At 71.9% G+C, this 57,671-nt stretch carries 44 protein-coding genes and 1 pseudogene (1 of these 45 running past the window's edge); 38 read left to right on the top strand and 7 right to left on the bottom strand.

Annotated features, from left to right (window positions below; all coding sequences use genetic code 11):
- The 3 genes from ABZ721_RS32705 to ABZ721_RS32695 form a co-directional block, all read left to right on the top strand.
- Positions 1–317: the end of an AAA family ATPase gene (locus tag ABZ721_RS32705; RefSeq protein ID WP_358792396.1), read on the top strand. The gene continues 379 nt to the left of window position 1, outside the view; only the last 317 of its 696 coding nucleotides appear in the window; the start codon falls outside the window, past its left edge; the stop codon is at positions 315–317.
- A 175-nt stretch (positions 318–492) separates the two neighbouring features.
- Positions 493–1,182 (top strand): enhanced serine sensitivity protein SseB C-terminal domain-containing protein, encoded by a 690-nt coding sequence (locus ABZ721_RS32700; RefSeq protein ID WP_358792405.1) that lies wholly within the window; start codon positions 493–495, stop codon positions 1,180–1,182.
- A gap of 158 nt (positions 1,183–1,340) precedes the next feature.
- Complete coding sequence (locus ABZ721_RS32695) at positions 1,341–2,102, top strand: enhanced serine sensitivity protein SseB C-terminal domain-containing protein (RefSeq protein WP_358792404.1); 762 nt, start codon at positions 1,341–1,343, stop codon at positions 2,100–2,102.
- A 42-nt stretch (positions 2,103–2,144) separates the two neighbouring features.
- Here ABZ721_RS32695 and ABZ721_RS32690 read toward each other — a convergent pair whose 3' ends face one another.
- Positions 2,145–3,674 (bottom strand): DUF885 family protein, encoded by a 1,530-nt coding sequence (locus tag ABZ721_RS32690; protein ID WP_358792395.1) that lies wholly within the window; start codon positions 3,672–3,674, stop codon positions 2,145–2,147.
- A gap of 302 nt (positions 3,675–3,976) precedes the next feature.
- On the opposite strand from ABZ721_RS32690, the gene ABZ721_RS32685 reads away from it, so the two are divergent.
- The 7 genes from ABZ721_RS32685 (at position 3,977) to ABZ721_RS32655 (ending at position 12,405) form a co-directional block, all read left to right on the top strand.
- Positions 3,977–4,969, top strand: coding sequence for an ABC transporter permease (locus ABZ721_RS32685; protein WP_358792394.1), 993 nt, complete (start codon positions 3,977–3,979; stop codon positions 4,967–4,969).
- Positions 4,970–5,038: 69 nt separating this feature from the next.
- Complete coding sequence (locus ABZ721_RS32680) at positions 5,039–6,859, top strand: ABC transporter substrate-binding protein (protein ID WP_358792393.1); 1,821 nt, start codon at positions 5,039–5,041, stop codon at positions 6,857–6,859.
- A gap of 106 nt (positions 6,860–6,965) precedes the next feature.
- Positions 6,966–7,964, top strand: a complete 999-nt coding sequence (locus ABZ721_RS32675; protein ID WP_358792392.1) for an ABC transporter permease — start codon at positions 6,966–6,968, stop codon at positions 7,962–7,964.
- Positions 7,961–9,070 (top strand): ABC transporter ATP-binding protein, encoded by a 1,110-nt coding sequence (locus ABZ721_RS32670; protein ID WP_358792391.1) that lies wholly within the window; start codon positions 7,961–7,963, stop codon positions 9,068–9,070. Before ABZ721_RS32675 ends, ABZ721_RS32670 begins: the two co-directional genes overlap by 4 nt.
- A gap of 11 nt (positions 9,071–9,081) precedes the next feature.
- Positions 9,082–10,206 carry a dipeptide ABC transporter ATP-binding protein gene (locus ABZ721_RS32665; RefSeq protein WP_358792403.1) on the top strand — a complete coding sequence of 375 codons (1,125 nt, stop codon included), beginning with the start codon at positions 9,082–9,084 and terminating at the stop codon, positions 10,204–10,206.
- A 92-nt stretch (positions 10,207–10,298) separates the two neighbouring features.
- Complete coding sequence (locus ABZ721_RS32660; protein ID WP_358792390.1) at positions 10,299–11,717, top strand: M1 family metallopeptidase; 1,419 nt, start codon at positions 10,299–10,301, stop codon at positions 11,715–11,717.
- Between the two features lie 13 nt (positions 11,718–11,730).
- A complete protein-coding gene (locus ABZ721_RS32655; RefSeq protein ID WP_358792389.1) occupies positions 11,731–12,405 on the top strand; it encodes a trimeric intracellular cation channel family protein in 675 nt (224 codons plus the stop codon).
- A gap of 31 nt (positions 12,406–12,436) precedes the next feature.
- On the opposite strand, the gene ABZ721_RS32650 is transcribed toward ABZ721_RS32655, so the two are convergent.
- On the bottom strand, positions 12,437–13,180 hold the full coding sequence (locus ABZ721_RS32650; protein WP_358792388.1) for an SDR family oxidoreductase: 744 nt from the start codon (positions 13,178–13,180) through the stop codon (positions 12,437–12,439).
- Between the two features lie 137 nt (positions 13,181–13,317).
- Here ABZ721_RS32650 and ABZ721_RS32645 point away from each other — a divergent pair, with 137 nt between their 5' ends.
- The 13 genes from ABZ721_RS32645 to ABZ721_RS32585 all read left to right on the top strand — a co-directional run bounded on the left by ABZ721_RS32645 (position 13,318) and on the right by ABZ721_RS32585 (position 29,616).
- A complete protein-coding gene (locus ABZ721_RS32645; protein ID WP_358792387.1) occupies positions 13,318–14,181 on the top strand; it encodes a thioesterase family protein in 864 nt (287 codons plus the stop codon).
- Positions 14,182–14,214: 33 nt separating this feature from the next.
- Positions 14,215–15,381, top strand: a complete 1,167-nt coding sequence (locus ABZ721_RS32640; protein ID WP_358792386.1) for a cysteine desulfurase family protein — start codon at positions 14,215–14,217, stop codon at positions 15,379–15,381.
- 92 nt (positions 15,382–15,473) lie between these two features.
- A complete protein-coding gene (mnmA, locus tag ABZ721_RS32635) occupies positions 15,474–16,610 on the top strand; it encodes a tRNA 2-thiouridine(34) synthase MnmA (protein ID WP_358792385.1) in 1,137 nt (378 codons plus the stop codon).
- Between the two features lie 10 nt (positions 16,611–16,620).
- On the top strand, positions 16,621–17,151 hold the full coding sequence (locus tag ABZ721_RS32630) for a TIGR00730 family Rossman fold protein (protein ID WP_358792384.1): 531 nt from the start codon (positions 16,621–16,623) through the stop codon (positions 17,149–17,151).
- Positions 17,148–17,837, top strand: a complete 690-nt coding sequence (locus ABZ721_RS32625) for an SDR family oxidoreductase (protein WP_358792383.1) — start codon at positions 17,148–17,150, stop codon at positions 17,835–17,837. Before ABZ721_RS32630 ends, ABZ721_RS32625 begins: the two co-directional genes overlap by 4 nt.
- A 57-nt stretch (positions 17,838–17,894) precedes the next feature.
- Entirely contained in the window at positions 17,895–18,905 is a 1,011-nt protein-coding gene (locus tag ABZ721_RS32620; RefSeq protein WP_358792382.1) for a methionine synthase, read from the top strand.
- A 17-nt stretch (positions 18,906–18,922) separates the two neighbouring features.
- Entirely contained in the window at positions 18,923–21,085 is a 2,163-nt protein-coding gene (gene ligA / locus ABZ721_RS32615; RefSeq protein ID WP_358792381.1) for an NAD-dependent DNA ligase LigA, read from the top strand.
- A 219-nt stretch (positions 21,086–21,304) separates the two neighbouring features.
- A complete protein-coding gene (locus ABZ721_RS32610; protein ID WP_358792380.1) occupies positions 21,305–23,440 on the top strand; it encodes a bifunctional diguanylate cyclase/phosphodiesterase in 2,136 nt (711 codons plus the stop codon).
- Positions 23,441–23,630: 190 nt separating this feature from the next.
- Complete coding sequence (gatC, locus tag ABZ721_RS32605; RefSeq protein WP_138354932.1) at positions 23,631–23,927, top strand: Asp-tRNA(Asn)/Glu-tRNA(Gln) amidotransferase subunit GatC; 297 nt, start codon at positions 23,631–23,633, stop codon at positions 23,925–23,927.
- Between the two features lie 5 nt (positions 23,928–23,932).
- Positions 23,933–25,426 (top strand): Asp-tRNA(Asn)/Glu-tRNA(Gln) amidotransferase subunit GatA, encoded by a 1,494-nt coding sequence (gene gatA / locus ABZ721_RS32600; protein ID WP_358792379.1) that lies wholly within the window; start codon positions 23,933–23,935, stop codon positions 25,424–25,426.
- Between the two features lie 44 nt (positions 25,427–25,470).
- The gene (locus ABZ721_RS32595) at positions 25,471–25,662 is read left to right on the top strand and encodes a hypothetical protein (protein ID WP_358792402.1); all 192 of its coding nucleotides are present in this window, start codon (positions 25,471–25,473) and stop codon (positions 25,660–25,662) included.
- An 11-nt stretch (positions 25,663–25,673) separates the two neighbouring features.
- A complete protein-coding gene (gatB, locus tag ABZ721_RS32590) occupies positions 25,674–27,182 on the top strand; it encodes an Asp-tRNA(Asn)/Glu-tRNA(Gln) amidotransferase subunit GatB (RefSeq protein WP_358792378.1) in 1,509 nt (502 codons plus the stop codon).
- 223 nt (positions 27,183–27,405) lie between these two features.
- Positions 27,406–29,616 carry an MMPL family transporter gene (locus tag ABZ721_RS32585; RefSeq protein ID WP_358792377.1) on the top strand — a complete coding sequence of 737 codons (2,211 nt, stop codon included), beginning with the start codon at positions 27,406–27,408 and terminating at the stop codon, positions 29,614–29,616.
- On the opposite strand, the gene ABZ721_RS32580 is transcribed toward ABZ721_RS32585, so the two are convergent.
- On the bottom strand, positions 29,606–31,591 hold the full coding sequence (locus tag ABZ721_RS32580; RefSeq protein WP_358792376.1) for a protein kinase: 1,986 nt from the start codon (positions 31,589–31,591) through the stop codon (positions 29,606–29,608). The two genes, ABZ721_RS32585 and ABZ721_RS32580, sit on opposite strands and share 11 nt — an antisense overlap.
- A 180-nt stretch (positions 31,592–31,771) precedes the next feature.
- On the opposite strand from ABZ721_RS32580, the gene ABZ721_RS32575 reads away from it, so the two are divergent.
- From ABZ721_RS32575 to ABZ721_RS32565, 3 genes are all read left to right on the top strand, one after another.
- On the top strand, positions 31,772–32,347 hold the full coding sequence (locus ABZ721_RS32575) for a hypothetical protein (RefSeq protein WP_358792375.1): 576 nt from the start codon (positions 31,772–31,774) through the stop codon (positions 32,345–32,347).
- Positions 32,348–32,543: 196 nt separating this feature from the next.
- Entirely contained in the window at positions 32,544–32,768 is a 225-nt protein-coding gene (locus ABZ721_RS32570) for a hypothetical protein (protein WP_358792374.1), read from the top strand.
- Positions 32,769–32,804: 36 nt separating this feature from the next.
- A complete protein-coding gene (locus ABZ721_RS32565; RefSeq protein ID WP_358792373.1) occupies positions 32,805–35,891 on the top strand; it encodes an AAA family ATPase in 3,087 nt (1,028 codons plus the stop codon).
- Positions 35,892–35,927: 36 nt separating this feature from the next.
- Here ABZ721_RS32565 and ABZ721_RS32560 read toward each other — a convergent pair whose 3' ends face one another.
- Both ABZ721_RS32560 and ABZ721_RS32555 read right to left on the bottom strand, forming a co-directional pair.
- On the bottom strand, positions 35,928–37,091 hold the full coding sequence (locus ABZ721_RS32560; protein WP_358792401.1) for a PQQ-dependent sugar dehydrogenase: 1,164 nt from the start codon (positions 37,089–37,091) through the stop codon (positions 35,928–35,930).
- A 361-nt stretch (positions 37,092–37,452) separates the two neighbouring features.
- A complete protein-coding gene (locus ABZ721_RS32555) occupies positions 37,453–38,496 on the bottom strand; it encodes an aldo/keto reductase (protein WP_358792372.1) in 1,044 nt (347 codons plus the stop codon).
- 87 nt (positions 38,497–38,583) lie between these two features.
- On the opposite strand from ABZ721_RS32555, the gene ABZ721_RS32550 reads away from it, so the two are divergent.
- The 7 genes from ABZ721_RS32550 to ABZ721_RS32520 all read left to right on the top strand — a co-directional run bounded on the left by ABZ721_RS32550 (position 38,584) and on the right by ABZ721_RS32520 (position 48,950).
- The gene (locus tag ABZ721_RS32550; protein WP_358792371.1) at positions 38,584–39,537 is read left to right on the top strand and encodes a 2-hydroxyacid dehydrogenase; all 954 of its coding nucleotides are present in this window, start codon (positions 38,584–38,586) and stop codon (positions 39,535–39,537) included.
- A 279-nt stretch (positions 39,538–39,816) separates the two neighbouring features.
- Complete coding sequence (locus ABZ721_RS32545) at positions 39,817–42,654, top strand: EAL domain-containing protein (RefSeq protein ID WP_358792370.1); 2,838 nt, start codon at positions 39,817–39,819, stop codon at positions 42,652–42,654.
- 197 nt (positions 42,655–42,851) lie between these two features.
- Entirely contained in the window at positions 42,852–44,729 is a 1,878-nt protein-coding gene (locus ABZ721_RS32540) for an acetolactate synthase large subunit (RefSeq protein WP_358792369.1), read from the top strand.
- Between the two features lie 31 nt (positions 44,730–44,760).
- Positions 44,761–45,288 (top strand): acetolactate synthase small subunit, encoded by a 528-nt coding sequence (ilvN, locus tag ABZ721_RS32535; protein WP_358792368.1) that lies wholly within the window; start codon positions 44,761–44,763, stop codon positions 45,286–45,288.
- A gap of 116 nt (positions 45,289–45,404) precedes the next feature.
- Positions 45,405–46,406, top strand: a complete 1,002-nt coding sequence (ilvC, locus tag ABZ721_RS32530) for a ketol-acid reductoisomerase (protein ID WP_358792367.1) — start codon at positions 45,405–45,407, stop codon at positions 46,404–46,406.
- Positions 46,407–46,642: 236 nt separating this feature from the next.
- Complete coding sequence (serA, locus tag ABZ721_RS32525; protein WP_358792366.1) at positions 46,643–48,235, top strand: phosphoglycerate dehydrogenase; 1,593 nt, start codon at positions 46,643–46,645, stop codon at positions 48,233–48,235.
- Between the two features lie 130 nt (positions 48,236–48,365).
- Positions 48,366–48,950 carry a Uma2 family endonuclease gene (locus ABZ721_RS32520; protein ID WP_358792365.1) on the top strand — a complete coding sequence of 195 codons (585 nt, stop codon included), beginning with the start codon at positions 48,366–48,368 and terminating at the stop codon, positions 48,948–48,950.
- Positions 48,951–48,968: 18 nt separating this feature from the next.
- On the opposite strand, the gene ABZ721_RS32515 is transcribed toward ABZ721_RS32520, so the two are convergent.
- Positions 48,969–50,183: a helix-turn-helix domain-containing protein gene (locus ABZ721_RS32515; protein ID WP_358792364.1), complete on the bottom strand. Its 1,215-nt coding sequence runs from the start codon at positions 50,181–50,183 to the stop codon at positions 48,969–48,971.
- A gap of 135 nt (positions 50,184–50,318) precedes the next feature.
- Here ABZ721_RS32515 and ABZ721_RS32510 point away from each other — a divergent pair, with 135 nt between their 5' ends.
- Together ABZ721_RS32510 and pruA are read left to right on the top strand one after the other, a co-directional pair.
- Positions 50,319–51,248, top strand: a complete 930-nt coding sequence (locus tag ABZ721_RS32510; RefSeq protein WP_358792363.1) for a proline dehydrogenase family protein — start codon at positions 50,319–50,321, stop codon at positions 51,246–51,248.
- Positions 51,249–51,277: 29 nt separating this feature from the next.
- Positions 51,278–52,906: an L-glutamate gamma-semialdehyde dehydrogenase gene (gene pruA / locus ABZ721_RS32505; RefSeq protein ID WP_358792362.1), complete on the top strand. Its 1,629-nt coding sequence runs from the start codon at positions 51,278–51,280 to the stop codon at positions 52,904–52,906.
- Between the two features lie 579 nt (positions 52,907–53,485).
- Here pruA and ABZ721_RS32500 read toward each other — a convergent pair.
- Positions 53,486–55,084 (bottom strand): metallophosphoesterase family protein, encoded by a 1,599-nt coding sequence (locus tag ABZ721_RS32500; protein ID WP_358792361.1) that lies wholly within the window; start codon positions 55,082–55,084, stop codon positions 53,486–53,488.
- 129 nt (positions 55,085–55,213) lie between these two features.
- Here ABZ721_RS32500 and ABZ721_RS32495 point away from each other — a divergent pair, with 129 nt between their 5' ends.
- The 3 genes and pseudogenes from ABZ721_RS32495 to ABZ721_RS32485 all read left to right on the top strand — a co-directional run.
- Positions 55,214–56,251 (top strand): 3-isopropylmalate dehydrogenase, encoded by a 1,038-nt coding sequence (locus ABZ721_RS32495; protein WP_358792360.1) that lies wholly within the window; start codon positions 55,214–55,216, stop codon positions 56,249–56,251.
- A 186-nt stretch (positions 56,252–56,437) separates the two neighbouring features.
- Positions 56,438–57,523 carry a branched-chain amino acid aminotransferase gene (locus tag ABZ721_RS32490; protein ID WP_358792359.1) on the top strand — a complete coding sequence of 362 codons (1,086 nt, stop codon included), beginning with the start codon at positions 56,438–56,440 and terminating at the stop codon, positions 57,521–57,523.
- 46 nt (positions 57,524–57,569) lie between these two features.
- Positions 57,570–57,671, top strand: a pseudogene (locus tag ABZ721_RS32485) (prolyl aminopeptidase); the annotation flags it as partial.

Here is a 57,671-nt window from a genome sequence, read left to right as displayed (position 1 = left end):
TGCTCGTGCTGGACGTCCCCGAGGACGCGGCCCGCGCCGGGCAGCTCGCGCGCGGCCGGACGGTGTCCGGGTACGCGATGGCCCGGCACCGCAGGGCCGCCCGCCGGCTGGTGGCGCTGGCCGGGCCCGGCGGCCGGCCCGACGGTTGCGTCTCGGCGCTGCTGCTGGACCGGTCCGCGGCCGGCGCGGTGCGGCGGATCGTCTTCGGCGGCGCCCTGCCGGCCCCCCGGGCACCGGCGGAGCCCGTGACCGCGCAGTCCGCTGCCGCGGAGCCCGTTGCCGCGGATCGTGGCAGTCCGCGACCCGGCAGCCGCTAGGGTTTCGGCAGGGCGGAAGGCGTCGCAGGTGCCGCCCCCGGCCGCACCCGGCAGACCCTCCAGGCTCTACCCCGCGAGGCACAGCGCAGTGAACACGCAGCTACCCCCACCCCCGGCCGGCGCCTGGGGCGCCCCCGAACCGGCCGACCCCTGGCCCGCCAACGAGCTCGAGGCCGTGCTGGACGCGAGCGCCGGCGCCCCCGGGGCGAACGCCCGGTTCCTCGAGGTGCTCGGCCGCTCCCAGCTGTGGGTGCCGCTGCCCAACGGCGGCGGTCCCGACAGCCGGGACCTGGACCTGCCGTCCTTCGAGATCGACGGCACCCTGTACATACCGGTGTTCACCTCCGAGCAGCAGTTCCTGCGGGCCGCCCAGGGGATGGCCTGCACCGTCGCACCGGCCCGGGAGTTCGCCCGGGGACTGCCCCCGGAGGTCGGCATCGCCCTCAATCCCGGCGGCACGGCCGGCGTCCCGCTGCCGCCCCCCGTCGTCCAGGACCTCTGCCGGTCCGACCGCGACCCGCGCACGCCGACCGGCGGCCGGGTCCGGCTGTGGGAGCCGGAGCCGGACGACGAGCCGGTGGACTTCCTCGCCGCCGCCGCGGGCGAGTTCGCCGTCACCCCGGTCGTGCTCTCCGCCCGGCGCGCGGTGGCCAGCGTCGAGGGCGCGGCGCCGCAGCTGTTCGTCGGCGTCGAGCTCGACCGCTGGCAGGAGGAGGACCGGGCCGCCGCGATGGCCGCGCTCGGCCGCGCGCTGGGCGCCGTACCGCTGCCGCTGCCGGTGCAGCTGGTCCTGCTGGACATCGCGCAGGACCCCGTCGGCGACTGGATGCTGGAGCGGGTGCGGCCCTTCTTCGGACGGGACTGAGGCCGTGCGCTGTCTGCGGGGGCGTACAACCTGGTTTGATGGCGGGCGGTGCACAGGTGTGCGCCGCACCCGGTGACACCGGTGGCGGAGAGAAGGGGCGGACCCACGTGATCGCGGGCGCGCAAGGCGGTGCGGCGGCAGCCGGCCACGTCGAGCAGATGCTTCGGCAGGTGGCGCCCGGACGATTCGACGCCTACGAGGACCTGCTGGCGTCGCTGGCCGGCGGCCAGGTCTGGATGCTGCTGTGGCACGGCTCACCCGGCTCGCCCGACGCCCAGTACGGGAACATGGAGATCGACGGCTACGGCTACGCGCCGGCCGTCACCTCCGCCCAGGAGCTCGCCGCCAGTGGCTGGAACCGGGCCCACGAGGTCGTGCAGGGCCGCGACATCGCCACCGCGCTCTTCCCCGAGCGCTGGGGGCTGTGGCTGAATCCGCACGCCCCCGGGGGCGGCGTCGGCATCCCCTGGCTCGACCTGCGCCGCATCGCCACCGGCCTCGACCGGCTGCCCGCCGGGCCGCTGCAGATCGGTGAGCCGGCCCTGCAGATCCCGCAGTTCTACGCCCTGCTCTCGCAGCACGCCCACCGGACGCCGGCCGTACGGTCGCTGCGCCGCGCCTGGGTGCAGCCGGCCCTGGGCGAGCCGTATCTCGCGATCGGCCTGGACATGTACGACTCCTCGCCGCAGGCGGTGGAATCGGTACGCCTGATGATGCAGCAGTCGATCAGCGGAGTGCCGGAGGGACTGGCCGTCTCCACGGTCGCCATGGCGGACGAGTACGACCCCGTCGCCATGTGGATGCGGGTCAACGGCCAGCCCTTCTTCGACCGGGAGGCGCACGCCGCCTCGGGCCCGGCCCCCGCGGCCGGCTGGGGCTGGCCCCAGCAGGGCTGGCCGCAGGGCCAGGCGCCGCGGTAGCCGCCTCCCCGGGCCGGTCCCTTTGAAGGTTCCCGGGCCGGTCTAGGCGCCGGTCAGGGCCGCGCCGAGCAGGCCCAGCGGCGGGCTGCCGAGGTCCAGCAGCGCGCCGTGGAAGCGCTCCAGCGAGAAGCCGGAGCCCCAGTCGCGGCGGGCCTTCTCGCGCAGCCGCATGATCTCCAGCTTGCCCCAGGTGTACCGCCCGTAGGCGGCGTCGAAGGTGCCCCGGCGGGCCTCGGCCGCCGCGCCCGCGCGCGCCAGGTGGGCGTCACGCATGAACAGCCCGGTGGCCTCGTCGACCGTCAGGGCGCCGGTGTGCAGCCCGATGGCGCAGGAGAGCCGGGTGACGCGCACCAGCGCCTCCAGGGCCACTCCGATGGCGAACCGCGGGTCGCGGGCCCGGAAGCCCTCCTCGAGGCAGACCTCCTCGACGTAGTGCGCCCATCCCTCGCAGAACGACAGCGAGTGCAGCACCCGCCGGACGGGCGTGGGCGCGCGGCGCAGCGAGCGCCCGTGCGCGAAGTGGCCGGGGGCGACCTCGTGCACGGTGATCGAGGGGAGGCTGGTGCGGCTGAAAACCGTCAGCCACTCCTCGCGCTCGGCTTCCGGCCAGTCGGGCTCCGGCGGGGTCACGTGGTACCAGGAGGCGGCGTCGGGTTCCGCGGGCGCCGCCCAGGACATCATGGCCATCGCCCAGCGGCGGGAGGCCGGCGCCGGGCCGACCAGGCAGTCGCCGTCCAGGTGCGGCACCAGCCGCTTGGCCCGGGTGAACTCGATGACCTCCTCGGTCAGCCGGGCGGCCTCCGGGATGACGCCCTCGGCCGGGGGGTGGTCGGCGAGCAGCTCCGGGATCAGTTCGTCGACGCCGCGGGCCGGGTCGAGGGCGCGGCAGGACTCCACCAGCAGCTCCGTCAGCCGGTCCCGCTCGCGGGCCGCCTCGTCCGCCAGCGCCATCAGGTCGACCGGCAGGCCCTCCTGGCTGCCCATCAGGGCGGCCAGTGCCGCGCCGCCGAGCCGCGGGTCCGGGTCGCCGGTCCTGGCGGCGCGCACCACGTGCGCCACCAGCCGCTCGTGCGCGGGCAGCGCGGCGGCGGCCTCGGGGCTCTGGTCCGGGTGGAGTCCCTCCGCCAGGCCGCGTACGGCGCCCAGGAGCGCGGTGGCGACCGGCGCGCTGACCCGGTCGAGCGAGGTGATGGCGGCGTCCACCGCCTCCGGCCACTGCGCCAGGTGCTTGAGCCGGGCGGCGGCCCGTTCCTGCGGGGGCGCGTACTCCCGGTCGTAGGAGGCCAGTTCGAGGTTGGACAGGTGGGGATACGGGTCGCGGCGGTGCAGTTCCAGCTCGCCGTACTGGATGCGCAGCGACTCCTCGAAGACGGACAGGTGCGCGTCGTCGTGGCGTTCGCGCGCGCCGTCCGGCTCCGGGCGCCCGCGCCGCGCGTGCGCGAGGGCGGCCAGTCCGCGCCGGACGCCGGAGGGCGACAGGTCCTGCACCCGCCCGTCGTACTCGTGCAAACCAGCCATTTCCCGGACCGTGGGGATCATCAGGTCGCAGACCGCGTGCAGCCGATCATTCATGAGCCGACGTTACATCCGACCCCAGCCCATAACGGACGGTGATTCACCAGATCACAGTTGCGCATCCATTCGTTGTGAAGTCTGGCGGGTGATCGCGGACTGGATGAAGACTCTCGCCGCAAGGGGCTCGCGGCCCCGGCGAACACCTGCTCCGCCTGCACCAACAGAACCGCCTGCACCGCCTGGTTTCCCTGCAATTGAGCAAGGCACAGCACAGCAGCACGACTGATGAGTGAAGAGCAAAGCCGCTACAGCGGCGGGCGCGCGCCGGTTATCCGCCGGCGAGAGGGGTCAGTTTCACCATGACCGCACCGATTCACGACACGGCCGAGGCGTCCATCGCCGACGTCACCGCCGACGTCCCTGTGGCGGCCATCGAAGGCAGATCCCCCGGTCGCATCGCCTGGATTCGTTTCAAGCGCGACAAGATCGCGCTGGCCGGCGGATTGATCGTCGTATTCCTGGTCCTGGTCGCGGTTTTCGCCCCGCTGATCGTCAGTGCGCTGGGCCACCCCCCGAACGACTTCCACGAGGACAAGATCGACCCGCTCTTCGGCACGCCGACGGGTAAATGGGGCGGTATCAGCTCCGACTTCCTGCTCGGGGTCGAGCCGGTCAACGGCCGGGACGTCTTCAGCCGGATCGTCTACGGCGCCCGGGTCTCGCTGCTCGTCGCCTTCCTGGCCGCCATGGTCGCCGTGCTGCTCGGCTCGGTCTTCGGCGTCATCGCCGGGTACTTCGGCGGCTGGATCGACGCCTGCATCAGCCGGGTGATGGACCTGCTGCTCGCCTTCCCGCAGCTGCTCTTCATCATCGCGCTGACCCAGGTGGTGCCCAACGAGCTGTGGGGGTTCACCGGTTCCGGGGTGCGGATGGCCGTGCTGGTGGTGGTGATCGGGTTCTTCGGCTGGCCCTACATCGGACGCATCGTCAGGGGCCAGACACTGTCGCTGCGCGAGCGCGAGTACATCGAGGCGGCGCGCAGTCTGGGCGCGGGCCGGACCTACATCCTGTTCAAGGAACTGCTGCCCAACCTGGTGGCCCCGATCACCGTCTACACGACGCTGATGATCCCCACCAACATCCTGACCGAGGCCGCCCTGAGCTATCTGGGCGCGGGTGTGAAGCCTCCCACGCCGTCCTGGGGAGCCATGCTCTCGAAGGCCGTGACCACCTACCAGGACGACCCGGTGTTCATGCTCGCCCCCGGCCTGGCGATCTTCATCACCGTGCTGGCCTTCAACCTCTTCGGGGACGGCGTGCGCGACGCGCTGGACCCCAAGGGGAACCGCTAGCGCCACCAGTCCCGAACCCCGCCCCCGCCGCACGGGCGGAGCCACCTTTCCCCTGGCCCGTCGGCCGCCATGGCACGGACCGCGATTCACGGAGGTTGCAGAACAGTGACATCCCTACGTTCATCGAGACGCAGGCTGGCCGCAGGCACGGCCCTCGTGGTCGCGACCCTGCTGGCCTCCGCGGCGTGCAGCAGCAGTGACAAGAAGACCGACGACAACGGCGGCGGGCCCGCCAAGGCCGCCGGCTTCAACGCCGCGACCACGGGGGTCGCGCAGGCGTCGGACAAGACCGGCGGCACGCTGAAGTTCATCGGAACGCAGGATGCCGACTCCTGGGACCCCCAGCGCGGTTACTACGGGTTCATGTGGGACTTCGCCCGCTACTACACCCGCACGCTCATCACGGCCGCGCCCAAGCAGGGCAGCGCCAGCACCGAGCTGGTCCCGGACCTGGCCACCGCCAAGGGCGAGGTCTCCGACGGCGGCAAGCAGTACAAGTACACGCTGAAGGACGGGATCACCTGGGAGGACGGCACTCCCATCACGTCCAAGGACATCAAGTACGGCATCGAGCGGATCTGGGCCCAGGACGTCATCTCCGGCGGCCCGATCTACATCCAGCAGGTGCTCGACCCGAACAAGGAGTACAAGGGTCCGTACAAGGACACCGACCCGGCGAAGCTGGGCCTGAAGGCCATCGAGACGCCGGACGACAAGACCATCATCTTCAAGCTGCCCAAGCCGAACGGCGACTTCGAGCAGATGCTCGCGATCCCGTCCGGTGCGCCGGTGAAGGCGGCCCAGGACACCAAGGCGAAGTATGGCCTGAAACCGTTCTCCTCGGGCCCGTACAAGTTCCAGTCGTACACCCCGAACAAATCCCTGATCCTGATCCGCAACGACAAGTGGAAGAAGGAGTCGGACACGGTCCGCAAGGCGCTGCCGGACCGTATCGAGGTCACCCTGACCACCAATTCGGACGATATGGACAAGCGTCTGATCAAGGGCGACTACGACCTCGACATCAATGCGACCGGTATCGGCCAGGCCTCGCTGAGCGACGCGCTGCGGAACCACAAGAACAATCTCGACAACGCGCAGACCGGCTTCATCCGGTATGCCGTGTTCCCGGAGAAGGTCGCCCCGGTGGACAACATCCACTGCCGTAAGGCGATCATCTACGCGGCGGACAAGAAGTCGCTGCAGACCGCACGCGGCGGCCCGCAGGCCGGCGGCGATATCGCCCCGAACATGCTGCCGCTGGGGATCAAGGGATCGGACGCGAAGTACGACCCGTACGGCGCGCTCCAGAACAACGGGGCGCCCGATCTGGCGAAGGCCAGAGAAGAACTGAAGCTTTGCGGAAAGCCTGACGGATTCTCGACCACGATCGCGGTCCGCAACAACAAGCCCAAGGAGGTCGCCACCGCGGAGGCGCTCCAGGAGGCGCTGTCCAAGGTGGGGATCAAGACCCAGCTGGACCAGTTCGACGGAGCGCAGACCTCCGGCATCATCGGCGCACCGAAGATCGTCAAGGCCAAGAACTACGGCATCATCATCATGGGCTGGGGCGCGGACTTCCCCACCGGCCAGGGCTTCTCGCAGCCGCTGGTCGACGGCCGCTTCATCCTGCAGAGCGGTAACAACAACTTCTCCGAGATCAACGACCCGGCGATCAACGGGCTGTTCGACCAGGCCATCGCCGAGACGGATCCCGCCAAGGCCGGCGACATCTACAAGCAGATCAACCAGAAGGTCTCCGAGGCCGCCATCTACCTGCCCTTCGTGTACGACAAGACCGTCACGTGGCGCAGCACCCGGCTGACCAACGTCTACACGGCCGACGCGTACAACGGCCGCTACGACTACGCCTCGCTGGGCGTCCAGTAAATCCCGTCACGTACCGGTGCCACACCCGCTAGGCACGAAGGGCAGGTGATGGTCGCGTGTGGCGGCCCGGGGACAATCTCCCCGGGCCGCCGCCGGGCCGAGCGCAGTGCTTGCATACCTCATTCGGCGGCTGTTCGCCGTCATCCTCATGTTGCTGGTCATCGCCCTGGTGACCTTCGGGATCTTCTTCCTGATCCCCAAGCTGACCGGCAGCGACCCTGCCCTCTACTTCGTCGGCAAGCAGACGGACCCGGCCTCCATCGAGGGCATCCGCAAGAAGATGGGTCTGGACGATCCGGTCCTCATCCAGTACGTCAAGTTCGTGTGGGGCCTGGTGGCGGGGCGTGACTACTCCAACGGCACCGACATCACGCACTGCGCGGCGCCGTGCTTCGGCTACTCGTTCAAGACCGAGCAGGAGGTCTGGCCGCTGCTGATGGACTGGCTGCCGGTCACCCTCTCGCTGGCGGCCGGCGCGGTGGTCCTCTGGGTCATCGGCGGCGTCGCCACCGGCGTGCTCTCCGCCCTCAAGCGCGGTTCCGTCTGGGACCGTTCGGCGATGAGCGTCGCGCTGGCCGGCGTCTCGCTGCCGGTCTACTTCACCGGTCTGCTGTCGCTCGCGATCTTCGTCTACGGGCTGGACTGGCTCAACGGCGAGTACGTCGACTTCGGCACGGATCCCAGCGCGTGGTTCGGCGGCATGATCCTGCCGTGGATCACCCTCGCCTTCCTCTTCGCGGCGATGTACGCGCGGCTGACGCGCGCCACGATGCTGGAGGTCCTGGGCGAGGACTACATCCGCACGGCCCGCGCCAAGGGGCTGCGCGAACCCGTGGTCATCGGCAAGCACGCCATGCGGTCGACGATGACGCCGATCCTGACCATCCTGGGCATGGACCTCGGCGCCCTGGTCGGCGGGGCGGTGCTCACCGAGTCCACGTTCAACCTGCACGGACTCGGCTACAACGCGGTGAAGGCCATCAGCGACCGCGACCTGCCGGTGATCCTCGGCGTGACGCTGCTGGCCGCCTTCTTCGTGGTCCTCGCCAACCTCATCGTGGATGTGCTCTACGCCGTGATCGACCCCCGGGTGAGGCTCTCATGACGGACATTCCCCTCCAGAAAGGCGACACGGCCGGGGAGGTCGGCACCCATGTTCCGGTGCTGTCCGGTCCGTCGACGGCGTTCCTGGACGTGCGGGACCTGAAGGTGCACTTCCCGACCGACGACGGCCTGGTGCGGTCGGTCGACGGGCTCTCCTTCCAGCTGGAGAAGGGCCGGACCCTCGGCATCGTCGGCGAGTCCGGCTCCGGGAAGTCCGTCACGTCGCTGGCCGTGCTGGGCCTGCACCGCGTCGGCCAGTACGGGCGCAACAAGGCCCGGGTCTCGGGGGAGATCTGGCTCGACGGCAAGGAGCTGATCTCCGCCGCCCCGGACGAGGTGCGGCGGCTGCGCGGCCGCGACATGTCGATGATCTTCCAGGACCCGCTCTCCGCGCTGCACCCGTACTTCAGCATCGGGGCGCAGCTCTCGGAGGCGTACCGGATCCACCACGACGTGTCGAAGCAGGTCGCCAGGGCACGGGCGATCGAGATGCTCGACCGGGTGGGGATCCCGCAGCCGGACAAGCGGATCTCCGACCACCCGCACCAGTTCTCCGGCGGCATGCGGCAGCGCGTCATGATCGCGATGTCGCTGATCAACAACCCGGAGCTGCTGATCGCGGACGAGCCGACGACCGCCCTGGACGTCACCGTGCAGGCGCAGATCCTCGACCTGATCCGGGACCTGCAGAAGGAGTTCGGCTCGGCGGTGGTCATCATCACCCACGACCTGGGCGTGGTCGCCGAGCTGGCCGACGAGATCCTGGTGATGTACGGCGGCCGGTGCGTCGAGCGGGGCACCGCCGAGAAGATCTTCACCGAGGCCCGGCACCCCTACACCTGGGGTCTGCTGGGCTCGATGCCGCGGCTGGACCGGGAGCGCACCGAGCGGCTCAACCCGATCAAGGGCTCGCCCCCCAGCCTGATCAACCTCCCCTCGGGCTGCGCCTTCCACCCGCGCTGCCCGTACGCGCCGCTGACCGGCGGCTCCAGCGAAGCGCTCGTCCCGGAACTGCGGGAGACGGCGCCCGGCCACTACGCCGCCTGCCACCTCGGAGTGCAGGAGCGCGAACGCATCTGGACCGAAGAGATTGCGCCGAAGCTGTGAAGGGCGAGGTTGTGCCGGACGACGACAAGCAGATTCCGCGGCAGGCGCGCCCCGGCGGCGAGCCGCTGCTCAAGGTGACCGGCCTGGTGAAGCACTTCCCGATCACCGCGGGCGTGCTGCGCCGGCAGGTAGGCGCGGTCCAGGCGGTGGACGGGATCGACTTCTCGGTGCTGCCGGGGGAGACGCTCGGCGTGGTCGGCGAGTCGGGCTGCGGCAAGTCCACCATGGGGCGGCTGGTCACCCGGCTGCTGGAGCCGACCGGCGGGAAGATCGAGTTCCAGGGCCGGGACATCACGCACCTCGGCACGGCGGGCATGCGGCCGATGCGCCGCGACATCCAGATGATCTTCCAGGACCCGTACTCCTCCCTGAACCCGCGGCACACGGTCGGCACGATCGTCGGCGCCCCCTTCCGGCTGCAGGGGGTCAAGCCCGCGCACGGGGTGAAGAAGGAGGTGCAGGGCCTGCTGGAACTGGTCGGGCTCAATCCCGAGCACTACAACCGCTATCCGCACGAGTTCTCCGGCGGCCAGCGGCAGCGCATCGGGATCGCGCGGGCGCTCGCGCTCAAGCCGAAGCTGGTCGTGGCGGACGAGCCGGTCTCGGCGCTGGACGTCTCCATCCAGGCCCAGGTGGTGAACCTGCTGGACGACCTGCAGAGCGAGCTGGGGCTGACGTACGTGATCATCGCGCACGACCTGTCGGTCATCCGGCACGTCTCGGACCGGATCGCGGTGATGTACCTCGGCAAGGTCGTCGAGGTCGCCGACCGCGAGGCGCTCTACACGCGGCCGATGCACCCGTACACCACCGCGCTGCTGTCCGCGGTGCCGGTGCCGGACCCCAAACGCCGCACCGCGCGGCAGCGGATCCTGCTCACCGGTGACGTGCCCTCGCCCATCAACCCGCCCTCCGGCTGCCGGTTCCACACCCGGTGCTGGAAGGCGACCGAGGTGTGCTCCGTGCAGGAGCCGCCGCTGGTCGCGCTGGAGACGGGACACCAGGTGGCGTGCCACCACCCGGAGAACGCCCCGGAGGGCGCCGCGGGGGACGTGCGGGAGGGCCCGTCGGGGAACGCCCCGGCGGACGGTCCTGGGAAGGACCCGGACGGCGGTAACCAGCCAAGTGCCGTTTAGTGCATGACGACTTAGCGAAAAGTCATGGTCATGACGAGGGGGGAGGGTGCAGAGTCGGCGCGTCACTGTTCGCGCTCGAAGGGCAGACCCCCATGGCACCCTCCCGTCCGGCCCGACTCCTCGGCTCCGCCCTCGCTGTCATCAGCGTGTCGGCGTGCCTGATCTCCGGCGCCCCACCGTCGGCCGCCGCCTCGCACCACCCCGCGCCCGGCGCCCCGGGCATCGGGGACCCGTACTTCCCGGAACTCGGCAACGGCGGCTACGACGTCGAGCACTACGGGCTCGACGTCTCCTACGACCCGGCCAGTGACCGGCTCGACGGCCGGGCCGCCGTCACCGCCCGCGCCACCCAGAACCTCTCCGCCTTCGACCTCGACCTGCAGCAGCTCGCCGTCACCGCGGTCAGCGTGGACGGCAGGCCTGCACGGTTCACCCGCAACGGCGACGAGATCGTCATCACCCCGCGCCAGGCGCTGCGCAAGGGGCAGCGGTTCACCACCACCGTCGTCTACGGCGGCGTGCCGGAGCCGCTCAGCGGCCCCATCGTCTTCGGCTCGAAGTACGGCTGGATGAAGACCACCGACGGCGTCTTCGTCGCCTGCGAGCCGAACGCCGCCTCCACCTGGTTCCCCGGCAGCGACCACCCGTCCGACAAGGCCACGTTCGACATCCGCATCAGCGCCCCCAAGGGCCTCAAGGGCGTCTCCAACGGCGTGCTGACCTCCCAGTTCGACAAGGGCTCGCGCACCGTCTCCACCTGGCGCGAGTCCCGTCCGATGGCCACCTACCTGGCGACGGCCACCATCGGGAAGTTCGACGTGCGGACCGGGACCACGCCCGGCGGCATACCGATCTACGTCGCCACCGACCCGGTCCTCGCCAATGGTCCGGTGGACGTCTACGCGGTCACCGCGGAGGCCACCGACTACTGGTCCCAGGTCTTCGGCCGCTACCCCTTCGAGGAGACCGGCGCGATCGTCGACGACATGCCGGAGGCCGGGTTCTCGCTGGAGGTGCAGTCCAAGCCCGCGTACTCCGCCGTCCGCAGCGAGTCCACGATCGTGCACGAACTGGCCCACCAGTGGTTCGGCGACTCGGTCAGCGTCGAGCAGTGGAAGGACATCTGGCTCAACGAGGGCTTCGCCACCTACGCCCAGTGGCTGTGGGGGGAGCACCGGGGAACCCGCTCCGCCCACGACGCCTTCCTCGCCGCGTACAACGGGCGCCCCGCCACGGACGCCTTCTGGCAGATCGACGTCGCCGACCCGCAGCGCGACACGATGTTCTCCGGGGCCGTCTACTCCCGCGGCGCCATGACGCTCCAGGTGCTGCGCGAGAGGATCGGCGACGCCGCCTTCTTCAAGCTGCTCAAGACCTGGACGGCCCAGCACCGCTACGGCAACGCGCGCACGTCCCAGTTCACCGCCCTCGCCGAGAAGGTGTCGGGACAGCAGCTGGACGACCTCTTCGGCACCTGGCTCTCCTCGAAGGAGAAGCCGGTCCTGCCGTAGGGGACCATATGGTGTGATCTCGGATCTCTTCTCCCCCTCCGTCCAGCACACGCTCGACATCGTCGGCATCTTCGTCTTCGCGATCTCGGGCGCGCTGGCCGCCGTCCGCAAGAACTACGACGTGTTCGGCATGGCCGTGCTCGCCGAGGTGACCGCGCTGGGCGGAGGGATCCTCCGCGACCTGATGATCGGCGCCGTGCCCCCCGCCGCGTTCAGCGACCTCGGCTACTTCAGCACCCCGCTCTTCGCCACGGTGCTGGTGTTCTTCCTGCACCCCGAGGTCGAGCGGATCAACACCACCGTCAACGTCTTCGACGCCGCCGGGCTCGGCCTGTTCTGCGTCGCCGGCACCGTCAAGGCGCACGACTACGGCCTCGGCCTGGTCCCGTCCGCCGCCCTGGGCCTCGCCACGGCGGCGGGCGGCGGTGTGCTGCGCGACCTCCTCGCCAACGAGGTGCCGTCCCTGCTGCGCTGGGACCGCGACCTGTACGCGGTGCCGGCCATGGTCGGCGCGGCCATGGCGGCCCTGCTCATCAAGTTCGACGCGCTCAACGCCGTCACCGCCGCCACCGCCGTCGTCAGCGCCTTCGTGCTGCGGCTGTGCGCCATGTACTTCGGCTGGCGCGCGCCCCGCGCCTGGCACCGCAGGAGCAGGGCGACGAGCGAGGAGGCGCACGAGGCGGCGTAGGGCTGGTGTCCGACACGGCCGGGGCGCGCGGCTACCGTCCCAGGGCCGCGCCGCCGTTGATGTGCAGGATCTGGCCCGTGACGTACGCGGCCTCGGGGGAGGCGAGGTACCGGATGGCCGCCGCGATCTCGCTCGGGGCGCCGGGCTTGCCCGTCAGGGACTGGGCGACCCGCGCCGCGACGAAGTCGGGCGTCGCCCGGTCGCCGAAGAACTCGGTGTCGCCGACGAAGCCCGGCGCCACGGCGTTGGCCGTCACCCCGTCGGTGCCCAGCCGCTGGGCCAGCTCGAAGGTGTAGGCGTGCAGGGCCGCCTTGGAGCCGCCGTAGGAGCCGGGGCCGCGCAGCGCGGCGATCGAGGACAGGTGCACGACGCGCCCGCCGGGCCGCCGCAGCTGCGGCAGCAGCGCCTCCGTCAGCAGGACCGCGGTCAGCACGTTGGCCTCGAAGTTCCTGCGGTAGCCGGCCGCGATCCCCTCCAGCGTCCCGTCCGAGGACGCGGCGACGTTGCCGCCCGCGTTGGTGACGATCACGTCGACCGGGTCGTCGCCCTCGACGAACCGTGCCGCGTCCCGGACCTCGGCCGGGTCGCTCAGATCGGCGGCGGTCCAGGTGACCAGCCCGTTCCCGTGCGCCGCGTTGAGCTTGCCGGCCGCCTCCCGCAGCACCTCGGCGCGCCGGCCGATGATGACCACCCGGTCGCCGTCGGCCGCGAACGCCTCCGCGGTCGCGAGCCCGATGCCTGTGCCCCCGCCGGACACCACTACCCGTCGTCCCACTGTGCACCTCGTCATGTATATGAACCGGAGTCATGTATCTGATGGGAAACTAGGGAGCGGGCCGGTCCGTGTCAAGGGTGTTGCGGTGGGGCGGAAGTAGTGGACAAGACGGCGCTACTCGTGGGTAACATGCGGCCATGGCACATGTGACAGCTCAGGCGACCATCGGCGACAGCGAATTCGACCGGGACACGGCGGTCGTGCCGCGTCCCGACGAGCCGGGCGTCTACGACGCCGACCTCTCGGCGGGCTGGACCATCATCCAGGCCGTCAACGGCGGCTACCTGCTCGGCGTGATCGGCCGGGCCCTCCAGCAGGCGCTGCCGCACCCCGACCCCTTCACCGTCACCGCCCACTACCTCACCGCGTCCCAGCCGGGCCCCGCGACGATCCGCACCGAGACCGTCCGCGCCGGGCGCACCCTCTCCACCGGCCAGGCGTCGCTCTTCCAGACCGACGCCGAGGGCCGCGAGGTCGAGCGGATGCGCGTCATGGCGGCCTACGGCGACCTCGACGCCCTGCCGGACGACGTGCGCACCACAGCCGACGTGCCGCCGATACCGCCCTACGAGGAGTGCTTCGGCGCCGACGCGGCGCCCGCGGGCAGCACCGCCATCGACGGCTCCACCGCCATCATCCAGCGCCTGGACCTGCGGCTCGACCCCGCCACCGCCGGCTGGGCGATCGGCGCCCCCTCCGGCAAGGGCGACATGCGCGGCTGGCTCGGCCTGGCCGACGGCCGCGACCACGACCCGCTCTCCCTGCTGCTCACGGTCGACGCGCTGCCGCCGACCGCCTTCGACCTCGGCATCAAGGGCTGGGTGCCGACCGTCGAGCTGACGGTGCACATCCGCTGCCGCCCCGCGCCGGGACCGCTGCGCGTCGCGATCACCACGCGCAACCTCGCCGGCGGCTTCCTGGAGGAGGACGCGCAGGTCTGGGACAGCGCGGACCGCCTGGTCGCGCAGTCCCGCCAGCTCGCCCGCGCCCTGCTGTCCTGACGGTGCCCGCGCGACCGTAGAATCGGCGTCATCATGGCCTACCTCGACCACGCCGCCACCACGCCGATGCTTCCGGAGGCGGTGCGGACGATGACCGCGCACCTGACGGTCACCGGCAACGCCTCCTCCCTGCACGCACCCGGGCGGCGCGCCCGCAGAACCGTCGAGGAGTCCCGGGAGTCGCTCGCCGAGGCACTCGGCGCCCGCCCCAGCGAGATCGTCTTCACCGCCGGCGGGACCGAGTCCGACAACCTCGCCGTCAAGGGCCTGTACTGGGCGCGCCGCGCCGAGGACCCGCGCCGGGTCCGGGTGCTGGCCAGCCCTGTCGAGCACCACGCCGTCCTGGACGCCGTCGACTGGCTCGTCGAGCACGAGGGCGCGCGCGTCGAGTGGCTGCCGGTCGACGCCTACGGGCGGGTGCACGCGGACACGCTGCGCGAGGCGCTGGAGCGCGACCCCGGGACGATCGCCCTGGCGACGGTGATGTGGGCCAACAACGAGGTCGGCACGATCATGCCGATCCACGAGCTGGCCGCGGTCGCCCGCGAGCACGGCGTCCCGCTGCACGCGGACGCGGTGCAGGCGTTCGGCCAGGTCGAGGTCGACTTCGCGGCCTCCGGCCTGGACGCCATGACCGTGACCGGCCACAAGGTCGGCGGCCCGTACGGCATCGGCGCGCTCGTGCTGCGCCGCGAGCACACGCCCGTCCCGCTGCTGCACGGCGGCGGCCAGGAGCGCAGCCGCTCCGGCACCCTGGACGTCCCCGCGATCGCCGCCTTCGCGACGGCCGGCGCGCTGGCCGCCGAGCGGCGCGAGCAGTTCGCCGACGAGGTCGGCGCGCTCCGCGACGACCTGGTGGCGAAGGTGCTCGCGGCCGTCCCGGAGGCCGTGCTGAACGGCGACCCGACGCGGGACGGCCGGCTGCCGGCCAACGCGCACTTCTCGTTCCCCGGCTGCGAGGGCGACTCGCTGCTCCTGCTGCTCGACGCCCAGGGCATCGCCTGCTCCACCGGCTCCGCCTGCACGGCGGGCGTCGCCCAGCCCAGCCACGTCCTCATCGCGATGGGCCAGCCCGCCGACCGCGCCCGCGGCTCCCTGCGCTTCTCGCTCGGCCACACCACGACGCGGTCCGAGATCGACACCCTGGCGGCGGCCATCGCCCCGGTGGTCGCCCGCGCCCGCAAGGCGGGCCTGAGCTAGACCGGCCGGTCGGGCGTCCCAGGGGCCGGGTGCGGCGCCGCCCGGTAACTCCGTCGAACACCGTCGGAGGCGCGTCGTACCCTGGAGGGGTTATGACTGACTCTCCCCGCGACGTTCGTCGCCTGCGCGTTCTGGCCGCCATGAGCGGCGGTGTCGACTCCGCGGTCGCCGCCGCCCGGGCCGTCGAGGCCGGACACGACGTGACCGGTGTCCATCTGGCCCTCTCGGCGAACCCGAAGTCCTTCAGGACCGGCGCCCGCGGCTGCTGCACGGTGGAGGACTCCCGTGACGCCCGGCGTGCGGCCGACGTCATCGGGATCCCGTTCTACGTGTGGGACCTCGCGGACCGCTTCCGCGAGGACGTCGTCGACGACTTCGTCGCGGAGTACGCGGCCGGCCGCACCCCCAACCCCTGCCTGCGCTGCAACGAGAAGATCAAGTTCGCGGCGCTGCTGGACAAGGCGATCGCGCTGGGCTTCGACGCGGTCTGCACCGGCCACTACGCGACCGTCGTGGTCAACGACGACGGCACCCGCGAGCTGCACCGCGCCTCGGACGCCGCCAAGGACCAGAGCTACGTGCTCGGCGTGCTCGACGAGCACCAGCTCGCGCACGCGATGTTCCCGCTCGGCGACACCCTCACCACCAAGGGCGAGATCCGCGCCGAGGCCGAGCGCCGCGACCTGGCCGTCGCGAAGAAGCCCGACAGCCACGACATCTGCTTCATCGCCGACGGCGACACCCAGGGCTTCCTCGCCAAGCACCTCGGCAGCGCCGAGGGCGAGATCCTGGACGAGGACGGCACCACCCTCGGCACCCACGGCGGAGCGTTCGGCTTCACCATCGGGCAGCGCAAGGGGCTGCGCATCGGCACCCCCGCCGACGACGGCAAGCCGCGCTACGTCCTGGACATCTCGCCGGTGAACAACACCGTCACCGTCGGCCCGGTCGAGGCGCTGGACGTCACCGCGCTCACCGCCATCAGGCCCCGCTGGTGCGGCACCCCGCCCACCGGCCGCGCCACGTACACCGCGCAGCTGCGCGCCCACGGCGAGGACGTGCCCGTCACCGCCGAGCTGGTCGACGCCGAGCTGCTGGTGGACTTCGACGGCGAGCCGGTCCGGGGCATCGCCCCGGGACAGGCCGTGGTGCTCTACGACGGCACCCGCGTCGTCGGCTCCGCGACCATCGCCACCACGCGGCGCGCCCGCGCGGGAGCCGCCTCGTAGGGTGGCGGGCATGAACATCTGCGTCTTCATGTCCGCCGCCGACCTCGACGAGCGCTACACCGTGCCGGCCCGCGAGTTCGCCGGGCTGATCGGCCGGGGCGGCCACACCCTGGTGTGGGGCGGCTCGGAGTCGGGCCTCATGAAGGTGGTCGCCGACGGCGTGCAGGAGGCGGGCGGCCGGCTGGTCGGCGTGTCCGTGGAGTTCCTGCACCATGTGGCGCGCGAGAACGCCGACGAGATGGTGATCGCCGCGGACCTCGCGGAGCGCAAGGCGCAGCTGCTGCTGCGGTCGGACGCGGTCGTGGTCATGGTCGGCGGCACGGGCACCCTGGACGAGGCGACGGAGATCCTGGAGCTGAAGAAGCACGGCCTGCACGCCAAGCCCGTCGTGCTGCTGAACGCGGCCGGGTTCTACGACGGCCTCAAACTGCAGTTCCAGCGGATGGACGCCGAAGGCTTCCTGCCGCTGCCCCTGAGCGACCTGGTCTTCTTCGCCGAGAACGGCGCCGAGGCCATGGCATACCTGGAGGAGAACGCGTGAGCACGCATCTGATCACCGGCGCCGGTTCCGGCATCGGCGCCGCCGTCGCGCAGCGGCTGCTGGACCGCGGCGACGAGGTGCTGCTGCTCGCGCGGGACGCCGGCCGGGCCAAGGAGCTGGCGGCGCGCTTCGAGGGCGCCCGCACCCTCGTCGGCGACCTGGCGGAGCCGGCGCGGCTGTCGTGGGCCTTCGCCCACCAGCCGATGCCGGACCGGCTCGACTCGCTGCTGCACATCGCAGGCGTCGTCGAGCTCGGCGGGATCGGCGAGCTGACCGCGAAGGTCTGGCAGCAGACCCTCGCCGTCAACCTGATCGCGCCGGCCGAGCTGACCCGGCTCCTCCTGCCGCAGCTGCGGATGTCCCAGGGCCACGTGGTCTTCGTGAACTCCGGCGCCGGGCTGAACGCGCACGCGAACTGGGGGGTGTACGCGGCGAGCAAGCACGGCCTGAAGGCGGTGGCGGACGCGCTGCGGCAGGAGGAGCACGGCAACGGCGTGCGGGTGACGAGCGTGTACCCCGGCCGCACCGCCACCCCGATGCAGGAGAAGGTGCACCACCAGGAGGGCACCGAGTACGACGCGTCCCGCTGGATCGACCCGCAGTCGGTGGCGACCGCGCTCCTGACGGCGATCGACCTGCCGCGCGACGCCGAGGTCAACGACCTGACGATCCGCCCCGGGCGCTGAACGCCTGGGCCCCGCGGGGTGGGAGTCGGCGGGCGGTGCGTCTCGTACGCTTCGTGCGTGAGTACGGATGCGAAGTTCACGCTGCCCGCCGGAGCCGCGACCGGCGTCGGGTCGATGCCCGGAGGCGACGCGCGCGAGGCCGCGCGGACCGCCACCGGGGCGGTGGAGGCGCTGCCGTTCCTGCCGGAGCTGCCCGCCAGGGGGCCCGGTGCGGACATGGTCGGGCGCTCGCTCGGGATGCTGGTCGACCTGTACGCCCGGGTCGAGCCGAGCGGCTGGCGCTTCGGCGACCGGCCGGGTCGGGACAGCCGGCGGGCCGTGGCCTGGCTGGGGGAGGACCTGGACGCCCTGGAGGAGTTCACCCAGGGGTACCGGGGCCCGCTGAAGGTGCAGGCCGTCGGGCCGTGGACGCTGTCCGCCTCGGTGGAGCGGCCGGGTGGTGAGGCCGCGCTCGGCGACCCCGGCGCCGTCCGGGACCTGGCCGACTCGCTCACCGAGGGGCTGCGGCTGCACCTGGCGGACCTGCGCCGCCGCGTGCCCGGCGGCGAGCCGGTGCTGCAGCTGGACGAACCGTCGCTGACGGCCGTGCTGCGCGGGCAGGTGCGGACGGCGAGCGGGTACCGGACCTACCGGGCCCCGGACCGCCAGGTCGTCGAGGACCTGCTCCGCGGGCTGGTGGAGGCCGTGGACGCACCGGTGGTGGTGCACTCGTGCGCCCCGGACGTCCCGTTCCGGCTGCTGCGCCGCGCCGGGGTCTCCGGGATCTCGTTCGACGTCGCGCTGCTGACGGAGAGTGACTGGGACGCGTTCGGCGAGGCGGTCGAGGGCGGCACCGCGCTGTTCGCCGGTGTCGTGCCCGGCACGGACACCGGATTGTCAGACCCTGCCGGTAGCGTGAGTGGTGTTCGGGCGCTGTGGCGCAGGCTGGGGCTGGATCCGGGGGCGTTGGGCACCGCCCTGGCCGTCACCCCCTCCTGCGGTCTGGCGGGGGCCTCGCCGGCCTACGCCCGTGCCGCGCTGGTGCACTGCGCCAAGGCCGCACGATCGCTCGTCGACAACCCTGAGTGAGGAAGGACAGGACCGCCGTGGACATTCCTGCCGAAGTGCGCGAGGAGCACGCTCAGTTGGCCGAGCAGGTCGAGGAGCACCGCTTCCGCTACTACGTCAATGACGCGCCGGTCGTCAGCGACGCCGAGTTCGATCGGCTGCTGCGGCGGCTGGAGGCGATCGAGGACGAGCACCCGGGGCTGCGCACCCCGGACTCGCCCACCCAGAAGGTGGCGGGGGCGTACCAGACGGACTTCACCTCGGTGGTGCACCGCGAGCGGCTGCTGTCGCTGGACAACGCGTTCGACGACGAGGAGCTGTCGTCCTGGGCGGACCGGGTCGCCGCCGAGCTGCAGGGGATCCCGTACCACTTCCTGTGCGAGCTGAAGGTGGACGGCCTCGCCGTCAACCTCACCTACGAGCAGGGCCGGCTGACCCGGGCCGCGACCCGCGGCGACGGCCGCACCGGCGAGGACATCACGCCCAACGTCCGCACCATCTCCGACATCCCGGACCGGCTCTCCGGGGACCGGATCCCGGAGCTCGTGGAGATCCGCGGCGAGGTGTACTTCCCCGGCGAGAAGTTCGAGGCGCTCAACGCGCGCCTGGTGGAGGCCGGCGACAAGCCGTTCGCCAACCCGCGCAACGCCGCGGCCGGCAGCCTGCGCCAGAAGGACCCCCGGATCACCGCGAGCCGGCCGCTGCACATGGTGGTGCACGGCATCGGCGCCCGCGAGGGCTTCGACATCGACTGCCAGTCGCACGCGTACGAACTGCTGCACGAATGGGGCCTGCCCACCGCGACGCACAACAAGGTCGTCGGCTCGCTCGACGAGGTGCGCGAGTTCATCGCCTACTTCGGCGAGCACCGGCACGACGCGGTGGAGCACGAGATCGACGGCGTCGTGGTCAAGGTGGACGAGATCCCGCTGCAGGGCCGGCTGGGGTCGACGTCCCGGGCGCCGCGCTGGGCGATCGCCTGGAAGTACGCGCCCGAGGAGGTCAACACCAAGCTCGTGGACATCCGGGTGGGCGTGGGCCGCACCGGCCGCGTCACGCCGTACGCGGTCGTCGAGCCGGTCACCGTCGCCGGCTCCGAGGTCGAGTTCGCGACCCTGCACAACCAGGAGGTCGTCAAGGCCAAGGGCGTCCTCATCGGCGACACGGTGGTGCTGCGCAAGGCCGGCGACGTCATCCCGGAGATCCTCGGCCCGGTCGTCGATCTGCGGGACGGCAGCGAGCGCCCGTTCGAGATGCCGTCGAAGTGCCCGGACTGCGGTACGGCGCTGCAGCCGATGAAGGAGGGGGACATCGACCTGCGGTGCCCCAACGCCCGCTACTGCCCGGCGCAGTTGCGCGAGCGGATCTTCTACCTGGTCGGCCGCAAGTGCCTGGACATCGAGAACTTCGGGTACGTGGCCTCCGCCGCGCTCACGCAGCCGCTGGAGCCCGCGGAGCCCCCGCTGCGCAACGAAGGCGACCTGTTCGATCTGAAGATCGAGGAGCTGCTGCCGATCCGGTCGTACGTCCTGGACCAGAACACCGGTCTGCCCAAGCGGGACCCGGAGACCGGCGAGGAGAAGATCGTCACCTTCTTCGCCAACCAGCAGGGCGAGCCGAAGAAGAACGCGCTGGCCATGCTGGAGAACATCGCCGCGGCCAAGGAGCGGCCGCTGGCGCGGATCCTGACCGGGCTGTCGATCCGGCACGTCGGCCCCGTCGCGGCCGAGGCGCTGGCCCGGGAGTTCCGCGACCTGGACCGCATCAAGGACGCCGAGGAGGCGGAGCTGGCGGCGGTGGACGGGGTCGGCGGGACCATCGCCGCGTCGGTCAAGCAGTGGTTCGCCGAGGAGTGGCACCTGGAGATCATCGAGAAGTGGCGCGCCGCCGGGGTGAAGTTCACCGAGGAGGGCTCGGACGAGGGCCCGCGCCCGCTCGAAGGCCTCACGGTCGTCGTGACCGGCACCCTCGCCGGCCACACGAGGGACGGCGCCAAGGAGGCGCTGACCTCGCTCGGGGCGAAGGTCGCCGGCTCCGTCTCCAAGAAGACGTCCTTCGTCGTGGTCGGCGACAACCCCGGATCGAAGTACGACAAGGCCGTCCAGTTGAAGGTTCCGGTGCTCGACGAGCCGGGCTTCGCGGTGCTGCTGACGGAGGGTCCGGAAGCGGCGCGGGAGGCCGCGGTCAACCCGGACGAGTAACCGGGCCCCAATCACCCGTTCGGCCTATATGCGCACGTTCCGGGTGCGCCGATCCCATTCGGGCAACCACCGTCGATCGGTGCCCGGGGCAGCCTTCTGCGGCCTACTGTTGAGAGGCGCGCTGGAAGGGCATGAACCTTCCAGCAACCTTTACGGGTTTCCGCCGTGGACACGGCGCGGAGGACCCAGGTGTCGCACCAGGTTGCGAGAGGGACGGGAATGGAACCGACGGAGGGCGCCGCACCGGCGCAGCGGCTGCGTTGGCCGGCCGCGCCGGTACTGCCCCCGGCGGTCTTACGCATCGCTGTGGTGGCCGTCGCGGGACTCGCGCTGGCGGCCGGCGTGGTCAGCGCCGTCCACGAGGGCCGGGCGCTCTTCCCCGGCGGCACGGTCGGCTGGGCGTTCGCCGTCCTGACCGGCATCATCGTCGGCCACCTCGTGGCGATGGGCCGCGACCGCTGGTGGGGCGGCACGGGCTCCGGCGCGGCCCTGACCCTGGCGATGCTGCTGCTCTACGGCTGGATGCCGTCGGTGCTGGTCAGCCTGGCCGTCGTGGTGCTGGTCGGCGCCGCGCGCCGACACCGCTGGCGACAGGCACTGCTGCACGGAGCCGTGGACATTCTGGGCGTCGGCACGGCCTCGCTGACCCTCGCCTGCTTCGGCGTGCACCCCTCCGTGGCCGCGCCCTGGCACCCCGACGACTGGGGTCTGGCGGCCGGTCCGGCCCTCGTCGTCACCGCTCTGGCCTATCTGACCGCGACCCGTGCGCTGCTCTGGTTCGCGGTCGCCCCGCGCGGCGGCGGGCTGCCGACGGTCGCCCGCACCGCCCTGATGCGCCAGGGCATGGTGGGCGTCGCCCTGCTGGGGCTCTCCCCGCTGATCCTGGTCGTCGGCTGCGACATGCCGGTCCTGCTGCCGCTCTTCTCCGTCCCGCTCATCGCCCTGGACTCGACGCTGTGGATCGCGCACGCCCGCGCCGAGGAGCAGTTGCGCGACCCGCTGACCGGGCTCCCCAACCGCCAGTGGCTGCTGGAACGGGCCTGGATCGCGCTGGACGACGCGGAACGCAAGGGCGAGCGCACCGCGCTGATCCTCATCGACCTGGACAAGTTCCGCTCGGTCAACGACACCCTCGGGCACCTGGCAGGCGACCGGCTGCTGCTCCAGGTCGCCGACCGGCTGCGGCTCGCGCTGCCGCGCGGCGCCGAGGCGGCCCGGCTGGGCGGCGACGAGTTCGCCGTCCTGCTGCCCTGCTGCGACTCCCCGACCCGCGCCCAGCGCATCGCCCGCGCCCTGGTGGCGGCCCTCGGCTCCCCGCTGAGCCTGGACGGGCTGACCCTGGTGCTGGAGGCCAGCGCCGGGGTCGCCGTCTTCCCGGACCACGCGGTCGACGCCGAAGGGCTGCTGCGCCGCGCCGACGTGGCGATGTACCAGGCCAAGCGGGACCGCAGCGGCGTCGAGGTCTACGAGGCCACCCGCGACGGCAACACCCCGGACCGACTCGGCCTGCTGGGCGACCTGCGCCGGGCGCTGGACACGGGCGACGTCGAGCTGCACTACCAGCCGAAGGTCTGCTTCGACGGGAAGATCGCCGGCCTGGAGGCGCTGGTGCGCTGGGAGCACCCGCAGCGCGGCCGGGTCAATCCCGAGGAGTTCATCGCCATGGCGGAGACCTCCGGGCTGATGCCCCAGCTGACGGAGTACGTGCTGGAGACAGCGCTCGGGCAGGTCGCCCGCTGGCGCAAGATGGGCCTGGACGTCCCGGTCGCGGTGAACGTCTCGCCCCGCGACGTGCACAGCCCCGGCTTCGCGGGCGCGGTCGCCGCGCGCCTGGCCCGGCACGGCGTGCCGCCCGGCTCCCTGCAGCTGGAGATAACCGAACACGTCCTGCTGGAGGACCCGCAGCGGGCCGCCGACACCATGGCCGGACTGACCGGGCACGGCGTGAAGATGTCGCTCGACGACTTCGGCACCGGCTACTCCTCCCTGGTCCACCTGCGCAAACTGCCGGTCAGCGAGCTGAAGATCGACCGCTCGTTCGTCGCCCGGCTGGTCCTCGACAACGAGGACGCCGAGATCGTCCGCTGCACCGTCGACCTCGCGCACTCCCTCGGGCTGCTCGTCGTCGCCGAGGGCGTGGAGGACGACGAGACCTGGGAGCGGCTGCGGGACCTGGGCTGCGACGCCGTCCAGGGCTGGCTGGTCGCCGCCGCGATGCCGCCCGAGGAGGCGACCGCCTGGCTGCGCGCCCGCGAGCACGGCTGGCGGCGCCCCAACGCGCTGGAGCGCGAGCCGGAACCGGAGCACGCGCCGGTGGCCGACGCGGACCAGCCGTCCGGGCAGGCCGTGACGTAGGACGGGCCGTGACGCCGGCAAGGCCGTGACGCGGGCAAGGCCGTGACGCGGGACGGGTCCGGCGGAGCCCGCCGGCCGCCACCGCCGGGCCGCGCCGACCGCGCGCGCCGGTAACCGTTTCGTCGCCAGGGGGTCCGCCCCCCTAGGATTGGGCGCGAAACCATCGAACTCACTCCCAGAGGATCGCTGCATGCCTGGCATCACACGCGAGGAGGTCGCCCACCTCGGCCGGCTGTCGCGTCTTGAGCTGAAGGACGAAGAGCTCGACCACTTCGCCGAGCAGCTCGACGTGATCATCGGCGCGGTCGCCCGCGTATCCGAGGTGGCCGGCGAGGACGTCCCCCCGACCTCCCACGCGCTGCCGCTGACCAATGTCATGCGCCCGGACGAGGTCCGGCCGTCGCTCACGGCGGCCGAGGCGCTCTCCGGCGCCCCGGCGCAGGAGCAGCAGCGCTTCAAGGTGCCGCAGATCCTGGGGGAGGACTAACCACCATGACCGACCTGACCAGGCTCACCGCGGCCGAGACCGCGGCAGCCATCGCCTCCGGCGAGACCTCCGCCGTCGACGTCGCCCAGGCCCACCTGGACCGCATCGGCGCCGTGGACGAGAAGGTGCACGCCTTCCTGCACGTCGACACCGAGGGTGCGCTCGGCGCCGCCCGCGCCGTCGACGAGCGGCGCGCCAAGGGCGAGAAGCTCGGCCCGCTGGCCGGCGTCCCGCTCGCGCTGAAGGACATCTTCACCACCAAGGGGATCCCGACCACCGTCGGCTCCAAGATCCTCGAAGGCTGGATCCCCCCGTACGACGCGACGGTGACCAAGCGCCTCAAGGACGCCGGCATCGTCATCCTCGGCAAGACCAACATGGACGAGTTCGCCATGGGGTCCTCCACCGAGAACAGCGCCTACGGCCCGACCGGCAACCCGTGGGACCTCACCAAGATCCCCGGCGGCTCCGGCGGGGGCTCGTCCGCGGCGCTCGCCAGCTACCAGGCGCCGCTCGCGATCGGCACCGACACCGGCGGCTCGATCCGCCAGCCCGCGGCCGTCACCGGCACGGTCGGTGTCAAGCCGACCTACGGCGGCGTCTCCCGCTACGGCATGGTCGCCTTCTCGTCCTCCCTCGACCAGGGCGGGCCCTGCGCCCGTACGGTCCTGGACGCGGCGCTGCTGCACGAGGCGATCGCCGGCTACGACCCGCTGGACTCGACGTCCATCGACGCGCCGGTCCCGTCCGTCGTCGAGGCGGCCCGCCACGGCAATGTGCGGGGCATGCGCGTCGGCGTCGTCAAGGAGTTCGGCGGCGAGGGCTACCAGGCCGGCGTCATGCAGCGCTTCAACGAGTCCGTGGAGCTGCTGCGCGAGCTGGGCGCCGAGATCGTGGAGATCTCCTGCCCCTCGTTCAAGCTGGCGCTGCCCGCGTACTACCTGATCGCGCCGTCCGAGGCCTCGTCCAACCTGGCCCGCTTCGACGCCATGCGCTACGGCCTGCGGGTCGGCGACGACGGCACGAGGTCGGCCGAGGAGGTCACCGCGCTCACCCGCGAGGCCGGCTTCGGCGACGAGGTCAAGCGCCGCATCATCCTCGGCACGTACGCGCTCAGCTCCGGCTACTACGACGCGTACTACGGCTCGGCGCAGAAGGTCCGCACGCTCATCTCGCGCGACTTCGAGGCCGCGTTCGGCACGGTGGACGTGCTGGTCTCGCCGACCACCCCGACCACCGCGTTCCCCATCGGCGAGCGCGTGGACGACCCCATGGCGATGTACCTCGCCGACCTGTGCACCATCCCGTCCAACCTGGCGGGCAACGCGGCGATGTCGATCCCGTGCGGCCTGGCCCCCGAGGACGGACTTCCGGTCGGGCTGCAGATCATCGCCCCGGCCATGGCCGACGACCGGCTCTACCGGGTCGGTGCCGCGGTCGAGGCCGCGCTCACCGGACGATGGGGCCACCCGCTGCTTGAGGAGGCACCCGCGCTGTGAGCACGTTGAAGAAGGCCAAGGGCTTCAAGAAGAGCAAGCTCGGCATGTACATCTCGATCGGCACCACGCTCTTCGGCGCCGTGAGCACCATCAAGCAGGCGCGCAACGCCAGGGGCGACAGCGACCGGCTCCTGCTGGCCGACGCCGTGATCAGCGCGGCCGCCATCGCCACCGGCCTGGCCCTGCTCGTCCGCGAGCTGCGCAGCCTCGCCGACGACGACGTCCTGGCGGACTGAGAGGTATTGGAATGACCGTCACGGACCTGGAGTCCTACGAGGACGCCCTGTCGGTGTACGACCCGGTGATGGGCCTTGAGGTCCACGTCGAGCTCGGCACCGAGACCAAGATGTTCTGCGGCTGCTCGACCACCCTCGGCGCCGAGCCCAACTCCCAGACGTGCCCGACCTGCCTGGGCCTGCCCGGCTCGCTCCCGGTCGTCAACGCGATCGGCATCGAGTCGGCCATCAAGATCGGTCTCGCGCTGAACTGCGAGATCGCGACCTGGTGCCGCTTCGCGCGGAAGAACTACTTCTACCCGGACATGCCGAAGAACTTCCAGACCTCGCAGTACGACGAGCCGATCGCCTTCAACGGCTATCTGGACGTCGCGCTGGAGGACGGCGAGACCTTCCGGGTCGAGATCGAGCGCGCCCACATGGAGGAGGACACCGGCAAGTCCCTCCACGTCGGCGGCGCGACGGGCCGTATCCACGGCGCCTCGCACTCGCTGCTCGACTACAACCGGGCCGGCATCCCGCTCATCGAGATCGTCACCAAGCCGATCGAGGGCGCGGGCGCGCGCGCTCCCGAGGTCGCCAAGGCGTACGTCGCCGAGCTCCGCGAGCTGATCAAGGCGCTGGGCGTGTCCGAGGCGCGTATGGAGCAGGGCCAGATGCGCTGCGACGTGAACCTGTCGCTGCGCCCGCACGGCCGCAAGGAGTTCGGCACCCGCTCGGAGACGAAGAACGTCAACTCGCTCCGTTCGGTCGAGCGCGCGGCGCGCTACGAGATCATGCGGCACGCGGCGGTGCTCAACTCCGGCGGCACGATCGTGCAGGAGACCCGGCACTTCCACGAGGAGGACGGCTCCACGACGGCCGGCCGCATCAAGGACAACGCGGAGGACTACCGGTACTTCCCGGAGCCCGACCTCGTCCCGATCGCCCCGGCCCGCGAGTGGGTCGAGGAACTGCGGGCCGCCCTTCCGGAGCTGCCGCGGGTCCGCCGCGACCGGCTCAAGAGCGAGTGGGGCATCTCCGACCACGAGATGCAGTCGGTGCTCAACGCGGGCGCGATCGACCTGATCACCGCGACGATCGACGAGGGCGCCCCGGCCGACCAGGCCCGCAAGTGGTGGATGGGCGAGCTGGCCCGCGCCTCCAACGAGACGGGCAAGGAGCTGGCCGACCTCGGTGTCACACCGGCGCAGGTCGCCCGGGTGACGGCGCTGGTCGCCGAGGGCTCGCTCAACGACAAGCTGGCCCGCCAGGTCCTCGAGGGCGTCCTCGCGGGCGAGGGCGGTCCGGACGAGGTCGTGGAGAAGCGCGGTCTGAAGGTCGTCTCCGACGAGGGCGCGCTGGGCGCGGCCGTGGACGAGGCGATCGCGGCCAACGCCGCCGTCGCCGACAAGATCCGCGGCGGCAACCTCGCGGCGGCCGGCGCCCTGATCGGCGCGGTCATGAAGCTGACCCGCGGCCAGGCCGACGCCAAGCGCGTCCGGGAGCTGGTGCTGGAGAAGCTGGGCGTGCAGGGCTGACCGCAGGGTCGGGTGCTGAGCGCACGGTGCAGGGCGGTCCCGTCAGGGGCCGCCCTTTTCCGTTGCGGGTGCACGGGAGTTCCCGTGAGAGTTCCCGTTGTGAGGAAGCGCACGAAACCACCAAAGGATCATTTTTCGCTGCAAGAGTGGACGGCTGTACCCGAAGTGTTCTTTGAGGGCCATTCCCTGAAAGATCCACCTGAGATGCCCAGGGAAGCAGGCAATGGCCGCACTCGCCCGGTGGTGTCTCCGCCGTCGCCTCATCGTCGTCCTGCTGTGGCTCACCGCCCTCGCCGGCCTCACCGCCGGTGCCGCCCTCGCCGGCTCCGCGTACTCGAACGACTACGAGATACCCGGCACCGAGTCCGGCCGCGCGGTCACCCTGCTGCAGCAGGCGTTCCCGCACCAGGCGGGTGACTCGGACACGGTCGTCTGGCACACGGAGGGCAAGGGCAGCGTCCGCGCCGACGGCGTCGAGCAGCGGATGACCAGGACCCTCGACGCGATCGCGAAGCTCCCGGGCGTCGCCTCCGTGACCAACCCGTACACCGCCGACGGCGCCGGCCACGTCAGCGCCGACAGCCGGACCGCCTACGCCGACGTCACCTTCGACAGCGCCGCCGACGACCTTCCCGCCGGGCAGGCCGCGGCCGTCGTGGACACCGCGAAGGCCGCCGGGGGCGACGGGCTGCAGGTCGAGCTCGGCGGCATCGCCGTCGCGGCCACCGAGGGCGACAGCTCCCACCTCAGCGAGGTGATCGGGGTCGGCGTCGCCGCCGTCGTGCTCTTCCTGGCCTTCGGCTCCTTCGCCGCCATGTGCCTGCCGATCGCGACCGCGCTGATGGGCGTCGGCACCGCCTACCTGGGCATCGAGCTGCTCGGCCACGTGATGACCGTGGCCGACTTCGCGCCGATGCTCGGGCTGCTCATCGGCCTCGGCGTGGGCATCGACTACGCGCTGTTCATCGTCACCCGGCACCGCAGAGGCCTCAAGCGGGGCCTGCCGGTGCGCGAGGCGGCCGAGCAGGCCGTCACCACGACCGGCCGCGCGGTGGTCTTCGCGGGCGGCACGGTCTGCGTGGCGCTGCTCGGCATGCTCATCCTGCGGCTCAGCTTCCTCAACGGCGTCGCCGTCGCGGCGGCGCTCACCGTCGTGCTGACGGTGGCCGCCTCCATCACGCTGCTGCCGGCCCTGCTGTCGATGATCGGCATGAAGGCGCTCAGCCGCCGGGAGCGGCGGCACCTGACCGAGCACGGCCCGCAGCCCGAGACGCCCACCGGGCTCGCCGCCCGCTGGTCCGCCTTCGTCGAACGCCATCCCAAGCTGCTCGGCAGCCTGGCCGCCGCCGTCATGCTCGTCCTGGCGCTGCCCACGCTCTCGCTGCACCTCGGCACCTCGGACCAGGGCAACAACCCGGCCGCCAGCACCACCCGGCAGGCCTACGACCTGCTCGCGGACGGTTTCGGGCCCGGCACCAACGGGCCGCTGACCCTGGTCGCCGAGGTCCGGGGCGCCGACGCCCGGCTGGCCTTGGACGAGCTGCCGCAGACCCTGCGCGCCACCCCGGGCGTCGCCTCGGTGACCCCGGCGACCGTCAGCGGCGACACCGGCGTGATCACCGTCGTGCCGGACACGGCGCCGCAGTCCCGGGACACCTCCGAGCTGGTGGACCGGCTGCGCGGCGACGTGCTGCCGCAGGCCGAGGACGGCACCTCGCTGCAGGTGTACGTGGGCGGCCCGACCGCGAGCTACGACGACTTCGCGTCCGTCATCGTCGGCAAGCTGCCGCTGTTCGTCGGGGTCGTCATCGGCCTGGGCTGCCTGCTGCTGCTCCTGGCGTTCCGGTCGATCGGCATCCCGCTGAAGGCGGCGGCGATGAACGTGGCCGCGGTCGCTTCGTCCTTCGGGATCGTCGTGGCGATCTTCCAGTGGGGCTGGGGGAGCGAGTACCTGGGCCTGGGGGCGGCAGGCCCGATCGAGCCGTTCCTTCCGGTGATCATGGTCTCGGTGCTCTTCGGGCTCTCCATGGACTACCAGGTCTTCCTGGTGAGCCGGATGTACGAGGAGTGGCTGGAGACCCGGGACAACCGGCGGGCGGTACGGGTCGGGCTCGCGGAGACCAGCCGGGTGATCAACTCGGCCGCGGTCATCATGATCGCGGTCTTCCTGGCCTTCGTGCTCAGCGGCGACCGCGTCATCGCGATGTTCGGCATCGGCCTCGCGGCGGCCGTCGCGCTGGACGCGTTCGTCCTGCGCACCTTGCTGGTGCCCGCGCTGATGCACCTGCTCGGCGGCGCGAACTGGTGGCTGCCGGGGTGGCTGGACCGCCGGCTGCCCAGGATCAGCATCGAACCGCCGGCCGGACCGGCCGTGCCCGCCGTCCGGCTGCCCGGACCCCGGGCAGCCGAACGGAGCCCGTCCGTCAGCGCCTGAGGGTCGGGTCTCCCAGGGCGAGGATCGGCTCGCTCTCGCAGGACAGGGACTTGTCCAGGTCCACGTCGTACTCGATGCGCAGGCGCAGCGCTCCGGTCACCGGGAGGTTCAGCGTCTCCGGGTGGCCGACGCTGACGGTCTTGACGGCCAGCTGCGTGCCGTCGGCGAAGAAGGTCACCTTCGCCTGGTGGTTCTTGGAGTCGTCGGCGATGCCGACCACCACCGTCAGGGTCTTCCAGGACCGGTCCAGGTTGTACTCGGTGAACGCCGTCGAGCACTCGTTCTTGACCAGCGCGTCCGCGTACGGCTTGGTGTTGATGGTCACCGGCTTCGCGGTGAACGCCTCCGGCCCGTCCACCGGGCCCATGGCGGAGAGCGCCGCGTGGTCCCCCTCGGTGATCGAGGTCGGCTTGCCCGACCCCGAGTCCGAGCTGGACGGTTCCGCGGACGCCGGGTCGTCGGACGGCGAGGCCGTCGTCGGGTCAGGCGACGTCGCGGGCGACGAGCTGCTCTGCTGCCGCACGGAGGAGCTGCTCTTCGGGTCGGCCGCGTTGTCCTTCTTGTCGTCGCCCATGAACTTGACGGCGACCAGCGCCCCGGCCGCCATCAGGACGACCGCGAGGACCGCCGCCAGGATCAGCGGGGCCTTCCTGCCGCGCTTGCGCGGCAGCGGGGTCGCCGACGTCGCGGGACCGGTGCCCTGGCCGGGGCCGTCCGGCGGCCGGGGCTGCTCGTGGAACACGGCCGCCGGCGCCTGGGACTGCGGCTGCGACGGCGGCGGGAACTGCGCCTGCGACACGGGCTGGGAGTGCGGGTGCGGTGCGTCCGGCTCCGTGTGCGGGTGCGCCTGGGCCCCCAGCACCACCGTGGGCCTGGTGTCCGTCACCGGGTCACCGGCCGGCGGCGCCGGGACGTACGCGGGCGGTGGCGTGTGCGCCGGGGGCGCCTGGAACGGCGCCGCGACGGGCGCCGGCCGGTCGGGCAGCGGCGGGACGACCGGGGCCGGGGCGTGGGCGGGCGGTGGCGGGGTCGCGTCCGCGACCGGCACCGCGGCCTTGGGCCCCGAGGTCCGCGGAGTGCGCGTCGTCGAGATCACCGCCGGGCGCAGCTCGCGGACCCACGCGGAGAGCGACTCCGGCCGGTTCGCCGGGTCCGTGGCGAAGATCGCCGCGATCCGGGCGGCCCGCTCCGGCTCCAGTCCTTCCAGCTCGGGCAGCGCCAGCAGCGACTCCCGGATCTGCTCCGGCATGGTGGCCGGCGACTCCCCGCTGAGCAGGAAGTACGCGAGGGCGCCGAACGCGTAGCGGTCGGTGGCCGAGCTGCGCTTGCCGTCGAAGACCTCCGGCGCGGCGAACCCGGGGGTGAACCAGACCTCGGCCGTCTGGTGGTCCGCGGTCAGCTTGCTCAGCCCGAAGTCGACCAGGGTGGCCTGGCCGTTGGCGTCGATCATGACGTTGCCGGGTGAGAGGTCGCCGTGCACGACCGAGCGGCCGGAGGGGGTGGCCGAGCCCGTGTGCAGCCAGTCCAGGACATCGGCGAGCTGCTCCAGGCAGCGCACCGCCTCACGGCGTTCCGCGGGGGTGTCCAGGGCGCGCTCGGCGCGCCAGTCGCGCAGGTCGAGGCCCTCCACGTGGTTCATGACCAGGTACAGGGCACGGCCCACCGCATCCGGCGCGGCCTCTCCCTTGCGGTGCGCGGACGGGCCCTCGAAGTGCTCGCGGATGCCGACCACGCCGAGGCGGTTGACGAAGCGCAACAGCTCCGCCTGCTCACGCCACTTGGAGCTGATCCGGTCGAACTGCTCCTGCGACAGGGTCGTCTTCGAATCGAGCACCTTGACGACGACGGGTTCGGTGCCACCGCCGAGTTCGATCTCGGCGAGGTAGAGCACGGCCTCGCCTCCGCGCCCGATGGATCGCAGCAGGCGGTAACGGTCGGGTGCGCCGTCAGGGCCGATGTACAGACCGGTGTCCACGTGGTGTTTCTTCCTCCCCCTCGAACCCTGGAGTCCCGCGGATATCAGCGCGGCCAGGGGGAGTTCAGGTTGCCGCTCCCGGCTCGGGCGGGTCAAGCGCAGTTGCCGGGCCGTAACAGAGAGATGGCACGCTGTGGACTCTCAGGCTCCTCTCAGAAACGGAACCTACGGTTTCGTCCCATGGACACCACCAAGACCGACGCACCGGACAAGACCCCCACCGACCGGGAGACGGAGACCCCGGACGTACCCGCGCAGGTCGTGGCCGACCCGGAGACCCGGGACGAGGACGGCTTCGAGGACGACGGAACGGAAGGGGACGGCCCCGACGGGGGGCCGGCCCGGAACCGGGCGGCGACCGGGGTCGCGGCCGCCGCGGGATCGGTCGTCGCGGTCGGACTCGGCCTGTCGTCGCTCACCGGCACCTGGATCGGCGACCTCATGCAGGACCGTGAGCAGCTGATCGGCAACATCAAGTCCTCCGGCGGCACCCCGCACGCCCAGCTCGCCGCCGCGTACGGCACCCCGTGGCACACCGTCGCCCTCTTCAACGGCATCTTCGCCGTGGTCGCGATCCTGGTCGCGGCCGCCGTCCTGTTCCGTCCCGGCCGGCCCGCGACGGCCGGGAACCACTGGAGCCAGCCGCTCGCCTGGGGCGGCCTCATCCTCGGCGTGCTCGGCCTGCTGATCGCCGGCGTGATGTGGTTCGACGTCTTCACGGACCTGCCGCTGCTCCCGGCCACGTCGGCGTCCTGATCCGGGGCCGCTACGTCAGTACTACGCCAGTACTTCCTGCCGCCCGCCGCGGACTAAGGCCCCCCGCGCCCGCCCGGCACCGGTCCTAAGGACCCCGGACCGCCGGAGTTCGGGCAGCTGCCCGATGTGGCGCACCCCCCTGGGAGACGAAGCTTGTCGCAGAAGGAACAAGCAGCCAACCCACGGGGAGCACACCATGTACGAGCTCGAACTGCACCGGGTCCGCGCCACCGAACTCCAGCGCCAGGCCCGGCAGGCGGACCAGGCCCGCGCCCTCGTCGCGGTGCGCCGCGACGAGCGCCGGGCGCGGCGCGCGGCACGCCGCGAGGGGCGGGTGAGCACGGACACCGTCCGGGTGGCCGCGGATACCGGCCGGGTGGGCCGGGCACTGCGCGGCGTACGGCACCACGCGGCGTCCTAGGTGATAACCGTTACTGCGCTGTCGGACCGCCGTGGGATGCTCAGCACCGTGCAGACCCAGTCCGTCAGCCCCGTCTTCGTCGGCCGCGACAGTGAGATGACGCGCCTCGCCGCCGCGCTCGCCCGCGCCCGTGCGGGCGAGCCGCAGGGCCTGGTCGTCAGCGGCGAGGCCGGCGTCGGCAAGACCCGCCTCGGCGAGGAGTTCCTCGCGGCCGCCGCCGCGGCGGGCGCCGTCACGGCCGTCGGCGGCTGTGTGGAGATCGGCGCGGACGGCCTGCCCTTCGCGCCGGTCTCCACGGCGCTGCGCTCGCTGTACCGGCAGCTCGGCGACGAGCTGACGGCCGCGGCCGGCAACCAGGCGGGGGAGCTGTCCCGGCTGCTGCCGGAGCTGGGCGAGCACCACGCGCCGGCCCGCGAGGGGCGCGACTCGCAGGACGACGACGGCCGGGTGCGGCTCTTCGAGCTCACCGCCCGGCTGCTGGAGCGGCTGGCGGCGGACCGCACCGTCGTCCTCGTCCTGGAGGACCTGCACTGGGGGGACCGCTCCACCCGCGAGCTGCTCGCCTACCTCTTCCGGTCGCTGCACCGCGGCCGGCTCGTGATCGTGGCCACCTACCGGTCCGACGACATCCACCGCCGGCACCCGCTGCGCCCCTTCCTCGCCGAGCTGGACCGGCTGCGCACGGTCGAACGGATCGAGCTGCCGCGGTTCAGCCGCGCGGAGGTCCGCAGCCAGATCACCGGCATCCTGGCCGCCGAGCCCGAGGGCGGCATGGTGGACCGGGTCTTCGAGCGCTCCGACGGCAACCCGTTCTTCGTGGAGGAGCTGGCGGTCAGCATCCAGCAGGGCTGCAACTCCGGCCTGAGCGACTCGCTGCGCGACCTGCTGCTGGTCCGGCTCGAATCGCTGTCGGAGGACGCCCAGCGCGCCGCGCGGATCGTGGCCGAGGGCGGCACCACCGTGGAGTACCCGCTGCTCGCCGCCGTGTCCGGGCTCGGCGAGGACGAGCTCATTGAGGCGCTGCGCACCTGCGTCGGCGCCAACATCCTGCTGCCCTCCGAGGACGGCGACGGCTACCGCTTCCGGCACTCCCTGGTGCGCGAGGCGGTCAGCGACGACCTGCTGCCCGGTGAGCGCAGCCGCATCAACCGCCGGTACGCGCAGGCCCTGGAGGCCGGCCCCGGCCTGGTCCGCGACGACGAGCGGGCCGCCCGGCTGGCCAGCTACTGGTACTACGCGCACGACCCGGCCAAGGCGCTGCCCGCCGTGCTGCGCGCCTCCGTCGAGGCCCGCCGCCGCCACGCCTACGCCGAGCAGCACCGGCTGCTGGAACGGGCGCTGGAGTTGTGGGAGGACACCCCCGGGGAGGTCCGCGCCGAGCTGCGACCCGCGGACTACGCCGAGGTCTACCCGCCCTGCGGCTGCCACCCCGACTCCCCGCTGCGCTTCCTGGACCTGCTGGCCGAGGTCACGGTCGCCGCCCGGCTGAGCGGCGAGCCCGAACGCGCCTTCGCGGTGGCCAAGCGCGCGCTGCGGCTGGTGGACGAGGCGGAGGACGCGCTGCGCGCCGCCTGGTTCCGCGCCCAGCGCTCCCGGCTCGTCCAGGACCTGGGGCGCGGCGACGGCTGGGAGGACGTGTCCCGCGCCCAGGAACTCCTGCGCGGCCTGCCGCCGTCCGCCGTCCACGCGGACGTCCTCGCCTTCGCCGCCGCCTGGATGATGATCCACAAGTCCGGTGAGGAGGCCATCGTCACGGCGGAGCGGGCCGTGGACCTGGCCCGCCTGGTCGGCGCGCGCGAGACGGAGCTGAACGCCCGGCTGACCCTCGGGCTGCTCCTCGCCGACTCCGGGGACGTCGAAGCCGGGCTGGCCCTGGCCGAGGACGTCTGCCGCGAGGCGCGCGAGCTGGGGCTGCCCGGACTCATCGGCCGCGCCCACGGCAACCTGGCCTCGGTCCTGGAGGGCGTGGGCCGCTCCCGCGACGCCCTCGCCGTCTCGGCCGAGGGCATCGAGAGCGTCCGCGAGATCGCCACCCGCAGCGTGCGCGCCTACCTGCGCGGCAACGAGGGCGAGTCGCTGTTCTTCCTCGGGCTGTGGGAGCGCTGCGAGGAGGCCGTCCAGTGGTCCCGCCGCAACGTGGCGGGGCGGATGGCCGCCGCCGGCCAGTCGATGTACCTGGGCTTCCTCGCGCTGCGCCGCGGGCGGAACACGGAGGCGGAGGAGCACGCGCGGGACGCGCGGGACGGCTTCGTGCACGACACCCAGCCGCAGCACCTGATCCCCATCCGGACGCTGACGCTGGAGCTCGCCGCCCGGCGCGGCCGTTTCGACGAGGCGCGGGCGACCCTGTCCGACGCCTTCGACGCGGGCTTCGTGCCCGGCACCTCGCGCTACTGGTGGCCGCTGCTGGCCGCCGGCGCCGCCGCCGAGGCGGACGGGCCCTGGATGACCGTCGACGACCAGGAGCGCACCGACCACCTGCGGCGCATCCGCAAGGCCGCGTCCGCGCTGCCCCGGCTCGCGCCGGTCTGGGAGGCGTACGCCCTGCTCGTCGAGGCGGAGCTGGCACGCGCCGAGGGCCTGGCCGCGCCCGAGCGGTGGGCGGCGGTGGTCCGCGCCTTCGAACGGATCGAGCGCCCGTACGAACTGGCGCAGAGCCGGTACCGCCGGGCGGAGGCGCTGCTGGCCACCGGGCACGAGACCGGGGAGGCGCGGGAGGCCAGGGCGAGCCGCGAGGAGGCCGGCGCGCTCCTCGTCCTCGCCCACGCCACCGCCGAAGCGCTCGGCGCCCGCCCGCTCGCCGACGAGATCGCGCTGCTCGCCCAGCGCGCCCGGCTCCCGCTGCTCGGACCGCAGGGCCCGGAGGGCGCGCGGCCGCACCCCGTCCCGGAGGAGCCCGCCGACCCCGCCGAGGCGCTGGGGCTGACGTCGCGGGAGCGCGAGGTGCTGCGGCTGGTCACCGACGGCCGGACGAACCGGCAGATAGCCGAGGAGCTGTTCATCTCGCCGAAGACGGCGAGCGTGCACGTCTCGAACATCCTGGCCAAGCTCAACGTCTCCGGCCGCGGCGAGGCGGCGGCGCTCGCGCACCGGCTGCGGCTGTTCACCGTGCCGTCCGTGTGACGGCCGCCCGGGGGCCCGCTCAGCCCGCTCTGCCGCTCAGCTCACCGTCAGCCGCAGGACGCGGTCGTCGCCGGGCTGCGGGGTGCCCCGGCCGTCCGTGTTGCTGGTGGTCAGCAGCAGGGTGCCGTCGTCCAGCGTGACCACGGTGCGCAGCCGCCCGTAGGTCTTCGCGAAGAACGGCTGCGGGGCCGCGGCGGCCTTCGTGCCGTCCAGCGGGACGCGCCACAGCCGCTCGCCCTTCAGCGACGCCATCCAGATGCACCCGGCGGCGTAGGCGATGCCGCTGGGGGAGGCCTCGTCGGTGTGCCACTGCGCGACCGGGTCGACGTACCCGGCCCGGTGCGCCTGGCCCTCGACGACCGGCCAGCCGTAGTTCTTCCCCGGCTCGATCAGGTTCAGCTCGTCCCAGGTGTTCTGCCCGAACTCGGCCGCCCACAGCCGACCCTGCGCGTCCCAGGCCAGGCCCTGGACGTTGCGGTGGCCGTACGAGTAGACGACGGAGTCGGCCTCCGGGTTGCCGTGCGCGGGCTGACCGTCCGGGGTCATCCGCAGGATCTTCCCGCCCAGCGATGTCCTGTCCTGCGCCAGCGGCCGGTTCCCGCTCTCGCCCGTCCCGGCGTAGAGCATCTTGTCGGGGCCGAAGGCGATCCGGCCGCCGTTGTGGTTGGTGCCGCTGGGGATGCCGCGCAGGATCGTGTCGGGCGCCCCCAACTGCTGGCCCACCGGCCGCGACGGGTCGTAGAGCATGCGCGCGATGCGGTTGTCGTCGGCGGTGGTGAAGTACGCGTACACCAGGCGGTCGGAGCCGAACGACGGGGAGATCGCGAGCCCGAGCAGGCCGCCCTCACCGCCCGGCGTGCCGCCGGCCACCCCCGGCACCGAGCCGACCTCGACGGTCTTCCCGGTCGCCGGGTCGGTCCTGAGGATCTTCCCGCTGTCCCGGGAGGCGATCAGCAGCGCCCCGTCCGGGAGTTCGGCCACGCCCCACGGCGTGGTGAGGCCGGTGGCGACCGTCCCGGTGACCGTCGCGGTCCCGGTCGCGGGAGCGGCGGACGCGGAGGCCGGGGACTCGGTGGTCGCGCTGGGGGTGACCGCGGCGGACGACGTGGCCGGCGGCTTGGTGGCCGGCGGGTCCGGGACCCCGCCGTCGGGCGACGAGCAGCCCGCCAGCAGCGCGGCGGCGGCGAGCACGGCGGTCACGGCGGTGGTGGTGGTCGCGGTGGCGGTACGGCGGCGCACGGTGGGTCCTCCCTCGTGGTGTCCCGCTGCGGCATCACCGGGCTGCGCCCCGCGATGCCTGCCTGGGACTCGGGGACGACCCCCGGGAAATTGCAGCACACAACGCCCTCGCGGCGCGCGACTCTTCACGCTTCTGCCGCCCGCCACGGGCCGCGCCGGCGCCCGGAGACCCCGGTACGGCAGCCCCCGCGAAAGCCCGTCCCGCGCGCCCCCACGGGCGTTCCGCCCGCCCATGGCGTCGTCCCCCGGGCCCCGCACGCACTCCACCCGGCCGCCCTGCCCTCCCTTCCGCCCGGATCCCGGAAGCGGGCCGCACGGCCGGTCAGTCCCAGGAGCCCCGTACGGCGGGCAGCCCGGCGATCTCCGCGAAGTCCGCCGGCTCCAGGCGCAGCGCGGCCGCCCCGGCGTTCTCCGCCGCCCAGCGCTCCGTCTTCGTGCCCGGCACCGGGACCACGGCGGGCCCCTGGCCGAGTATCCAGGCCAGCGCCACCTGCGCCGGGGTCGCGCCGTGCCGTTCCGCTATCCGCCGCAGGCCCGCCACGATGGGCTGGTTGGCGGCCATCATCTCGGCGGTGAAGCGCGGATGACGGGCCCGCAGGTCGTCCGGCTCGAAGCCCTGCCCCGGGGTGAGGGTGCCGGTCAGGAAGCCGTTGCCGAGCGGCATCGCCGCCATGAACCCGACACCGCGCGCGGCGCACCACGGCAGCAGCGCCTCCAGCGCCTCGGTGGACCACACCGACAGCTCCGCCTGCACGCAGCTCACCGGGAATACCTGCTGCGCGCGCACCAGCTGCCGGATCGTCTCCTCATGCATCCGCCCGCCCGTCGCCCGCCGCCACCCTTCTGCGGATGCGCTGCGCGCGCCCCCCTTGTTCGTCCGCCGGTTGCCGCGCGCTCCGACCGCGCAGAAGCCGAGCGAGCGCACCTTGCCCGCCGCCACCAGCTCCGCCATCGCGCCCCAGGTCTCCTCGACGGGGACCTCCGCGTCGATCCGGTGCAGCTGGTACAGGTCGATGACGTCGGTCTGCAGCCGCCGCAGCGACGCGTCGCAGGCCCGCTTGACGTAGCCGGGCCGCCCGTTGGCCACGATGTGCTGCTCGCCCACCAGCAGACCGCACTTGGTGGAGACGAACACGTCCCGGCGGCGCTCCCGCAGCACCCGCCCGACCAGCAGCTCGTTGGTGAACGGGCCGTACATGTCGGCGGTGTCCAGCAGCGACGTGCCGCTGTCCAGCGCCGCGTGCACCGCTCGGAGGGACTTCTCGCCGTCCTGCCGCGAAGCGCTGTACGCCCAGCTCATGGGCATGCACCCCAGGCCCACGGCGCCCACTTCGAGAGCTGCTGCACCGATTGTCCTGCGCTCCACCTGGCCTGCCCTCCTCACAACGCCCCGACAGGGGCGTGGACCAAGGTAACGTCCCCCTCGGACAGTGCGTCGCATAGCCTCCTGACCATGGCTGACACGTTGCTGAACCCGCGGCCCCAGGTCTGGCTGCCCATCGCGTCCGAGCAGATCGGCCCGCTGCCCGCGGAGTTGGACTACGTCTTCTGGGACGGCGCCGACGAGTATCCGGCGGATCCGTCGACCGCCGCCTTCTACGTCGTGCCGTACATGAAGGGCGCAGAGGTCGCCCGCCGCCCGCTGCCGCTGATGTCCGGGCTGCGCGTCGTGCAGACCCTGAGCGCGGGCACCGACCAGGTCGCCGGGCACCTCGGGCACCTGCCGCCCGGCGTCCGCCTGTGCAACGCCCGCGGCGTGCACGAGGCGAGCACCGCGGAACTCACCCTCGCGCTCGTCCTCGCCTCGCTGCGCGGCATCCCGCGCTTCGTGCGCGGCCAGGACGCGGAGGAGTGGCACGACGGCTTCTACCCCGCGCTCGCCGACAAGAGCGTGCTGATCGTCGGTTACGGCGCGATCGGCAGCGCGATCGAGGACCGGCTGGCGCCGTTCGAGTGCGACGTGGTGCGGGTGGCCCGCAGCGCGCGCCCCTCCCCGCGCGGCCCGGTGCACTCCCTGGCCGAACTGCCGGAACTGCTGCCCCAGGCCGACGTGGTGGTGCTCTCCACCCCGCTCACGGAGGCGACCAGGGGGCTCGCGGGAGCGGAGTTCCTGTCCTGGATGAAGGACGGCGCGCTGCTGGTGAACGTCGCGCGCGGGCCCGTGGTCGACACCAAAGCGCTGCTGGCCGAACTGGAGTCCGGACGGCTGCGCGCGGCGGTCGACGTCACGGACCCCGAACCGCTGCCCGCCGGACACCCGCTCTGGCACGCGCCGAACCTCCTCATCAGCCCACACGTCGGCGGCAGCACGTCCGCGTTCCTGCCGAGGGCCGAGCGGCTGCTGCGCGCGCAGTTGTTCCGCTTCGCCACAGGGGAGCCGCTCAACAACGTGGTCACCACGACCTGACGTCGCAGGTGGAGGGCGTGCGGCGGCCCGTGACTGCACTGCGTGGCGGTGATCTCCCCTGCGGTTACGCTGTGTAGAGGAACTATGTCCCTGAGTGACGAGTCTGGTGTATCGTCCCGATCGGGGGACGCGTCACGGACGCCCAGCGGTTGCCCACGGGTGCACGGCGGCGCGCGAAAGGTCAGCAAGCAAGGGGGGTCGACGGGTGATGCACGGCCAATGGCGAGACGTCCTGACGCGGTACCACCGGGCACCGCGACAGCGATCCGGGGCCCCGCGGTGAGTTCGACCGGGGCGGTGATCACTCAGCCGCCCGCCCACACCGGCCGGGCCGGGCTCGTGCCCCAACTCCTGGTCGCCGCCCTCTGCGGCGGTTACGCGACCGGCGCGGCGGTGGGCTGGGGATCGACCTGGCTCGCCGACATCATGGGCGACTTCGGGCTCGCGGCCGCCGCGGCGGCGGCCGGCGTCTCCACGTTCGTCTACGCCCGGACCCTCCGGGGCCGGCAGCGGCCCACCTGGTTCCTGTTCGCCGGCTCCTCCGCCATGGTGGCGCTCGGCAACGGCACCTGGGGCTGGTACGAGGTGGTGCTGGACGGAGCACTGCCGAAGACGTCGATCGCCGACTTCTTCTTCCTGCTCTTCGCCCCACCGGCCATCATCGGCCTGCTGATGCTCGCCAAGCGCCCGGTGACCCGGGCCGGCTGGGTCTGCCTGGGGCTGGACGCGTGGCTCGTCGGCGGCTCGCTGCTCACCCTGGCCTGGAGCCTGGCGCTGGCGAACGACGCGAGCCTGCGGGGGCTCAGCGCCGCCCAGGCCGCCCTCCGCCTCGCCTACCCGCTGCTCGACATCGCGCTCGCCAGCATGGTGCTCGCACTGCACTTCCGGCGCTCCCCGGCGAACCGGGTCGCGGTCAACACCGCCATCGCCGCCCTCGCCCTGACCGTGCTGTGCGACGCGCTCTTCCGCTCCCCGCTCTGGCGCGAGCACTACCAGTCCGGCCACATCCTGGACGCCGGGTGGTTCGCCGGCTCCATGCTCCTCGCCTACGCCCCCTGGGCGGGGCGGCGGGACGCCGCCCGGATGGACCCGGCGCAGGCGCACCCCAGCCGCAAGGTCGCGGGCTCGCTGGCCGCGCTCGTCCCGTACCTCGCGGCGGGCATCTGCACGCTCGGCATCCTGTACAACGTGATCGACGGCCGGAAGACCGACCACGTGGTGCTCCTCACCGGCTGCACCGTCGTCCTCGCGCTCGTCGTCCGGCAGGGCATCATGCTGCTCGACAACATCGCCCTCACCCAGGAGCTGGCCCAGAAGGAGAACCACTTCCGCTCCCTGGTCCAGGGCTCCAGCGACGTCATCATGATCGCCGCGCCCACCGGCGTGCTGCGCTACGTGAGCCCCGCCGCCCGCGGCGTCTACGGGCGGGACGCGGGGGAGATGGTGGGCACCGAGTTCGCCTCGCACATCCACCCCGAGGACCTGGGGCGGGTGGTGCACGAGGTCCGCAGGTTTCTCGCCGCCTCGCCCGCCGCGGAGCCCGCTACGCGCATCGAGTGCCGGATCCGCGCCGGCCGCGGCCGGGAGGGCGGCGGCTGGCTCAACGTGGAGTCCAGCGTCAACCGCTACCAGGGCGGGCTGATCTTCAACAGCCGCGACGTGACCGAACGGGTGCGCCTTCAGGCCCAGCTCCAGCACAACGCCTCGCACGACCCGCTCACCGACCTGCCCAACCGCGCCCTGTTCACCGAGCGGGTGAGCCGGGCGCTGGGCGGCCGCCGCAGCGGCGACGGCGAGGCGGCGGTGCTCTTCGTCGACCTCGACGGATTCAAAGCGGTCAACGATACGGTCGGCCACCAGGCCGGCGACGAGTTGCTCGTCCAGGCGGCCCGGCGGCTCCAGGAGTCGGTTCGCTCCGGCGACACGGCGGCACGGTTGGGCGGCGACGAGTTCGCCGCCCTCATCTGTGGCGGGAGTGCCGACCGGCGGCTGCGCGAGTACCAGATCCACGAGATCGCCGACCGGCTGCGCTCCGCGCTCTCCCAGCCGTACCGCGTGGAGTCCGGCGAGGTCCGGGTCGCGGCCAGCATCGGCGTCGCGTTCGCCGAGCCGGGGATCACCCCCAGTGAGCTCATGCGCAACGCGGACCTGGCGATGTACCGCGCGAAACAGGCGGGCAAGGGCCGGGTCGAGATGTACGCGCCCCAGATGCAGGCCGACGTGGTGCGCAGGGCCGAACTGGCCACCCGGCTGCGCAACGCGCTGCACGACGGGGAGTTCACCCTCCTGCACCAGCCGGTGGTCGAGCTGCGGACCGGGCGGGTGGCCGCCGTCGAGGCGCAGGCCCGCTGGCGGTCCGCGCAGGGCATCCTCTTCACCCCCGCCGAGTTCCTGCGGGTGGCGGAGGACACCGACCGCACCGCGGAGCTGAGCCGCTGGCTGCTGCAGGAAGCGGTCGAGCAGGCCGCGCTGCGGCACGGATCCGGCCATGCCGTGCCGGTGGCCGTCCGGATGTCCGTCCGCCGGCTGATGCACCGGGACCTGCCGCCCGGCAGCATCGAGACGCTGCTGAACCGCCATGAGCTGCCCACCGGCGGCCTGGTGCTGGAGCTGACCGACAACGACCCGCGGATCTCCCTGGAGGAGCTGGAGCGCAGGCTGTCGAGCCTGCGCCGCCTCGGTGTCCAGATCGCGCTGGACGGCTTCGGCACCGGCTACGCGGCCATGACCGCGCTGCGCCGCCTCCCGGTGGACCTGCTCAAGATCGACCGCAGCTTCGTGGAGGGCATCGTGGAGTCCGCCCGGCTGCACAAGATCACCTCGGGCATGCTGCGCATCGCCGAGGACCTGGGCATCCGCACCGTGGCCGACGGGGTGGACCGGCCCGAGCAGGTCGTCGCGCTGCGCGCCATGGGCTGTACGCACGGCCAGGGCATGGCCTTCTCCGGCCCGCTCGACGAGCACCGGCTGCGGGGCTCGCTGGCCCGCGGCGGCTACCCCGTACCGCACGGTTCCGTCGCTCTGACCGGCGGCCCGCTCCCCGTGCGGCACAACGGAAACACCGGTTCGGGTGACACCCTTCGCTCAAATGCTGAGACGCCCGTCCCACCCGCTTGACACTCCCAGGGGTCCAGGGGGAGGGTCGTGTCCATGCGCACCCGAATTCTCGTACTTGGAAAGCGCGTCGGCTGACCGAGGCCCACCACCGCCTTGGAATACGCACCGACGCGCTCCCCTCGCTTGCCTGCCGGCACGAGGGGTTTTTTGTTGCCTGGCACCCAGAAGAAACTCATCTTCGAGAGAAGAGAACGCAGATGACCGAGCAGGCCACCGGGGCCCCCCATCCGCAAGCGCGGGCCCGCAGCGGGGGACAGCAGCCCACCACCCCAGAGCGCATGACGGGCGCGCAGTCCCTCATCCGCTCGCTCGAGGCGGTCGGCGCCGACACCGTATTCGGTATCCCTGGCGGTGCGATCCTGCCGGCCTACGACCCGCTGATGGACTCCGTCAAGGTCCGCCACATCCTGGTCCGCCACGAGCAGGGTGCCGGCCACGCCGCCACCGGCTACGCGCAGGCCACCGGCCGGGTCGGCGTCTGCATGGCCACCTCCGGCCCGGGCGCCACCAACCTCGTGACCCCGATCGCCGACGCCCACATGGACTCCGTCCCGCTGGTCGCGATCACCGGCCAGGTCGCCTCCAAGGCGATCGGCACCGACGCCTTCCAGGAGGCGGACATCTGCGGCATCACGATGCCGATCACCAAGCACAACTTCCTGGTGACCCGGGCCGAGGACATCCCGCGGACCATCGCCGAGGCGTTCCACATCGCCGCCACCGGCCGTCCGGGCCCGGTCCTGGTCGACATCGCCAAGGACGCGCTGCAGAACCAGACGACCTTCTCCTGGCCCCCGCAGACCGACCTGCCCGGCTACCGCCCGGTGACCAAGCCGCACGCCAAGCAGATCCGCGAGGCCGCCCGGCTGATCAACGAGGCCAAGCGCCCGGTGCTGTACGTCGGCGGCGGCGTCATGAAGGCCCGCGCCACCGCCGAGCTGCGGATCCTGGCCGAGCTGACCGGCGCCCCGGTCGTCACCACGCTGATGGCGCTCGGCTCGTTCCCCGACAGCCACCCGCAGCACGTCGGCATGCCCGGCATGCACGGCGACGTCACCGCGGTCACCGCCCTGCAGAAGTCCGACCTGCTGATCGCGCTCGGCGCCCGCTTCGACGACCGGGTCACCGGCCGCCTGGACACCTTCGCCCCGGGCGCGAAGATCGTGCACGCCGACATCGACCCCGCCGAGATCGGCAAGAACCGCGCCGCGGACGTGCCGATCGTCGGCGACGCCCGCGAGGTCCTCGCCGACCTGATCGTCGCGGTCCAGGCGGACCACGAGGCCGGCCACAAGGGCGACTACGCCGACTGGTGGAAGGACCTCAACCGCTGGCGCGAGACCTACCCGCTGGGCTACGACCTCCCGGACGACGGCAGCCTCTCCCCGCAGCAGGTCATCGAGCGGATCGGCCAGCTGGCGCCCGAGGGCACCCTGTTCGCGGCCGGCGTCGGCCAGCACCAGATGTGGGCCGCGCAGTTCATCAAGTACGAGAAGCCCAACACGTGGTTCAACTCCGGCGGCGCCGGGACCATGGGGTACGCGGTGCCCGCCGCGATGGGCGCCAAGGCCGGCGTCCCCGGCGCGACCGTCTGGGCGGTCGACGGTGACGGCTGCTTCCAGATGACCAACCAGGAGCTGGTCACCTGCGCGCTCAACAACATCCCGATCAAGGTCGCCATCATCAACAACGGCGCCCTGGGCATGGTCCGCCAGTGGCAGAACCTCTTCTACGGCGAGCGGTTCTCCAACACCGTGCTGCACGCCGGTGAGACCAACTCCAACAGCGGCTCGACGGTGGGCGTCGGCTCGACGGTCAACCGCGGCACCCGCGTCCCGGACTTCGTCAAGCTCTCCGAGGCCATGGGCTGCGTGGGCCTGCGCTGCGAGAGCCCGGACGAGCTGGACGCGGTCATCGCCAAGGCCAACTCGATCAACGACCGCCCGGTGGTCGTGGACTTCATCGTCCACGAGGACGCCATGGTGTGGCCGATGGTCGCGGCCGGCACCTCCAACGACGAGATCCTGGCCGCCCGCGATGTCCGCCCGGACTTCAGCGACGGCCAGGAAGACTGAGGCGCAGGACCGAGAGAAGGAACGAAGCGACATGTCCAAGCACACGCTCTCCGTCCTGGTGGAGAACAAGCCCGGTGTCCTCGCCAGGATCACCGCGCTGTTCTCCCGCCGCGGCTTCAACATCGACTCCCTCGCGGTGGGCACCACGGAGCACCCCGAGATCTCCCGCATCACCATCGTCGTGAACGTCATCGACGAGCTGCCGCTGGAGCAGGTCACCAAGCAGCTCAACAAGCTGGTCAACGTTCTGAAGATCGTCGAGCTGGAGCCCGCGGCCGCCGTTCAGCGTGAACTCGTTCTGGTGAAGGTGCGGGCCGACAACGAGTCCCGTTCCAAGATCGTCGAGATCGTCCAGCTGTTCCGCGCCAAGACCGTGGACGTCTCCCCGGAGGCCGTCACGATCGAGGCCACCGGCGGCGCCGACAAGCTGGAGGCGATGCTCAAGATGCTGGAGCCCTTCGGCATCAAGGAGCTGGTGCAGTCCGGCACCATCGCCATAGGGCGTGGTGCCCGCTCCATCACGGACCGCTCCCTGCGGGCCCTCGACCGCTCCGCGTGAGCACCCCTCGCCCTGCGGTCCCGCCCCGGTGGGACCGCATGGCGAGACCGACGCGCTTTCCTCCGCCCACCGGACGTACTGTGTGGGCAATCCACAGAACCAAGGAGATATCCCAAGTGGCTGCCGAGCTGTTCTACAACGACGACGCCGACCTCTCGATCATCCAGGGCCGCAAGGTCGCGGTCATCGGATACGGCAGCCAGGGTCACGCCCACGCGCTGTCGCTGCGCGACTCCGGCGTCGACGTGCGCGTCGGCCTGCACGAGGGCTCCAAGTCGAAGGCCAAGGCCGAGGAGGAGGGCCTGCGGGTCGTCTCCGTCGCCGAGGCGTCCGCCGAGGCCGACGTCATCATGATCCTGGTCCCGGACCCGCTCCAGGCCAAGGTCTACGAGGAGTCCATCAAGGACAACCTCAAGGACGGCGACGCGCTCTTCTTCGGTCACGGCCTCAACATCCGCTACGGCTTCATCAAGCCGCCGGCCAACGTCGACGTCGCCCTGGTCGCCCCGAAGGGCCCGGGCCACCTGGTCCGCCGCCAGTACGAAGAGGGCCGCGGCGTCCCGTGCATCGCGGGTGTCGAGCAGGACGCGACGGGCAAGGCGTTCGAGCTCGCGCTCTCCTACGCCAAGGGCATCGGCGGCACCCGCGCCGGCGTCATCAAGACCACCTTCACCGAGGAGACCGAGACCGACCTCTTCGGCGAGCAGGCGGTCCTCTGCGGTGGCGCCTCGGCCCTGGTCAAGGCGGGCTTCGAGACCCTCGTCGAGGCCGGCTACCAGCCCGAGATCGCGTACTTCGAGTGCCTCCACGAGCTGAAGCTGATCGTGGACCTGATGTACGAGGGCGGCCTGGAGAAGATGCGCTGGTCGGTCTCCGAGACCGCCGAGTGGGGCGACTACGTCACGGGCCCCCGCATCATCAACGACCAGACCAAGGTCGAGATGAAGAAGGTCCTCGCCGAGATCCAGGACGGCACCTTCGCCAACAACTGGATGGCGGAGTACAACGCCGGCCTCCCGAAGTACAACGAGTACAAGAAGGCCGACGAGAACCACCTGCTGGAGACCACGGGCAAGAAGCTCCGCAAGCTCATGAGCTGGGTCGACGACAAGGCCTGAGCCCTGTCGGGTGCGGGGCGGTCGCAGTGGCCGCCCCGCACCGTTGTCCACGGCGTACAGCCACGTGCGGGTGATCCTTCCACCAAGGCACAAGTCGCACTCGGCGGCGCCGATACACTGCAACTACAAAGCGCGTCAGGCTCACAGCGTCGTGCGTCTTCCACGCGGCATGCCATCCCCTCCCTCCCTGGAGCGTCCGCGGGACCGGCCGCCCACGAAGGACAAGTGAGGACCACGTGAGCCAGAAGCCTGTCGTACTCATCGCCGAAGAGCTGTCGCCCGCCACCGTCGACGCACTGGGGCCGGATTTCGACATCCGGCACTGCAACGGCGCCGACCGGGGTGAGTTGCTCTCCGCGATCAAGGATGCCGACGCCATCCTGGTCCGAAGCGCCACCAAGGTCGACGCGGAAGCCATCGCCGCCGCGCCCAAGCTGCGGGTCGTCGCCCGTGCGGGCGTCGGGCTCGACAACGTCGACGTCGCCGCCGCCACCAAGGCCGGCGTCATGGTCGTCAACGCGCCGACGTCGAACATCGTCACCGCCGCCGAGCTGGCCTGCGGCCTGCTCATCGCCACCGCCCGCAACATCGCGCCGGCCAACTCGGCGCTGAAGAACGGCGAGTGGAAGCGGAACAAGTACACCGGCGTGGAGCTGGCCGAGAAGACCCTCGGCGTCGTCGGCCTCGGCCGCATCGGCGCGCTGGTCGCCCAGCGCATGTCCGCGTTCGGCATGAAGATCGTCGCGTACGACCCCTACATCCAGCCCGCTCGCGCGGCCCAGATGGGTGTCAAGATCCTCAGCCTGGACGAGCTGCTGGAGGTCTCCGACTTCATCACCGTCCACCTGCCGAAGACCCCCGAGACCCTCGGCCTGATCGGTGACGAGGCCCTGCACAAGGTCAAGCCGTCGGTCCGGATCGTGAACGCCGCGCGCGGCGGGATCGTGGACGAGGAGGCGCTGGCCTCGGCCCTCAAGGAGGGCCGCGTCGCGGGCGCCGGCCTGGACGTCTACGCGAAGGAGCCGTGCACCGACTCCCCGCTCTTCCAGTTCGACAACGTGGTGGCCACCCCGCACCTGGGCGCCTCCACCGACGAGGCGCAGGAGAAGGCCGGCATCGCCGTCGCCAAGTCCGTCCGCCTCGCGCTCGCCGGCGAGCTGGTCCCGGACGCGGTCAACGTCCAGGGCGGCGTCATCGCCGAGGACGTGCGCCCCGGCCTGCCGCTCGCCGAGAAGCTCGGCCGCATCTTCACCGCGCTGGCCGGCGAGGTCGCCGCCCGCCTGGACGTCGAGGTCCGCGGCGAGATCACCCAGCACGACGTGAAGGTGCTCGAACTCTCCGCGCTCAAGGGTGTGTTCGAGGACGTCGTCGCCGAGACGGTCTCCTACGTCAACGCCCCGCTGTTCGCGCAGGAGCGCGGCGTCGAGGTCCGGCTGACCACGTCGAGCGAGTCGCCCGACCACCGCAACATGGTCACGGTCCGCGGCACGCTGACGGACGGCGTGGAGGTGTCGGTCTCCGGCACGCTGGCCGGCCCGAAGAACATCCAGAAGATCGTCGCGGTCGGCGACGAGGACGTGGACCTGGTCCTCGCCGACCACATGGCCTTCCTCCGCTACACCGACCGCCCCGGCGTCGTCGGCACGATCGGCCGCATCCTCGGTGAGGCGGGCGTCAACATCGCCGGCATGCAGGTCGCCCGCGCGGCGGTCGGCGGCGAGGCCCTCGTGGCCCTGACCGTCGACTCGTGCATCCCCCCGGCTGCCCTGGCCGAGATCGCCGAGGAGATCGGCGCCACGTCGGCCCGCGCGGTGGACCTGACGGACTGACCCGTCCGGTCGGGAGACCGATCCGGAACGTCAGCGACGCAGCCGCCCTTCACCCGTATGAAGGGCGGCTTCGTCATTCCCTCCCACTGCGCTGAGCGCTGCGGACAGAATCCCGTCCATGGGAGGAATCATGACTGCTGAACCGTTGCCGGCCTGGGCTTTCCCGCCTGTCGGCGGATTCACCGCGGACGACCTCGACCGCATCCCCGATCTCCCGCCGCACACAGAGCTGATCGACGGGAGCCTTGTCTTCGTGAGTCCGCAGAAGTATTTCCACATGCTGGCCGTGGATCTGTTGAGCACGCGCCTGCGTCAGGCGGCTCCGGACAGGTTCCGTGTGCTGCGTGAGATGACCATCGTGCTGAACCGGTCCAATCGGCCGGAGCCGGATATCTCGATCGTGCGGGCCGAAGCCGTTTCGGAGGCCGCCGACGAAACCGGCTACCAGGCCGAGGACGTCGTCCTGGCCGTGGAAGTCGTCTTGCCCGAGTCCGAGGAGCGGGATCGCAAGCGCAAGCCCCAGCTCTACGCGGAAGCGGGCATCCCGCACTTCTGGCGGATCGAGAAGGGTGAGGGCCGGCAGCCGGTCGTCTGCGTCTATGAACTCGACACGATGACCCGTACCTATGTTCCGTCGGGCATCCACCACGAGCGGCTCAAGGTCCCCGTCCCCTTCACCATCGACATCGACCTCAGCGAGATCGACCGCCTGTAGCACCGCTCGGCCTGTCCTCTACAGCCGCGCGGCCTTCAGCGCCATGTGCAGCAGCAGCCGGTCCTCGCCCTCGTCCAGGTCGAGGCCGGTGAGCTGTTCGATGCGGGAGAGGCGGTAGTAGAGGGTCTGGCGGTGGATGGCGAGGGCGGCGGCCGTGCGGCCCGCCTGGCCCGCGCAGTCCAGGTAGACCTCGGCGGTGCGGGCGAGCTCACGGTGGGACGGCTCCAGCAGCGGCAGGACGGCGGGGTCCGGGGCGGCTCCGCCCGGGAGCGCCGAGAGCATGCGGTACGGGCCGAGGCCCGCCCAGTCGGCGACCGGGGCCAGCCGGGGCTGGACCCGCGCCGCGCGGGCCGCCGCGGTCGCCTGCTGCCAAGCCTCGGACAGCCCGTCCAACCCGCGGGCGGGCTCGCCGACACCGGCCACCGCGCCGGGCGCGGCCGACGTCTCCAGCAGCCGGGCCGCGGCGGTGCGGGCGGGGGAGGCGTGCTGGGCGGAGCGGAGCCGGACCAGGACCGCCAGCGGGTCCGCGCCGGTGGAGACGGGGGCCGGGATCCGGCACAGGGCGGCGGCGCCCGGGATCGTCCGGATCCCCGGCAGCTCCCTCGACCCGTCGTCCGCGCCCTCGGCCGCGTCGGCGGAGCGCGCGGCGCCGTCCAGCGCCGGGGGAGCGGTCCAGCCCAGGACGCACACGAGTGCGTGCACCTCGTCCGCGTCCGGGCCCAGCGCCCGGCTCAGCGCGTCCCGCGCGGCCTCGCGCCGCTCCCCGGGCCCCGCGGTCAGCGCCGCGCGCAGCTCGCGCCCGACGTCGGCGCCCGCCCGGGACTCGGCGGCCAGCCGGTCGCCGATCCGGTCGCAGACCTCCATGGCGGCGACGAGCCGCGGATCGGGGTCGGGTCCGGCGTCCGAGTCGTCGAGCAGCCAGACGTAGCCGTGCACGATGCCGCGATGGCGCACCGGCAGGCAGATCCGGCCGCGGACGACGCCCGCGGCCGGGGCGGCGGGGATGCGCACCGGGCCGGTGGCGCGGGCGATGCCGAAGCGCTCGAACCAGGAGCGGACCTCGGCGGTCGAGCGCCGGGTCAGGATCGAGCGGGTGCGGACGGGGTCCATCACGCCGTCGTCGCTGTCGTGCGCGCCGAACGCGATCAGCCGGAAATCGCGGTCCTCCAGGGTCGCGGGCGCGCCGACGAGAGCGGACACCTCGTCGACCAGTTCCTCGTAGTCCTCTCGCACCCCTCCATTCTCTCTTACATCTGTATGAGGGAAGCCGCACGGATGCGTGACAGGTGTCGATGGTTCACGGGGTAGGTGAACCCTAGATTTCGCGGTGTCGCTGCCTGTTCATGCTCTGATCCTGAAGGAGCCCCCGTGCTCGGTCCTGTGTTGCTCGCCGCCTCGCGCAGCGACCGCATGCGTCGCATCGTCGCCGCGGCGCCGGTCACCCGTCCTGTGGTGAATCGTTTCGTCGCCGGTGACGAACTGCATCCGGCCCTGGACAACGTCCGCGAGCTCACCTCGTCCGGCCTGGAGGTCACCCTCGACCACCTGGGCGAGGACGTCACCGACGCGGCCACCGCGAGCGCCACCCGCGACGCGTACCTGGCCCTGCTGCGGGCACTGGAGACCGAAGGCCTCGGCACCCGCGCCGAGGTCTCCGTGAAGCTCTCCGCGTTCGGGCAGGCGCTGCCCGGCGGCGGCCACGACATCGCGCTGGAGAACGTCCGCGAGGTCGCGGAGCTGGCCACCGCGATCGGCACCACGGTCACCCTCGACATGGAGGACCACACCACGGTCGACTCGACCCTGGGCATCCTCGCCGAGCTGCGCAAGGAGCACCCGGACACCGGCGCCGTCATCCAGTCGTACCTGTTCCGCACCGAGGACGACGCCCGCAAGCTCGCCGTCGCCGGCTCGCGCGTGCGCCTGGTGAAGGGCGCGTACAAGGAGCCCGCGAGCGTCGCGTTCCAGTCCAAGGCCGAGGTCGACAAGGCGTACGTGCGCGGCCTGAAGATCCTCATGGCCGGCGACGGCTACCCGATGGTCGGCTCGCACGACCCGCGCATGATCGCCATCGCCCAGGAGCTGGCCGCGCGCCACGGCCGCAAGCCCGGCAGCTACGAGTTCCAGATGCTCTACGGCATCCGCACCGCCGAGCAGCGCCGCCTCGCCCAGGACGGCGAGCGCATGCGCATCTACGTGCCCTACGGCGCAGACTGGTACGGATACTTCATGCGTCGTCTCGCGGAGCGTCCGGCCAACCTCGCCTTCTTCCTCCGTTCCTTCCTCCCCAGCCGCTGAGTAACCCTCACTCAAAGGAGCGCACCTTTATGGACGCTGTGACCCAGGTCCCCACGCCGGTGAACGAGCCGATCCACTCCTACGCCCCGGGATCCCCCGAGCGCGCCCGGCTCGAAGCGAAGCTGAAGGAGCTGGCCGGCAACCCGATCGACCTGCCGATGACCATCGGCGGCGAGAAGCGGATGGGCGGCGGCGAGCGGTTCGACGTCGTGCAGCCGCACAACCACAGCGCCCGCATCGGCACCTACGCCAACGCCACCGCCAAGGACGCGCAGGACGCCGTCGACGCCGCCCTCGCCGCGGCGCCCGCCTGGCGCGCGCTGTCCTTCGACGACCGCGCCGCGATCATCCTGCGCGCGGCCGACCTGCTGTCGGGTCCGTGGCGCGAGACGCTCGCCGCCTCGACCATGCTCGGCCAGTCGAAGACCGCCCAGCAGGCCGAGATCGACACCCCCTGCGAGCTCGTCGACTTCTGGCGCTTCAACGTCTCCTTCGCCCGGCAGATCCTCGCCGAGCAGCCGATCAGCAGCGCCGGCGTGTGGAACCGCAGCGACCACCGGCCGCTGGAGGGCTTCGTCTACGCGATCACGCCGTTCAACTTCACGGCCATCGCGGGCAACCTGCCCACCGCGCCCGCCCTGATGGGCAACACCGTCGTGTGGAAGCCGTCCCCGACGCAGACGCACGCCGCCGTGCTGCTGATGCGCGTGCTGGAGGCCGCGGGCCTCCCCAAGGGCGTCATCAACCTGGTGACCGGCGACGGGATCGCCGTCTCCGAGGTGGCGCTCACCCACCCGGACCTGGCCGGCATCCACTTCACCGGCTCGACCAAGACCTTCCAGCACCTGTGGAAGACGGTCGGCAACAACATCGAGAAGTACAAGACGTACCCGCGCCTGGTCGGCGAGACCGGTGGCAAGGACTTCGTGGTCGCCCACCCCTCCGCGGACCCGGCGATCCTGAAGACCGCGCTGACCCGCGGCTCCTTCGAGTATCAGGGCCAGAAGTGCTCGGCCTCCTCCCGCGCCTACATCCCGCGCTCCATCTGGGACAACGGCTTCAAGGAAGAGTTCGCGGCCGAGGTCGACGGCATCACCATGGGTGACGTCACCGACCTGTCGAACTTCATCGGCGCCGTCATCGACGAGCGCGCCTTCGCCAAGAACAAGGCGGCCATCGACCGCGCGAAGTCCGACCCGACGATCGAGGTCGTCGCCGGCGGCACCTACGACGACTCGGTCGGCTACTTCGTCCGCCCGACCGTCCTGGTCTCGACGGACCCGGAGAACGAGATCTTCCGCGACGAGTACTTCGGCCCGATCCTGGGCGTGTACGTCTACGAGGACGACGACTTCGACGCCATGCTCGCCCAGATGGAGTCGTTCTCGCCGTACGCCCTCACCGGCTCGATCATCGCCCAGGACCGCACCGCGGCCGTCGACGCGATGGAGAAGCTGCGCTTCGCCGCCGGCAACTTCTACATCAACGACAAGTCGACCGGCGCCGTCGTCGGCCAGCAGCCGTTCGGCGGAGGCCGCGCCTCCGGTACGAACGACAAGGCCGGCGCCGCGTCCAACCTGATGCGCTGGACCTCCACCCGCTCCATCAAGGAGACGCTGGTCCCGCCGACCGACTACCGCTACCCCCACCAGGGCTGACCTGCCCGGCAGCAGCCCGACCGCATACCGCCGCCCCCGCCTCCGGTCCCCGTCCGGAGGCGGGGGCGGCCCGCGTTCGGGTGGTGTCCGTCTCAGATAGTAGGAAGTCCGAGTAACTGTGGAGACATAACCGCGGCGCTGGCCTAGCTTTGTAGAAGCCGAACGAATCGCTCCACCAGCGATCGGCGGATGCGAACCCGCGCCCTTCACGCAGGTCACCCCCTGCCGCGCACGTTCCCCGCCCCGTTCTGTGGCGACAACCATCTCCTTGATCTTCCTTTGGAGCTGATCACCATGGACGAGACCGCACGCGAGAACGCGATGAAGGCCCTGCAGCGCTCGCTCGACCGCCGGGACAACGGCGGCAGCACCGGCCACGAGGCGCGCTAGCGCCGCGCCGACCCGCAAAGACATAGCAACGGGCGCCGGACGGGTAGAAACCCGTCCGGCGCCCGAGGCCCGCGCTCAGCGAGCGCGCGGCGCCACCGTGCTGTGCCGGTTCTTCACCTGGCCCTCCGGGCCACCGTGCTGTGCCGGTCCTTCACTTCGCCCTCCGGGCTACCGTGCTGTGCCGGTCCTTCACTTCGCCCTCCGGGCTACCGTGAAGTGGTCGATCCGCTCGCCCGTCTCCGCCAGCGCGGAGACCGTCAGCGTGGCCGTCCGGCCGGAGGCCGCCGGGTCCACCTCGACCGCGATGAACGAGTAGCCCGTGTAGCGGACCCGCGACCAGGTGACGTTCTCGGTGACCTTGCCGCCGCCCTTGGCCGAGTGCCAGGTGGCGACCGAGTCGACGGGGTGCTCGTGGCCCTCGAACGAGTCGGGCGCCGGGAAGTCGTAGAGGCTGCGGCCCGCGCCGCCGGCCGTCACGTAGACGATGCCGTCCTGCTCGGGGCGGACCGTGTCGCCGATGGCGACCGGCTTCGAGACCTTGCCGCCGCGGATCGCGTCGGTGCGCTCGTAGACGTGGTTGTGGCCGTTGACGACCAAGTCGACCTGGTGCTTCTCGAAGAGCGGCACCCACTTCTCCCGCACCCCGCCGTCGGAGGCGTGCGCGTTGGTGGTCGAGAAGGCGCAGTGGTGGAAGAAGACCACGATGAAGTCGATGCCGCGCTGCTTGCGCAGCTCGCCCAGGCGCTTGTCCAGCCACGCGGTCTGCTTGCCGCCGCTGATGTCGTAGTTGGCCGGGATCTCGTACGAGACGTCGTTCGCGTCGAGCGCCACGACGGCCGTGTTCCCGTACACGAAGGAGTACGCGCCCGGCAGGTTCTTCGCGTCGGGCCCGTTGCCCGGCAGGCTCCAGCGGGCCTCCTGACCGCCGTAGCCGTTGGGGGAGTACCAGGCCTCCATGTCGTGGTTGCCGGTCGTCACCATCCACGGGACGCGGGACGCGACCGACTCCGTCTGGGCGAGGAACTGGTCCCAGGTCCGGGCGTCGTAGACGGAGGAGTCGGACTGCTGGCCCGAGCCGGCCGGGTCGGCGTAGCAGATGTCGCCGGCGTGCAGGTGGAACGCCGGGTTCTGCGCCAGGATCAGGCTGTCGTTGGCGAGCGCGTGGTAGCTGACGCCCTGGTCACCGAAGGCGGTGAAGGTGAAGCGCTCGTTGCCGCGCGCCGGCGCCGTGGTGAAGCTGCCGATGGTGCCGAACGCCTGGCCGGAGGCCGGGTCGAAGCCCTCGTGGCCGACGCCGTAGTAGTAGGTGGTGCCGGGGTGCAGCCCGTCGAGCGCGGCGTGCAGGTAGTACTGGTCCACCGGCGGCAGCTTGCTGTTGAGCAGCTGCGGGGTGTGCAGCGCGCGGACCTCGGCCTGGATGCGGTGGCTGAGCGACCACGGCTTGAGGCCCACCCGGATGAACGGCTTCCGCACGGCGAGCGGGACCTGCCAGGAGACCCGGAACTGGGTCTTCGGGTCCGCGCCGAAGGCGAGGTGGCGGGCGAAGGGGGCGACGAGGGAGCCGCTGACGTGGTGCCCGGTCGCGGGCTTGCCCAGCAGCGTGGGGGAGGCCGGGGCGGCGTTCGCGGTGCCGCTCAGCAGCCCGGCGCCCGCCACCGCTCCGGCGGCGGCGACGGTGCCGCGGATGACCCCGCGGCGGGTCAGCCGGGACCGCAGGTACTCGTGCTGTTCGGCCATGCTCATCCGGTCGGCGAGCCGGTCCGCGATACCCATACGTGGTGTGTCCATGCGCGCAATGTCGCAGCGCTGTTCGACCCGCTGCCGTACATCGGGTGAACGGGCGGTGGCCACCCTTCCATATGTCCGTCATGCGGACACCAAGTGTCATTCAATGGGACGCCGAGTAGGGTTTCCCGCATGTCTCGCACCCTCAGCCTCGCAGTGATCCCCGGTGACGGAATCGGCCAGGAGGTCGTGGCCGAAGGCCTCAAGGTCCTTGCCGCCGTCCTTCCTTCGGACGTGAAGCTGGAGACGAAATCCTTCGATTTCGGCGCCAAGCGCTACCACGCGACGGGCGAGACGCTGACCGAGGACGACCTCGCGCAGCTCAAGGAGCACGACGCGATCCTGCTCGGCGCGATCGGCGACCCGTCGGTGCCGTCGGGAGTGCTGGAGCGCGGCTTCCTGCTGAAGCTCCGCTTCGCCTTCGACCACCACGTGAACCTCCGCCCCAGCAAGCTCTTCCCGGGCGTGGCCACTCCGCTCGCCGGCTCGCCGGAGATCGACTTCGTCGTGGTCCGCGAGGGCACCGAGGGCCCGTACACCGGCAACGGCGGCTCCATCAGGACCGGCACCTCGCACGAGGTGGCCACCGAGGTCAGCCTGAACACCGCGTTCGGCATCGAGCGCGTGGTGCGTGACGCCTACGCCCGCGCTCAGGCCCGCCCGCGCAAGAAGCTCACGCTGGTCCACAAGAACAACGTGCTGGTCTACGCCGGCCACCTGTGGACGAACATCTTCAACAAGGTCGGCGAAGAGTTCCCCGACGTGACCACGGACTACCTGCACGTGGACGCGGCGACGATCTTCCTCGTCACCGACCCCGCACGCTTCGACGTGATCGTCACCGACAACCTCTTCGGCGACATCATCACCGACCTCGCCGCCGCCGTATCCGGTGGCATCGGGGTCGCCGCCAGCGGCAACATCAACCCCAGCGGCGACTTCCCCTCGATGTTCGAGCCGGTCCACGGCTCCGCCCCGGACATCGCAGGCCAGAGCAAGGCCGATCCGACCGCGACCATCCTCTCCGTGGCTCTGCTGCTCCAGCACCTGGGCTACGCCGACGAGGCAGCCCGCGTCGAGAAGGCCGTGCACGCCGACCTCGCCGAGCGCACCGCCCCGCGCAGCACCGTGCAGGTGGGCGACGCGCTGGCCGCACGAGTAGCCGGCTGACACCCGGACCCTGGGCATCAGCCCCGGCCGGGTGCGACCATCAACCCCGGGCCGCACATTTATGCCTATGGCCCCATCGCTGCGATAATCAGCGGTGGGGCCGCTGTGCGAGGGGAAACTCGGACGTCCAAGCACTGGGACGGCGGGTGCGGTCCGCCATGACCTCACGGTGAAGGACACGCAGACATGACGACGCCCACGATCGAGCTCAAGCCTTCCTCGCACCCGCTGTCCGACGCGGAGCGCGAGGCGATCCTGTCCAACCCCGGGTTCGGCCGCCACTTCACCGACAACATGGTGACGATCCGGTGGACCGAGGGCCGTGGCTGGCACGACGCGCAGCTCGTGCCTTACGCCCCGCTGTCCATCGACCCGGCCAACATGACGCTGCACTACGCGCAGACGATCTTCGAAGGCCTGAAGGCGTACCGCCAGCCCGACGGCACGGTCGCCACCTTCCGCCCCGAGGCCAACGCCAAGCGCTTCCAGGACTCCGCGCGCCGGCTGGCCATGCCCGAGCTGCCGATCGAGACGTTCATCGAGGCCGTCGACGCGATCGTGGCCCAGGACAAGGCATGGGTGCCCGCCGCGGGCGAGCAGTCGCTCTACCTGCGCCCCTTCATGTTCGCCACCGAGGTCGGGCTGGGCGTCAAGCCGGCCAACGAGTACCTCTTCATGGTGATCGCCTCGCCCGCCGGCGCGTACTTCGCGGGCGGCGTGAAGCCGGTCTCCGTCTGGCTCTCCGAGGAGTACGTGCGCGCCGCCCCCGGCGGCACCGGCGCGGCGAAGGCCGGCGGCAACTACGCGGCCTCCCTCGTGGCCCAGGCCCAGGCCATCGAGCACGGCTGCGACCAGGTCGTCTGGCTGGACGCGATCGAGCGCAGCTGGATCGAGGAGATGGGGGGCATGAACCTCTACTTCGTCTCCGGTAACAAGATCCTCACCCCCGCCCTGACCGGCTCGCTGCTCCCCGGCATCACCCGCGACTCGCTGCTGCGGATCGCCGCCGACCTCGGCTACGAGGTCAGCGAGGGCCGGATCTCCGTCGAGGACTGGAAGCGCGGCTGCGCCGACGGCTCCATCACCGAGGTCTTCGCGTGCGGCACCGCCGCCGTGATCACCCCGGTCGGCTCCGTCAAGTCCACCCGCGCCGACTGGACCGTCGCCGACGGCAACCCGGGCGAGGTGACGATGAAGCTGCGCGAGGCGCTGCTCGCCATCCAGACCGGCACCGCCCCGGACCCGCACGGCTGGATGCACCAGCTGGGCTGACGCCCGCGTCGTCCCCCTCGCCGAGCGCCCGCGTCCGGTTCCCGCCCAGATCGGCGCCCACTACTTCGCCCACGGGGGCTGGCTGGAGGACGGCCAGCTGATCCGCGACGCGGGCCGGCTGGCCGGGATCCCCGGTGTCCTGATCCAC

It is taken from the genome of Streptomyces sp. NPDC006733, assembly GCF_040636125.1.
Lineage (GTDB): Bacteria > Actinomycetota > Actinomycetes > Streptomycetales > Streptomycetaceae > Actinacidiphila.
This window is presented reverse-complemented; position numbering and strand designations above follow the sequence as displayed.

What these genes read in the sequence shown, in the direction of transcription:
- ABZ721_RS32645 (WP_358792387.1), top strand. Translation starts at nt 13,318, where the DNA reads ATGGCACATGTGACAGCTCAGGCGACCATCGGCGACAGCGAATTCGAC.
- gatA (WP_358792379.1), top strand. Translation starts at nt 23,933, where the DNA reads ATGACCGACCTGACCAGGCTCACCGCGGCCGAGACCGCGGCAGCCATC.
- ABZ721_RS32670 (WP_358792391.1), top strand. Translation starts at nt 7,961, where the DNA reads ATGACGGACATTCCCCTCCAGAAAGGCGACACGGCCGGGGAGGTCGGC.
- ABZ721_RS32630 (WP_358792384.1), top strand. Translation starts at nt 16,621, where the DNA reads ATGAACATCTGCGTCTTCATGTCCGCCGCCGACCTCGACGAGCGCTAC.
- ABZ721_RS32570 (WP_358792374.1), top strand. Translation starts at nt 32,544, where the DNA reads ATGTACGAGCTCGAACTGCACCGGGTCCGCGCCACCGAACTCCAGCGC.
- ABZ721_RS32540 (WP_358792369.1), top strand. Translation starts at nt 42,852, where the DNA reads ATGACCGAGCAGGCCACCGGGGCCCCCCATCCGCAAGCGCGGGCCCGC.
- pruA (WP_358792362.1), top strand. Translation starts at nt 51,278, where the DNA reads ATGGACGCTGTGACCCAGGTCCCCACGCCGGTGAACGAGCCGATCCAC.
- ABZ721_RS32550 (WP_358792371.1), top strand. Translation starts at nt 38,584, where the DNA reads ATGGCTGACACGTTGCTGAACCCGCGGCCCCAGGTCTGGCTGCCCATC.
- ABZ721_RS32685 (WP_358792394.1), top strand. Translation starts at nt 3,977, where the DNA reads ATGACCGCACCGATTCACGACACGGCCGAGGCGTCCATCGCCGACGTC.
- ABZ721_RS32595 (WP_358792402.1), top strand. Translation starts at nt 25,471, where the DNA reads ATGTACATCTCGATCGGCACCACGCTCTTCGGCGCCGTGAGCACCATC.
- ABZ721_RS32585 (WP_358792377.1), top strand. Translation starts at nt 27,406, where the DNA reads ATGGCCGCACTCGCCCGGTGGTGTCTCCGCCGTCGCCTCATCGTCGTC.
- gatB (WP_358792378.1), top strand. Translation starts at nt 25,674, where the DNA reads ATGACCGTCACGGACCTGGAGTCCTACGAGGACGCCCTGTCGGTGTAC.
- ABZ721_RS32640 (WP_358792386.1), top strand. Translation starts at nt 14,215, where the DNA reads ATGGCCTACCTCGACCACGCCGCCACCACGCCGATGCTTCCGGAGGCG.
- ABZ721_RS32610 (WP_358792380.1), top strand. Translation starts at nt 21,305, where the DNA reads ATGGAACCGACGGAGGGCGCCGCACCGGCGCAGCGGCTGCGTTGGCCG.
- ABZ721_RS32695 (WP_358792404.1), top strand. Translation starts at nt 1,341, where the DNA reads ATGCTTCGGCAGGTGGCGCCCGGACGATTCGACGCCTACGAGGACCTG.
- ABZ721_RS32520 (WP_358792365.1), top strand. Translation starts at nt 48,366, where the DNA reads ATGACTGCTGAACCGTTGCCGGCCTGGGCTTTCCCGCCTGTCGGCGGA.
- ABZ721_RS32565 (WP_358792373.1), top strand. Translation starts at nt 32,805, where the DNA reads ATGCTCAGCACCGTGCAGACCCAGTCCGTCAGCCCCGTCTTCGTCGGC.
- ilvN (WP_358792368.1), top strand. Translation starts at nt 44,761, where the DNA reads ATGTCCAAGCACACGCTCTCCGTCCTGGTGGAGAACAAGCCCGGTGTC.
- ABZ721_RS32690 (WP_358792395.1), bottom strand. Translation starts at nt 3,674, where the DNA reads ATGAATGATCGGCTGCACGCGGTCTGCGACCTGATGATCCCCACGGTC.
- ABZ721_RS32500 (WP_358792361.1), bottom strand. Translation starts at nt 55,084, where the DNA reads ATGGACACACCACGTATGGGTATCGCGGACCGGCTCGCCGACCGGATG.
- ABZ721_RS32660 (WP_358792390.1), top strand. Translation starts at nt 10,299, where the DNA reads ATGGCACCCTCCCGTCCGGCCCGACTCCTCGGCTCCGCCCTCGCTGTC.
- ABZ721_RS32575 (WP_358792375.1), top strand. Translation starts at nt 31,772, where the DNA reads ATGGACACCACCAAGACCGACGCACCGGACAAGACCCCCACCGACCGG.
- gatC (WP_138354932.1), top strand. Translation starts at nt 23,631, where the DNA reads ATGCCTGGCATCACACGCGAGGAGGTCGCCCACCTCGGCCGGCTGTCG.
- ABZ721_RS32495 (WP_358792360.1), top strand. Translation starts at nt 55,214, where the DNA reads ATGTCTCGCACCCTCAGCCTCGCAGTGATCCCCGGTGACGGAATCGGC.
- ABZ721_RS32680 (WP_358792393.1), top strand. Translation starts at nt 5,039, where the DNA reads ATGGCACGGACCGCGATTCACGGAGGTTGCAGAACAGTGACATCCCTA.
- mnmA (WP_358792385.1), top strand. Translation starts at nt 15,474, where the DNA reads ATGACTGACTCTCCCCGCGACGTTCGTCGCCTGCGCGTTCTGGCCGCC.
- ABZ721_RS32490 (WP_358792359.1), top strand. Translation starts at nt 56,438, where the DNA reads ATGACGACGCCCACGATCGAGCTCAAGCCTTCCTCGCACCCGCTGTCC.